Origin of the sequence: Paenibacillus tengchongensis (assembly GCF_008973665.1) — a bacterium.
Classification (GTDB): domain Bacteria; phylum Bacillota; class Bacilli; order Paenibacillales; family Paenibacillaceae; genus Paenibacillus_AQ; species Paenibacillus_AQ tengchongensis.
The window spans coordinates 56,201-113,871 of sequence record NZ_WACP01000019.1; the positions used below are offsets into that span (position 1 = coordinate 56,201).

At 56.1% G+C, this 57,671-nt stretch carries 54 protein-coding genes, 1 pseudogene and 1 other annotated feature (2 of these 56 running past the window's edge); of the genes and pseudogenes, 38 read left to right on the forward strand and 17 right to left on the reverse strand.

The window, feature by feature from the left end; all coding sequences use genetic code 11:
• The 13 genes from F1381_RS25265 to F1381_RS25325 all read left to right on the forward strand — a co-directional run.
• Positions 1-256, forward strand: partial view of a methyl-accepting chemotaxis protein gene (locus F1381_RS25265; RefSeq protein WP_187355564.1) — the 3' end only. 1,259 nt of this gene lie to the left of the window's left edge; the window shows 256 of its 1,515 coding nt (coding positions 1,260-1,515); its start codon lies beyond the left edge, outside the window; it ends in the stop codon at positions 254-256.
• Positions 257-924: 668 nt separating this feature from the next.
• Positions 925-1,881: an AAA family ATPase gene (locus tag F1381_RS25270; protein ID WP_151737602.1), complete on the forward strand. Its 957-nt coding sequence runs from the start codon at positions 925-927 to the stop codon at positions 1,879-1,881.
• Between the two features lies 1 nt (position 1,882).
• Positions 1,883-3,133 (forward strand): DUF58 domain-containing protein, encoded by a 1,251-nt coding sequence (locus tag F1381_RS25275; protein WP_187355565.1) that lies wholly within the window; start codon positions 1,883-1,885, stop codon positions 3,131-3,133.
• Entirely contained in the window at positions 3,130-5,364 is a 2,235-nt protein-coding gene (locus F1381_RS25280; RefSeq protein ID WP_151737603.1) for a transglutaminase-like domain-containing protein, read from the forward strand. The genes F1381_RS25275 and F1381_RS25280 overlap by 4 nt, the downstream gene beginning before the upstream one ends.
• A gap of 63 nt (positions 5,365-5,427) precedes the next feature.
• Positions 5,428-5,955, forward strand: a complete 528-nt coding sequence (locus F1381_RS25285) for a YqeG family HAD IIIA-type phosphatase (protein WP_151737604.1) — start codon at positions 5,428-5,430, stop codon at positions 5,953-5,955.
• Positions 5,952-7,079: a ribosome biogenesis GTPase YqeH gene (yqeH, locus tag F1381_RS25290; RefSeq protein WP_151737605.1), complete on the forward strand. Its 1,128-nt coding sequence runs from the start codon at positions 5,952-5,954 to the stop codon at positions 7,077-7,079. Before F1381_RS25285 ends, yqeH begins: the two co-directional genes overlap by 4 nt.
• Before the next feature lie 17 nt (positions 7,080-7,096).
• Positions 7,097-7,966 (forward strand): shikimate dehydrogenase, encoded by an 870-nt coding sequence (aroE, locus tag F1381_RS25295; RefSeq protein ID WP_151737606.1) that lies wholly within the window; start codon positions 7,097-7,099, stop codon positions 7,964-7,966.
• Positions 7,967-8,025: 59 nt separating this feature from the next.
• Positions 8,026-8,319, forward strand: a complete 294-nt coding sequence (gene yhbY / locus F1381_RS25300) for a ribosome assembly RNA-binding protein YhbY (protein WP_151737607.1) — start codon at positions 8,026-8,028, stop codon at positions 8,317-8,319.
• 47 nt (positions 8,320-8,366) lie between these two features.
• Positions 8,367-8,957: a nicotinate-nucleotide adenylyltransferase gene (locus F1381_RS25305; protein ID WP_151737608.1), complete on the forward strand. Its 591-nt coding sequence runs from the start codon at positions 8,367-8,369 to the stop codon at positions 8,955-8,957.
• The gene (gene yqeK / locus F1381_RS25310; RefSeq protein WP_151737609.1) at positions 8,941-9,519 is read left to right on the forward strand and encodes a bis(5'-nucleosyl)-tetraphosphatase (symmetrical) YqeK; all 579 of its coding nucleotides are present in this window, start codon (positions 8,941-8,943) and stop codon (positions 9,517-9,519) included. Before F1381_RS25305 ends, yqeK begins: the two co-directional genes overlap by 17 nt.
• Positions 9,516-9,863, forward strand: a complete 348-nt coding sequence (gene rsfS, locus F1381_RS25315) for a ribosome silencing factor (protein WP_151737610.1) — start codon at positions 9,516-9,518, stop codon at positions 9,861-9,863. Before yqeK ends, rsfS begins: the two co-directional genes overlap by 4 nt.
• A complete protein-coding gene (locus F1381_RS25320) occupies positions 9,860-10,771 on the forward strand; it encodes a CvfB family protein (protein ID WP_151737611.1) in 912 nt (303 codons plus the stop codon). The genes rsfS and F1381_RS25320 overlap by 4 nt, the downstream gene beginning before the upstream one ends.
• A gap of 108 nt (positions 10,772-10,879) precedes the next feature.
• On the forward strand, positions 10,880-11,650 hold the full coding sequence (locus tag F1381_RS25325; protein WP_151737612.1) for a class I SAM-dependent DNA methyltransferase: 771 nt from the start codon (positions 10,880-10,882) through the stop codon (positions 11,648-11,650).
• A 115-nt stretch (positions 11,651-11,765) separates the two neighbouring features.
• On the opposite strand, the gene F1381_RS25330 is transcribed toward F1381_RS25325, so the two are convergent.
• Positions 11,766-11,924, reverse strand: coding sequence for a hypothetical protein (locus tag F1381_RS25330; protein ID WP_039871250.1), 159 nt, complete (start codon positions 11,922-11,924; stop codon positions 11,766-11,768).
• 198 nt (positions 11,925-12,122) lie between these two features.
• Positions 12,123-13,088, reverse strand: a complete 966-nt coding sequence (locus F1381_RS25335) for an ArsR/SmtB family transcription factor (protein WP_151737613.1) — start codon at positions 13,086-13,088, stop codon at positions 12,123-12,125.
• A 360-nt stretch (positions 13,089-13,448) separates the two neighbouring features.
• Between F1381_RS25335 and arfA the strand changes: the two genes are divergently transcribed.
• The 6 genes from arfA (at position 13,449) to F1381_RS25365 (ending at position 21,074) form a co-directional block, all read left to right on the forward strand.
• Positions 13,449-14,960 (forward strand): arabinosylfuranosidase ArfA, encoded by a 1,512-nt coding sequence (gene arfA / locus F1381_RS25340; protein ID WP_151737614.1) that lies wholly within the window; start codon positions 13,449-13,451, stop codon positions 14,958-14,960.
• Between the two features lie 362 nt (positions 14,961-15,322).
• On the forward strand, positions 15,323-16,570 hold the full coding sequence (locus F1381_RS25345; protein ID WP_151737615.1) for an extracellular solute-binding protein: 1,248 nt from the start codon (positions 15,323-15,325) through the stop codon (positions 16,568-16,570).
• A 78-nt stretch (positions 16,571-16,648) separates the two neighbouring features.
• Complete coding sequence (locus F1381_RS25350) at positions 16,649-17,527, forward strand: carbohydrate ABC transporter permease (protein WP_151737616.1); 879 nt, start codon at positions 16,649-16,651, stop codon at positions 17,525-17,527.
• 49 nt (positions 17,528-17,576) lie between these two features.
• Positions 17,577-18,485 carry a carbohydrate ABC transporter permease gene (locus F1381_RS25355; RefSeq protein WP_151737617.1) on the forward strand — a complete coding sequence of 303 codons (909 nt, stop codon included), beginning with the start codon at positions 17,577-17,579 and terminating at the stop codon, positions 18,483-18,485.
• Between the two features lie 30 nt (positions 18,486-18,515).
• The gene (locus tag F1381_RS25360; protein WP_151737618.1) at positions 18,516-19,994 is read left to right on the forward strand and encodes an alpha-N-arabinofuranosidase; all 1,479 of its coding nucleotides are present in this window, start codon (positions 18,516-18,518) and stop codon (positions 19,992-19,994) included.
• Positions 19,995-20,102: 108 nt separating this feature from the next.
• Positions 20,103-21,074: a glycoside hydrolase family 43 protein gene (locus F1381_RS25365; protein ID WP_151737619.1), complete on the forward strand. Its 972-nt coding sequence runs from the start codon at positions 20,103-20,105 to the stop codon at positions 21,072-21,074.
• A 214-nt stretch (positions 21,075-21,288) separates the two neighbouring features.
• Here the strand turns inward: F1381_RS25365 and F1381_RS25370 are convergent, their stop codons facing one another.
• From F1381_RS25370 to F1381_RS25380, 3 genes are all read right to left on the reverse strand, one after another.
• Positions 21,289-22,143 (reverse strand): AraC family transcriptional regulator, encoded by an 855-nt coding sequence (locus tag F1381_RS25370; protein ID WP_151737620.1) that lies wholly within the window; start codon positions 22,141-22,143, stop codon positions 21,289-21,291.
• A gap of 166 nt (positions 22,144-22,309) precedes the next feature.
• The gene (locus tag F1381_RS25375) at positions 22,310-24,892 is read right to left on the reverse strand and encodes a beta-L-arabinofuranosidase domain-containing protein (protein WP_151737621.1); all 2,583 of its coding nucleotides are present in this window, start codon (positions 24,890-24,892) and stop codon (positions 22,310-22,312) included.
• 260 nt (positions 24,893-25,152) lie between these two features.
• On the reverse strand, positions 25,153-25,680 hold the full coding sequence (locus tag F1381_RS25380) for a hypothetical protein (protein WP_151737622.1): 528 nt from the start codon (positions 25,678-25,680) through the stop codon (positions 25,153-25,155).
• Between the two features lie 244 nt (positions 25,681-25,924).
• Here F1381_RS25380 and F1381_RS25385 point away from each other — a divergent pair, with 244 nt between their 5' ends.
• The gene (locus F1381_RS25385) at positions 25,925-28,579 is read left to right on the forward strand and encodes a YhgE/Pip domain-containing protein (RefSeq protein WP_187355567.1); all 2,655 of its coding nucleotides are present in this window, start codon (positions 25,925-25,927) and stop codon (positions 28,577-28,579) included.
• A gap of 69 nt (positions 28,580-28,648) precedes the next feature.
• Positions 28,649-29,311, forward strand: coding sequence for an SGNH/GDSL hydrolase family protein (locus tag F1381_RS25390; RefSeq protein WP_151737624.1), 663 nt, complete (start codon positions 28,649-28,651; stop codon positions 29,309-29,311).
• A gap of 110 nt (positions 29,312-29,421) precedes the next feature.
• Here F1381_RS25390 and F1381_RS25395 read toward each other — a convergent pair.
• The 4 genes and pseudogenes from F1381_RS25395 to F1381_RS25410 all read right to left on the reverse strand — a co-directional run bounded on the left by F1381_RS25395 (position 29,422) and on the right by F1381_RS25410 (position 31,640).
• Positions 29,422-29,877: pseudogene (locus F1381_RS25395) on the reverse strand (DMT family transporter).
• 11 nt (positions 29,878-29,888) lie between these two features.
• Positions 29,889-30,323 carry a DMT family transporter gene (locus tag F1381_RS25400; protein ID WP_425495298.1) on the reverse strand — a complete coding sequence of 145 codons (435 nt, stop codon included), beginning with the start codon at positions 30,321-30,323 and terminating at the stop codon, positions 29,889-29,891.
• An 88-nt stretch (positions 30,324-30,411) separates the two neighbouring features.
• Positions 30,412-30,726 (reverse strand): ArsR/SmtB family transcription factor, encoded by a 315-nt coding sequence (locus F1381_RS25405; RefSeq protein WP_151737625.1) that lies wholly within the window; start codon positions 30,724-30,726, stop codon positions 30,412-30,414.
• A gap of 86 nt (positions 30,727-30,812) precedes the next feature.
• Positions 30,813-31,640, reverse strand: coding sequence for a helix-turn-helix domain-containing protein (locus tag F1381_RS25410; RefSeq protein ID WP_343043467.1), 828 nt, complete (start codon positions 31,638-31,640; stop codon positions 30,813-30,815).
• A gap of 182 nt (positions 31,641-31,822) precedes the next feature.
• On the opposite strand from F1381_RS25410, the gene F1381_RS25415 reads away from it, so the two are divergent.
• Positions 31,823-33,109: a Gfo/Idh/MocA family protein gene (locus F1381_RS25415; RefSeq protein ID WP_151737626.1), complete on the forward strand. Its 1,287-nt coding sequence runs from the start codon at positions 31,823-31,825 to the stop codon at positions 33,107-33,109.
• A 532-nt stretch (positions 33,110-33,641) separates the two neighbouring features.
• Here the strand turns inward: F1381_RS25415 and F1381_RS25420 are convergent.
• The gene (locus F1381_RS25420) at positions 33,642-34,556 is read right to left on the reverse strand and encodes a phosphatidate cytidylyltransferase (RefSeq protein ID WP_151737627.1); all 915 of its coding nucleotides are present in this window, start codon (positions 34,554-34,556) and stop codon (positions 33,642-33,644) included.
• A 124-nt stretch (positions 34,557-34,680) separates the two neighbouring features.
• Here F1381_RS25420 and F1381_RS25425 point away from each other — a divergent pair, with 124 nt between their 5' ends.
• Together F1381_RS25425 and F1381_RS25430 are read left to right on the forward strand one after the other, a co-directional pair.
• Entirely contained in the window at positions 34,681-35,220 is a 540-nt protein-coding gene (locus F1381_RS25425) for a hypothetical protein (protein WP_151737628.1), read from the forward strand.
• A 93-nt stretch (positions 35,221-35,313) separates the two neighbouring features.
• A complete protein-coding gene (locus F1381_RS25430) occupies positions 35,314-36,924 on the forward strand; it encodes an S-layer homology domain-containing protein (protein WP_151737629.1) in 1,611 nt (536 codons plus the stop codon).
• 21 nt (positions 36,925-36,945) lie between these two features.
• Here F1381_RS25430 and F1381_RS25435 read toward each other — a convergent pair whose 3' ends face one another.
• Positions 36,946-37,401 (reverse strand): CBS domain-containing protein, encoded by a 456-nt coding sequence (locus tag F1381_RS25435; protein ID WP_151737630.1) that lies wholly within the window; start codon positions 37,399-37,401, stop codon positions 36,946-36,948.
• Between the two features lie 145 nt (positions 37,402-37,546).
• On the opposite strand from F1381_RS25435, the gene F1381_RS25440 reads away from it, so the two are divergent.
• The 12 genes from F1381_RS25440 to tyrS all read left to right on the forward strand — a co-directional run bounded on the left by F1381_RS25440 (position 37,547) and on the right by tyrS (position 49,538).
• Positions 37,547-37,978: a MarR family winged helix-turn-helix transcriptional regulator gene (locus F1381_RS25440; protein WP_151737631.1), complete on the forward strand. Its 432-nt coding sequence runs from the start codon at positions 37,547-37,549 to the stop codon at positions 37,976-37,978.
• Between the two features lie 292 nt (positions 37,979-38,270).
• On the forward strand, positions 38,271-38,534 hold the full coding sequence (locus tag F1381_RS25445) for an autorepressor SdpR family transcription factor (RefSeq protein WP_151737632.1): 264 nt from the start codon (positions 38,271-38,273) through the stop codon (positions 38,532-38,534).
• Between the two features lie 3 nt (positions 38,535-38,537).
• Positions 38,538-39,212 carry an SdpI family protein gene (locus tag F1381_RS25450; RefSeq protein WP_151737633.1) on the forward strand — a complete coding sequence of 225 codons (675 nt, stop codon included), beginning with the start codon at positions 38,538-38,540 and terminating at the stop codon, positions 39,210-39,212.
• A 282-nt stretch (positions 39,213-39,494) separates the two neighbouring features.
• Positions 39,495-40,178 carry a biuret amidohydrolase gene (gene biuH, locus F1381_RS25455; protein WP_151737634.1) on the forward strand — a complete coding sequence of 228 codons (684 nt, stop codon included), beginning with the start codon at positions 39,495-39,497 and terminating at the stop codon, positions 40,176-40,178.
• Positions 40,179-40,256: 78 nt separating this feature from the next.
• On the forward strand, positions 40,257-41,270 hold the full coding sequence (locus tag F1381_RS25460; RefSeq protein ID WP_151737635.1) for an ABC transporter substrate-binding protein: 1,014 nt from the start codon (positions 40,257-40,259) through the stop codon (positions 41,268-41,270).
• Positions 41,271-41,281: 11 nt separating this feature from the next.
• Positions 41,282-42,091 carry an ABC transporter ATP-binding protein gene (locus F1381_RS25465; RefSeq protein WP_151737636.1) on the forward strand — a complete coding sequence of 270 codons (810 nt, stop codon included), beginning with the start codon at positions 41,282-41,284 and terminating at the stop codon, positions 42,089-42,091.
• On the forward strand, positions 42,088-42,840 hold the full coding sequence (locus tag F1381_RS25470) for an ABC transporter permease (protein ID WP_151737637.1): 753 nt from the start codon (positions 42,088-42,090) through the stop codon (positions 42,838-42,840). The genes F1381_RS25465 and F1381_RS25470 overlap by 4 nt, the downstream gene beginning before the upstream one ends.
• Positions 42,840-43,913, forward strand: a complete 1,074-nt coding sequence (gene atzD, locus F1381_RS25475; protein ID WP_151737661.1) for a cyanuric acid amidohydrolase — start codon at positions 42,840-42,842, stop codon at positions 43,911-43,913. Before F1381_RS25470 ends, atzD begins: the two co-directional genes overlap by 1 nt.
• A gap of 56 nt (positions 43,914-43,969) precedes the next feature.
• Entirely contained in the window at positions 43,970-44,401 is a 432-nt protein-coding gene (locus tag F1381_RS25480; protein WP_151737638.1) for a cupin domain-containing protein, read from the forward strand.
• 15 nt (positions 44,402-44,416) lie between these two features.
• Positions 44,417-46,051, forward strand: coding sequence for a PucR family transcriptional regulator (locus F1381_RS25485; protein WP_151737639.1), 1,635 nt, complete (start codon positions 44,417-44,419; stop codon positions 46,049-46,051).
• A gap of 4 nt (positions 46,052-46,055) precedes the next feature.
• Positions 46,056-47,828, forward strand: coding sequence for an allophanate hydrolase (atzF, locus tag F1381_RS25490; RefSeq protein ID WP_151737640.1), 1,773 nt, complete (start codon positions 46,056-46,058; stop codon positions 47,826-47,828).
• A 149-nt stretch (positions 47,829-47,977) separates the two neighbouring features.
• Positions 47,978-48,208: a binding site (T-box leader), on the forward strand.
• A 70-nt stretch (positions 48,209-48,278) separates the two neighbouring features.
• Positions 48,279-49,538, forward strand: a complete 1,260-nt coding sequence (gene tyrS, locus F1381_RS25495) for a tyrosine--tRNA ligase (RefSeq protein WP_151737641.1) — start codon at positions 48,279-48,281, stop codon at positions 49,536-49,538.
• A gap of 537 nt (positions 49,539-50,075) precedes the next feature.
• Here tyrS and F1381_RS25500 read toward each other — a convergent pair.
• The 5 genes from F1381_RS25500 to F1381_RS25520 all read right to left on the reverse strand — a co-directional run bounded on the left by F1381_RS25500 (position 50,076) and on the right by F1381_RS25520 (position 55,506).
• Positions 50,076-51,101 carry a siderophore ABC transporter substrate-binding protein gene (locus tag F1381_RS25500; RefSeq protein ID WP_246188200.1) on the reverse strand — a complete coding sequence of 342 codons (1,026 nt, stop codon included), beginning with the start codon at positions 51,099-51,101 and terminating at the stop codon, positions 50,076-50,078.
• Between the two features lie 17 nt (positions 51,102-51,118).
• Positions 51,119-51,889 carry an iron ABC transporter ATP-binding protein gene (locus F1381_RS25505; RefSeq protein WP_151737642.1) on the reverse strand — a complete coding sequence of 257 codons (771 nt, stop codon included), beginning with the start codon at positions 51,887-51,889 and terminating at the stop codon, positions 51,119-51,121.
• Complete coding sequence (locus tag F1381_RS25510) at positions 51,886-52,833, reverse strand: iron chelate uptake ABC transporter family permease subunit (RefSeq protein ID WP_151737643.1); 948 nt, start codon at positions 52,831-52,833, stop codon at positions 51,886-51,888. The genes F1381_RS25505 and F1381_RS25510 overlap by 4 nt, the downstream gene beginning before the upstream one ends.
• Positions 52,826-53,776, reverse strand: a complete 951-nt coding sequence (locus F1381_RS25515) for an ABC transporter permease (RefSeq protein ID WP_151737644.1) — start codon at positions 53,774-53,776, stop codon at positions 52,826-52,828. The genes F1381_RS25510 and F1381_RS25515 overlap by 8 nt, the downstream gene beginning before the upstream one ends.
• A gap of 152 nt (positions 53,777-53,928) precedes the next feature.
• Positions 53,929-55,506, reverse strand: coding sequence for an AraC family transcriptional regulator (locus tag F1381_RS25520; RefSeq protein ID WP_187355568.1), 1,578 nt, complete (start codon positions 55,504-55,506; stop codon positions 53,929-53,931).
• A 221-nt stretch (positions 55,507-55,727) separates the two neighbouring features.
• On the opposite strand from F1381_RS25520, the gene F1381_RS25525 reads away from it, so the two are divergent.
• Entirely contained in the window at positions 55,728-56,252 is a 525-nt protein-coding gene (locus F1381_RS25525; protein WP_151737646.1) for a stalk domain-containing protein, read from the forward strand.
• 99 nt (positions 56,253-56,351) lie between these two features.
• Here the strand turns inward: F1381_RS25525 and F1381_RS25530 are convergent, their stop codons facing one another.
• Positions 56,352-56,933 carry an LOG family protein gene (locus F1381_RS25530; RefSeq protein ID WP_151737647.1) on the reverse strand — a complete coding sequence of 194 codons (582 nt, stop codon included), beginning with the start codon at positions 56,931-56,933 and terminating at the stop codon, positions 56,352-56,354.
• Between the two features lie 209 nt (positions 56,934-57,142).
• On the opposite strand from F1381_RS25530, the gene F1381_RS25535 reads away from it, so the two are divergent.
• Positions 57,143-57,671, forward strand: the 5' portion of a protein-coding gene (locus tag F1381_RS25535) for a sigma-70 family RNA polymerase sigma factor (RefSeq protein ID WP_425495299.1). Its footprint extends 50 nt past the window's final position; 529 of the gene's 579 nt are visible here — the first part of the coding sequence; its start codon is at positions 57,143-57,145; its stop codon lies beyond the right edge, outside the window.

Sequence of the window (57,671 nt, forward strand, 5' to 3'; positions counted from 1 at the left end):
AAGCTCGGAGGAAATGAAGCGGTTCTCGGAGAAAGTGGTCACCGAGATCACCGAATTCTCCAGTGTTACTCAGCAGTCCAGCGCCGCTACCGAGGAGATTCTGGCGGGCGTCGAGGAGCAGCGTGCGATTACCCTCCATCTGGTGGAGAGCTTTATGGAACTGGAAAACCTGATCGTAGGTCTGAATGAACTGGTCGGGGAGAATAGCGGCAACGGAGCCGACGGAGCCAACGGGGTCGACGGGGGCAAAAAATAACGCGGCTGCGGTTGATTATTTCATAGACGGCCTCTGGACCGGGGGATGCGCCTAGCCCATATCACCTTGGCCGGCGGGCCGCCGGACCGGCCAGCGAACGGAATGTCATAAGCATCCCGGGCTTATATGCTTACGGACTGTACAGCCCTTATCCCAGCGATATAGACGGATTACCGCAGCTAACGGACACAAGATGCAGTTATTTCCGCTGCATCGGCGCCAGAGCAGGCAGATGAGGAGTAATAAGAGCACTGGTGTCCGTTACGCTGTCCAGACTGGTGAGAAAATGAACAATAAGAGCGCCTGAGTCCGTTGGCGGCAGAGTGCCTTAATAAATAATTACCGGAACGGACGGCCTATAGCGCATGATATTCCGGTCAGCAGCTAAGCCCCACGTTTGTGGGGCTTTTACAGTTTGGGGCCGGCTTTACCGGGGGGGCCCGCAAAGTACCTGAATCCGCTCCGGCGCATAATCTTCACTTTGTGAGTCAGTTTTCCGGGGTCCCCGCAAAGTACCTGAATCCGCATCGGCGCTAATCACCACTTTGTGGGGTATCTTTTGTGATTTCTTCCGAATTTTCAAGGCGGCGGCAAACATGTACTTTGGCCCCCCATATCATGTAAAATGTAAATAATACGCTTATTCTGACATAGGAGGTTTACATCATATGCCCGTACGTCAAGAATCAACGCAAATTATGAACGCTGTCCGCACTAATTTGGAATCCTGCATACTAGGCAAAAAGTTTGAAATAGAATTGCTGCTTACGGCCTTGCTGGCCGGAGGCCATGTTCTGATCGAGGATGTTCCGGGCACGGGCAAAACCCAGCTGATCCGCGCGCTGTCGCGGTCCATGTCCGGCGATTACCGCCGGATCCAGTGTAATCCCGACATTCTGCCCAGCGATATTACCGGTGTCTCCGTATATCATCCGCGTGATGAGATGTTTCATTTCCGGCCGGGTCCGGTAATGACCAACATTCTGCTGGCCGACGAGATTAACCGGGCCACCACCAAGACACAGTCTGCGCTTCTTGAAGTCATGGAGGAACGCAACGTGACGGTGGACGGCGAGACGTATCCGCTGCCCCACCCGTTTATGCTGTGCGCAACGCAGAACCCGATCGATTTTGAAGGCACGTACACGCTGCCCGAGGCTCAGCTTGACCGTTTCATGCTGCGGATCAGTCTGGGTTATCCGGATGCGGATACGGAGAAGAGCCTGCTGCTCAGCCACCAGGAAGGCCAGCCGGTGGACAAGCTTGACGCGGTGACCAGCATGGAGCGGATTGCGGCAATCCAGGAGGAGATCCGCGATGTCTACATCAGCGATCCCGTCCTGAATTATTTGCTGTCCATCGTGCGGGCCACGCGCGAGAATCCGCTGGTGCTGCTGGGCGCAAGCCCGCGGGCTTCCCTGTCGTTCATGATGGCGTGTAAGGCATACGCTTTCTTGAAGGAGCGCGATTACGTGCTGCCGGATGATGTGAAGACGCTGACCCCCTTCGCGCTGGGCCACCGCATTCTGCTGCGGCCGGAGACCCGTCTGGATAATGTCAGCGTAGATGCCCTGCTGCAGAAGCTGCTGCAGACGATTCAAGTGCCAGTGGCGATGAGGCAATAACATGAAAAATTTATGGACCGGAGCAGCCGCTGTCATTCAGCCGGGTAAATTCGCCGGCATTCTGGTCATCTGGGGCATTACGCTGCTCTATGTGCTGTTTCAGGGCGGCAAAACCTCACTTATGCTGTTTATTATGGTATCGGTACTGCTGATTTATTTAGTCGTATCCGGAACCTTCGGAGTCCGTAAAGCCAAAGGCCAGCGGCAGCTGTCCGCCGATGCGGAGAAGCCTGATCTGCTTCAGGCCGGGGGCCATCTTGCCGTCAAGCTGAAGGTAACCATTCCCGGACTGCTGCCCCTGCCATACGTAGTGGTCCGTGAAGTGCTGAAGCGCCATAACGGCGAATCCTGGGTGTTTGAAGAGAGCATTGTACCAAGCTTCAAAGGCCAGGGTGAACTCCATTTCCGTACGCCATCGCTGGAGCGCGGGCGTTACACCTTTGCAGACACGGATATACTCAGCGAGGATATTTTCGGGCTGATGGAGCATAAGGGGACTTTCCTGGCGGAGGGCCAGTTCCGGGTGCTTCCCCGGACAGTGCCTATTCCCCGCTGGCTGCTGTACGACCGGAGATCCCGGCTCGCCGGACCGCAGGCGGCCTTGATGCATTCCCGCAGGGAGACAACGCAGATCAACGGCGTCCGGGATTATGTATATGGCGACCGGCTGACACGGATCCACTGGAATGCGACCGCCAAGACAGGCGAGTGGAAGTCGAAGGAATTCGAGCAGGAGTCCATACCCAAAACCATGCTTGTGCTGGATGGCAGCGCTAATGCGTATTCGGGTTCCTCGCAGTTTGAGCTTGCCGTCTCCGTCGCAGCCTCACTGCTGGGTTACGGCATCCGCGAGCGGATCGGCATCGGACTGTGCTGTCTGGGCAAGAACACCACGGTCTTCCAGCCGGCCGAGGGCGAGGCGGAGCGCAAGCGGATGGTCCAGTACCTCGTCGACCTCAACACGGAGGGCCGGGGGCCGCTTGCAGCACGGCTGGAGCAGAGCAGCCGGATGTTCCCCAAGGGCTGTTATTTTGTGCTAATCAGTCCGCAGAGCGGCCAGCCCGCACTCGATGCGCTGCGCTGGGCAGAAAGCCTGGGCATGACACCGTCACAGATTTATGTGCGGCATCCCGGTTCGGCGCTGCGCGGCGGGGAATGGCTTGACGCGCTCAGGCAGCGGGGCATTTCGGGATACAGCGTGCATTCGCTGCAGGAGCTGCCTGCGGTGGTCGGAGGTGAAGGATTCCGATGAGAGGCTGGATCGATCACCTGAAATCGTCGTGGTACCGGGCGTTCAGTATCCTGTTCCTGATGATATTCGCCCTGCAATGGATATCCTATACGGAGCCTTATTGGCTGAAAGTGACCACCGCTTCCGTTCTCTATACCCTGCTGGCCGTTGCCGTCATTGAAATTATTGTTCCGCTGCGCTGGGGCTACCGGCTGATGCTGGAAGCCGTTGCCGCAGTGCTGCTGGTGTACCGCACGGTTCTTCACTACGGAGTGTATGTACCTGATCCGTGGCTAACTACGCTGCGCGACCGGCTTCCGTATATAGCAGCGCACATGGTCCCTTATCTGTGGTTTGCGCTGGGGGCTGCTGCCGTATTCCTGCTGGGCACCTGGTGGGTAACCACGAAAGCGCGGATTCTGATGTTTACCGCGACCAACATTGTCGCCTTTGCCGCGCTGGACTCCTTTACGCCTGCGATCTTGTGGCAGGAAGTCGCCTGGGCGGTCGCTGCAGCCATGGGCTGGCTGGTCATCCGCCATTTGCGCAATTTCCAGCTGCATTACCCGCGCGGCTGGGGCCATCTGTTGAAGTATCCTTTTAAAATCGGTGTCAATGTTGCCATCATCTTCTCTCTTGTCATCATTACCGGTGTTAATATGCCCGCGGTGCGGCCGACACTGACCGATCCGTATACGGCATGGCGTGAATGGAACGGCTCCGGTATTCCCGGCAACATCAGCACGGCAGGGAATGTGTCGGATACCGGCACAGGCACGCTTTCAACGGCGCGGACCGCTTCGGGATACAGCACGGACGACAGTAACCTCGGCGGCGGGTTCAACTTTGATTACTCGCCCGTGATGACGGTTACTTCAGATTTACGCACTTATATGCGGGGCGAAACCCGGATCGAATACTCTGGAAACGGCTGGAGCGACGATAATACCGTAACACGCGGACCGTACACCAATGTGCAAGCAGGGGAGACGCTGGAGCGCAGCCCAGCCCCTAAAGCGCAGACACGGGAGCTGCAGCAGACGGTCAAGCTGCTCGGAAACAATGATTATCCCGTGCTGTTCGGCGCGTACTCCATAACGAACGTTGTATCGGTGGACGGTGAGGAGACCAGTCCCGCACTGGGCTGGAGAACCAGGGACAGCGAACTGCTGTGGGATGCGGACGAGCGGAACCGGACGTATCCGATGACCTATGTTGTTGCCTCGGAGGTTCCGGTTGTACCGGTTCAGGAGCTGAGCCAGCAAACCTATGACCAGTTATATGAAGATAGGGATTTGGAGCAGTATCTCCAGCTCCCCAATGATTTTCCGGAACGTGTGAAGGCGCTGGCGCTGGAGGTCACTTCCGAAGCGGAGAATCCGTATGAGAAAATCGCTCTCCTGCAGCAATATTTGCAGCAGACCTTCCCCTATTCCAATCAGCCGGATATCTCGAAGGGCAAGAGCAAGGATCTCGTGGAGCGGTTCCTCTTCGAAATTATGGAGGGATATTGCGATTACTACTCAACCGCACTGGTGACCATGGCCCGTTCGCTGGATATTCCGGCCCGCTGGGTCAAGGGCTACGCGCCGGGCGAGCAGGCTGAGCTGCCGGATAATCTCGTCCAGCAGGGCTTCGTCAACAACAACTATACGATTACCAACGCCGACGCGCATTCCTGGGCGGAAGTATATTTCGGTGATTACGGCTGGATTCCGATCGAGGCGACGCCAGGCTTCAATGTGCCGCTGCTGACGCAGAGCGAAGAGCCGCTCGCCGAGGAGACGGAGGAGCCGGAAGAGGAAGAGACGCTGCCGGAGCAAGCGCGTGCTGACAACGGGACGACGGACGGGGGCATGCACGTTGGCGTTTGGGCGGTGATTGCCGCAGGCGCCGTCCTGCTGCTGTGGACCGGTTATATGCTCTGGCAGAACCGCCACGCGATACGGTTCCTGTTCCGCCGGCTGCGCAATGGCCGGCCGCTCACTCCGCTGCAAAAAGTTATAGCGGAGACAGAGCGCTGGGTAAGGTATGTACGCAGAAAGGGCATGCTTAAAGAAGAGCATGAAACGCTGCGGGAATCCGTGGACCGATGGAGCCGGGAACGCCCGGCGGCGGCGGCGAGTCTTACGGCACTGCTGCGGATATTCGAGCAGGCCCGCTACAGTCCTGAGATTATTGAAGACAAAGATTGGCATAGCGTGTATACTGAAGCTTTGCAGCTGAAGCGAAGCTTGCGGGTGCGGAAATGAGCGCTTGGTGTGCCCGGCAAGCGTATGGTATAGTTTTTCGCAGAAAAAAGAGGTGAACGTTCATTGTTTGAAAAGCTGGTCCCGAAACTGCGGGTCAATACGGTATTCGATATCGCTCTGGACGAGCTGTATGCAGAGGGATACCGCGGCATCATTACTGATCTGGACAATACGCTGGTGGGCGCGAAGGCCCCGCTGGCCACTCCCGAGCTGCTGCTCTGGTTCGCCAAGGTGAAGGAGCTGGGCTTCAAGCTGGTTATTGTTTCTAACAACAACATGGACCGGGTGTCCAAGTTCGCAACGCCGTTGAACATCGAATTTGTGCACCAGGCCCGTAAGCCAAGCAATACGCCGTTTCTGAAGGCGATGAAGCTGATGGAGCTTAAGCCGCAGGAGACGGTGGTGGTGGGTGACCAGATGCTGACCGACGTATACGGCGGTAACCGTCTGGGTCTGTATACGGTGCTGGTACTGCCGATATCGGCAGCGGATGAAGGAATCGGAACAAGAATTAACCGCCGCATCGAGCGGATTGCGCTGACGCGGCTTCGCAAGCAAGGATTGTGGCAAGAGGAGGACAAAACCCCATGAGTGAACAACTTGACAAGCAGCGGCCCGTAAAGTGCAGCGGTTGCGGCATCAAGCTCCAGACAGAGGATAAGGAGCTCCCGGGCTATCTCCCGGAAGCTGCCCTTAACCGGGAGCCGGTAATCTGCCAGCGCTGCTTCCGGATTAAGAACTACAACGAGGCTTCTTCGGTCTCGGTCGATCAGGATGAGTTCCTGAAGCTGCTCGGCGGCATCGGCGGGAAGAATGCGCTGGTCATCCATATTGTGGACCTGTTTGATCTGGAGGGCAGCATGATCTCCGGACTGCAGCGCTTTGTCGGCAACAACCCGGTGATTCTGGCTGTCAACAAATGCGATCTGCTGCCGAAGGTAACCAACTGGAACAAGCTGCGCAACTGGATGCAGCAGCGCTGCAAGGAGGAAGGACTGCGCACTGCTGAGATTGTGCTGGTCAGCGCCAAGCGCAACCAGGGCTTTGAGCGGCTGCTCGATACGGTAAGCGGGCTGCGCGGGCAGCGGGATGTTTACGTGGTCGGGGCGACCAATGTCGGTAAGTCCACGCTGATCAACCGGCTGATCTCCGATTACAGCGATCTTACGGAGGAACTGACCACCTCCCGTTATCCGGGAACGACGCTGGATATGGTCAAGATCCCGCTCGACGACGGGCATTTTATTATCGATACACCGGGAATCGTCTACCCGTGGCGTTACAGCGAGCTGGTGGAGCGGCGCGATCTTGGCGCCGTCATGCCGGAGAATCCGTTGAAGCCGGCGGTATATCAGCTGAACGAGGGGCAGACGCTGTTCTTCGGCGGATTGGGCCGCTTTGATTTCATTCAAGGGGAGCGGCAATCCTTCACCTGCTATATCAGCGGGACGCTGAAGATCCACCGTACGAAGCTGGAACGGGCGGATTCTCTCGTAGAGGAGCATCTCGGCGGCCTGCTGTCTCCGCCGAGTGCGGAAGACAAGGACAAGCTGCCGTCCTGGCAGCGCCATGAATTGCGGATTAAACGGGGCGGCGGCACCGATGTGTTCATCTCCGGCCTCGGCTGGATCAAGGTGAACGGCGACAGCGGGGCCGTTGTCGCGGTGCATGTGCCGCGCGGCGTCAAGGTGCTGGCCCGTCCGTCCATGATCTGAGACGGAAGGAGGGGGCCATGCTGACCAACACTTACCAGAATGTAAACGGCACGGGCGGCGAGCTTCTGCTGGGCGTCATGGGCGATCCCATCGCCCAGTCGAAATCGCCGGCCATGCACACGGCGGCACTCCGGGCCCTGAACATCTCCGGCGCATACGTTCCGCTGCATATCGCGCCGGAGCGCCTCGGGGATGCGGTGCAGGCGATCCGCACGCTGGGCTTTCGCGGCGTCAATGTCACCATCCCGCACAAAGTAGCGGTAATGCCTTACCTGGACCGCCTGGACGCCAGTGCCCTTAGTGTCGGCGCAGTCAACACCATTGTCAACGACAAGGGAGTGCTGACCGGGTACAACACGGACGGCATCGGGTATGTCCGTTCCCTGAAAGCGGAAGCTGCGCCGGATATAAGCGGCGCGCGCATCGTTGTGCTGGGGGCCGGAGGGGCGGCCAGGGGTATCGTGACCGCCCTGCTGCAGGAACGGCCGGAGAGAATCTTCATCGCCAACCGCACGCCAGACAAGGCGGAGGAGCTGGCGGAGGCGTGCCGCAACGGCGGCAATGTCAGCGGCATCGCCATGGACGACATCGGGGAGGCGGTTGCCGCTGCAGATATCGTTATCAATACAACCTCGGTTGGCATGTATCCCCACCCGGACGGCTTGCCGCTCGATCCCGCGCTGCTAAAGCCGGGACAAATTATCAGTGATTTGATCTATAACCCGCTGTACACCCGGCTGCTGACCGAAGCGCAAGAGCTCGGCTGCCGGATTCACGGCGGCTTGGGAATGTTTGTTTACCAGGGTGCGTATGCGTTGGAATACTGGACCGGACTTACCGCTCCCGTGGAGACGATGCGCCGTACCGTAGTGGAAAGTCTCGGCTAAAGCAATGGATTAGCCGCTTTAGGGTAATAATATTTGTAAATTAAGGAGCTTGTTGATTTATGTTAACTGGAAAACAAAAACGCTACCTCCGTTCGCTCGCCCATCATCTGGATCCCGTGTTTCAGGTGGGCAAAGGCGGCGTCAATGAACATCTGATCCGCCATATTGAAGAGGCGATCGAGAAACGCGAGCTGATGAAAATCAGTGTGCTGAATAACAACGCCGACGATCCGAAGGCCATCGGAGCGGAGCTCGCAGAGCAATCCGGCTCGGAGCTGGTACAGGTCATTGGCAAGACCATTATTCTGTACAAGGAGTCGCGCGACAACAAGACGATCGAGCTGCCGAAATAAGGCGCTCTGGCCGATAACACGCAGGAACAGCGGAGGGGGTAACTCTCTTGAAAGTCGGAATTATGGGAGGAACCTTCGATCCTCTTCATATTGGGCATATGCTGGCGGCAGAATCCGCGCGCGAGGCTTATATGCTGGAGCAGGTCTGGTTTATGCCCTCGCATATTCCGCCCCATAAGCACGCGGCGGGTACGACCGGAGCGCAGCGGCTGGCCATGGTGAACAGCGCCATCGCCGGCCATCCTGCCTTCCGGGTGCTCGACTGGGAGGTCGTCAGGGGCGGAGTATCCTATACGATCGAGACGGTGCGCCGCCTGCAGGAGGAGTACGCCGGGATTGAATTCTACTTCATTATCGGGGCGGACATGGTGCAGTACCTGCCGAAGTGGCGGGATATTGACGAACTGGTGCGCCGGCTTTACTTTATCGGCGTTGGCCGGCCGGGAACCCCGCTCGATTTGGACGCGCTGCCTCAGCATATTGCCCGTAGGGTGCTGATTGCGGATATGCCGCAGCTGGATATCTCGTCAACGATGCTGAGAAGCCGCGCCGCTGCAGGGAAATCCATCCGGTACATGGTGCCTGACGCAGTGTTCGATTATGTGCAAAGGAGTGGATGTTATGGAGTACAGCCGTGAAGCGCTGATGGAAGCGGTCTCCGCGCAGATGCCCGCCAAGCGCTGGCAGCATACGCTGGGGGTCATGGCGACCTCGGTGGAGCTGGCGGAGCGCTACGGCGCCGATCCGGCCGTAGCCGAGACGGCGGCGATTCTGCATGATGTGGCCAAATACTGGCCTGTAGACAAGCAAAGAGCAATCATTGAAGAGAACGGTTTGTCCGCCGAGCTGCTCCTGTACGACAAATCGCTGTGGCACGCCGAAGTCGGCGCATTCGTGGCGGAGCGGGATTACGGGATAACCAATCCCGAGGTGCTCGGTGCGATCCGCTATCATACATCGGGACGCGTGGGGATGACCAAGCTGGAGAAAATCGTCTGCCTGGCCGATTATATCGAACCGGGACGCAGTTTCCCGGGCGTCGAGGAGATCCGCAGGCTTGCCCGGGTCAGCCTGGAGGAAGGCCTGGTAACCGGATTCGATTCCACAATCAGCCTGCTGGTGCAGAAGCGGCAGATTATTTTCCCGCTGACCGTGCTCTCGCGCAACGATTTAGTAAGAATACTGGAGGAAAAATCATGAGTGTACAATCAAATAAGGTGCTGGAATTGGCCCTCAAAGCCGTAAACGACAAAAAGGCGATGAACGTGGTGGCTCTCGACCTGCGCAGCATTTCGCCGATCAGCGATTACTTCATTATCTGTCACGGGAACTCGGACACCCAAGTGCAGGCCATTGCCACCGAGGTCCGCAAAGTCGTGCATGAAGCCGGGGGAATGATCCGCGGCATCGAAGGCATGGATGCGGCGCGCTGGGTGCTGATGGATCTCGGAGATGTCATCGTGCATATTTTCCACCGTGATGAACGTGAATACTACAATATTGAGCGGCTGTGGTCGGATGCCAAGGTTGTGGAGACGGTATGAGTCTCATTGCCGGAACTATAGTTACACTGGAAGTACTGCGGGAAGTCTCTCCTTACGGCTATTTCCTCGGAGCGGGCGGAGAAGAGGTTATGCTGCATTATACGGAGCTTGTCGGCAGCAAGCCGAAACCGGGCGCCAAGGTAGAGGTCTTCATCTTTTTTGATACCGAAGACCGGATTGCGGCGACTATGAAGAAGCCGCTGCTGACGCTGGGGCAGATGGCGCTGCTGGAAGTCGCGGATATTCATCCGCGCCTGGGCTGCTTTCTGGAGATGGGGCTGGGCCGCCAGCTGCTGCTGCCGATCGGCGAGCTTCCGGAGCTTGTAGAGCTGCGGCCGCAGGTCGGCGACAAAGTGTATGTCATCATGGAGCATGACAAGCAGGGCCGTTTGCGCGCCAAGCTTGCAGGCGAGCAGGAGCTGGCTCCGCTGGCTGTTGCCGCGCCGAGCACCTGGAAGGGCACTGCCGTCACCGCCAGAGTGTACAAACCGCTGCAGATGGGCACGTTTGTGCTTGCAGACGCAGGCGTGCTGGGCTTTGGCGTCATCGGCATGGTCCATGCTTCGGAACGCACCCGGATGCTCCGGCTGGGTGAGCAGTTCGAGGCGCGGGTCTCGCATGTCCGCGAGGACGGCCGGATCAACCTGTCGATGAGCCAGCGCAAGGAAGTCGGCCGGGACGTCGACTCCGCCATGCTGCTGGAGTTTCTGAACTCCCGTCCCGGCGGCTCGATGCCTTATTCGGACGCTACGCCTCCGGATATTATCAAGCAGCGCTTTGGCATCAGCAAATCCGCGTTCAAGCGGGCGCTGGGCAAGCTGTTGAAGGAAGGCCTGATTACCCAGAAGGAGAACTGGACCTATCTCGTCCGCAAGGATGAGCAGGCGGCGGAAGCGAAGCAGGACTAAAACGCTGTGAACCCCTCTGCCCGCACGCAGCTGATCAATCGGCGGGCAGACAGGGAGTGCGAAGTCCGGCTTCACTATATAAAGAGAGCAAGAGAAAGCGGTGTGCGAATGTCTTCGTATGGGAAATTTGCTTATGTGTATGATGAACTGATGGCAGACATGCCGTATCCGCGCTGGCTGGAATTTGCGGAAGAAGCCTGGGGAAGATACGGGAAGCCGCGGACAGTGGCTGAGCTGGGCTGCGGCACCGGGGCCATCACCATTCCGCTCGCCGGAGCGGGGTATCATATGACAGGCATCGACCTGTCTTCGGATATGCTGTCTGTGGCTCAGCAGAAGCTGGAGCTGCATCCGCAGGGCCGGCGCTTTCTGCGCGAGGGCAGCGTACGCTGGATCAGGCAGGACATGAGGGAATGGGAGCTGCCTGCACAGGTCGATTCCGTAATTTCCTTCTGCGACTGTCTCAATTACGTGCTGGAGAAGGAAGACATCAAGGCTGTATTTGCCCGTACCTATGCCGGTTTGAAGGATGGCGGCTCCTTTATCTTCGATGTGCATCACCCGGACACGCTGGTCCGTTACGATGAGGAGCAGCCTTTTGTATTGAATGAGCTTCCGGTATCTTACATCTGGACCTGCTCGCTTGATGAGCTGCGGATGGAGATTGAACACTCTTTGTCGATATTCGTACGCGAGGAAGGCCGTGACAGCCTGTACCGCCGGTTCGAGGAGACGCATATCCAGCGTGCCTACGATCCGCAGTGGCTGAAGCAGGAGCTGCAGTCGGCGGGGTTCCGCGATATCAAGGTCTATGCTGATTTTACTTGGCAAGAGGCCGGCGACAGTGCGCAGCGGTTGTTCTATGTAGCGTTGAAATAGATGGATCAAGCAGTCCTTGCCTGCGGAGGCGAGGGCTTTTTTGTGGTTTGGTGCAGCGGACTTTAAAATGAACCGGCCCGCCACTTAGAGTGACAGGCCGGGATCTTCCTACCTTTTACCGATGCTCAAACAAGTCGATGGCGCCCAGCACGATATGTGCCAGCCCGAAGCCCAGCACCCCTGTGGCTGCCAGCTTGTACTTGCTTCCCAGAAATGCTGCCCCGGAAGCGGAAACGACGGTACCAAGAACGGTGGGGATTAAGCCTTCACGCATTGCGGAAACACTCCTTCTCGGTGGTATGGGAGACATCTGTTAGTGTGTTCAAGCCGGAGACATTTATACCGCGCCTTGCGGGGCCATACACCATCAGGCATCAAAAAAGCGTGAGCCTGAGGCGGTTCTCCGCCTGCAGAAACACGCTTTCTTGCCGCTTCCGTTCGTCCTTCGGGCTCCTGCTTGGTGAATGCTGGTTTACTCCGTAACTGCGGCGCCGCTCGTTGTCAGGCTGCAGTTCATCTCGTCAACCTCGTGGACGTTGTAGAGCACCCGTGCCAGCAGGTCCTGGCTGTAATTGCCGAAATGCTTGCCGTAGATGGTCAGGCCGCGCTTGTTGACCGGCTTGTCGGTAACGGCAATGCGGAAGGTGAGCTCGCTCTTGTAATCCAGCTTGATATCGTCGAGCGTAATGTCCGAAATCCGGCAGCCGTCGATGAAGCTGCCTTCATTGTTGATCCGGATCAGCTTGAGCATCCCGTATTGGTTGAGATGCGGCGGCCACCAGTCAGGATTGAAGGTGCCGCGGGTATCGCCGAAATCGCCTGGGCTGGTCCAGTAGCCGATCTCGATGCCGTTGATATAGAAGTAAATATCGGACGGATAATTCTCGTTGTAGCCCGGCGCTTCGGAACCGATCTCCATGGAGAACTGAATCTCGCGGAAGGACTGGTTGGCTTTGAGATAATTGGGGATACGGTATTCCAGGAAGCCTTCGGCCATCCAGATAATTTCCGACTCGATCCGCTGCGGATCGGCGAAATAGCGCGGTTCATCGAAGTCCCCGATGATGCTGTCTTTCGTGGCCAGCCCGCAGGTAGGCGTCGCCTGGTAGTTGCTGTAGTGTCCAACCTGGATCTCCACTTCATACAGATTATCGACATCCTTGCTGCGCAGATCGACCATCAGCTTATCCTTATTCAGGTAACATACCTTCTGGATACCGTGCTTGCCTACGGAAGTGTTGATCTCAATCAGGCCGCTTTCCTCCAGCTTCTTGATGTGCATCGTAATTGCCCCGTTGCTGAGGTTCAGCCGCTTGGCGATTTCATTAAGGTTCAGCGCCTGGTTGCTGGCCAGCAGCTCAAGAATCTGAATCCGGATTTCCGAGCTGAGCGCCTTAAAGATATCGATCCCACTCATTAAATCTTTAATATAAATCATTAGATTGTTCCTTCCTCCGCGGACGTCTTAAATCGACTATTTTATGAAATTATAAACTAATTAAGGTGAAAAAGAAAGGTTTCTGCCTTTATTTGTGACATCTCATTAAAAATAAGGTATTTTCGCAAGAAAAAGTGTCTTTTATTTATGATAAATTAAATAATTCTACAGCACAATTGTAAAAATCACTGAAAACATGGAAAATTGACGGAGATTTCTTGCTTTAATTCAAATAAACATAAATTGTTTTATATATTTAATTTACAAGGAACCGTATATATGTTATTTTATATCTGCAAGCGGATACATTCAAATGTTTTTTAATTATTTGACAAAAACATAAAACGGCAGGTGAGTGTCTTGGCAACAGATGTACTTAAAGCGACTCTTATCGTGGATAAGGCTTTTGTGATTGCTGAAGTGGATAAACGTATATACGGCTCATTTATTGAGCATTTAGGAAGAGCTGTGTATGGGGGGATATATGAACCCGGTCATGCAACGGCAGATGCTCTTGGATTCCGGGGGGATGTGAAGGCGCTGGTACAAGAGCTGCAGGTGCCGATTATCCGTTATCCCGGCGGTAACTTTGTATCGGGCTATAACTGGGAGGACGGAGTCGGTCCGTTGGAGAGCAGACCGCGCCGGCTGGAGCTCGCCTGGAGAACGGTGGAGCCGAACGAAGTGGGAACCAATGAATTTGCACAATGGGCCAAGGAGGTCGGCTCCGAGGTCATGATGGCCGTCAATCTGGGGACCCGGGGCGTTGATGCGGCCCGCAATCTGCTGGAATATTGCAATCATCCCGGAGGCTCGTACTGGAGCGACTTGCGACGGAGCCACGGTGTGGAGCAGCCCCACAAGTTCAAGACCTGGTGTCTGGGCAACGAAATGGATGGCCCGTGGCAGATCGGCCAGAAGACAGCCGCCGAATACGGCAGGCTGGCTTACGAGACCGGCAAGGCAATGCGGCTGGTAGACCCGGATATTGAGCTTGTCTCCTGCGGAAGTTCCAGTTCGGCAATGCCGACCTTCCCCGAATGGGAGGCGGTCACGCTGGAACATACCTATGATGTGGCTGACTATGTGTCGCTTCATCAATATTACGGCAACCGCGACAATGATTCCGCCAATTTCCTGGCCCGCAGCATGGATCTGGAGCATTTCATTAAGACGGTGACAGCCACCTGCGATTATATCAAGGCGAAGAAACGCAGCAAGAAGAAGATGTATCTCAGCTTTGACGAATGGAATGTCTGGTATCACTCCAATGATGCTGATACAAAGATTGAGCCGTGGAGCGTCGGACCGCCGCAATTGGAGGATCATTATAACTTCGAGGATGCGCTTTTGGTCGGCAGCATGCTGATTACGTTCATCCGCCATGCGGACCGCGTGAAGATGGCTTGTCTGGCCCAATTGGTCAACGTAATCGCGCCGATCATGACGGAAGCGGGCGGGGCAGCATGGAAGCAGACGATTTTCTATCCATATATGCACGCATCCGTTTACGGGCGCGGTGTGTCGCTGCAGCCGGTGGTGAACAGTCCGAAATACGATGCGCAGGATTATACCGATGTGCCTTATCTGGACAGCGCAATCGTGTACAACGAGGAAGCCGGCGAGCTCACCATTTTTGCCGTGAACCGCAATTTGGAGGAAGGCCTGCAGCTAAGCTGCGATGTCCGGGGATTTACAGGCTATTCACTGCTGGAACATATTGTGCTGCAGCATGATGATCTGAAGGCTGTCAACAGTGCCCGCGGGGAACAGGTGAAACCGCGTCTGCTGGATGCTACTGCCTGCAAGGACGGCTACGTGGAGACGCTGCTGCCGAAGGCTTCATGGAATGTTATCCGCCTTAAGAAATAAGTGTCACAGGCTTGGAAAGAGTTGCTCTTATAAGAGTAGCTCTCTTTTCAGAATATACCGGCTACTTAATATGATTTTATTTTATAAGTATTTAAAGTTAATTTGAAAATATCCAGAAAAAACACGGTGGTTTCAAGGCTTTCTGTAAGTGAAATGTACTTTAGTTTTATTAAGTGTAAAAAGATTTATATTTTTATGTTTACAAGTGCTTTGGAGTGTGGTATTTTATAACTGTAAGCGAATTCATTAATAATCATATCAAATGTTTTAGATTTTAATGAATTAATTATTCATACCGGGTACATTGTTTGCAAAAACATTTTGTAGATAATTGACTAAACTCAGTACATTAGGAGGAGAAAGTGTTGAAGAAAAAGTGGGGTTTTTCAGTATTAGCTTCTGTACTTTTATTATCCACAGTTTTGACGGGTTGCGGCGGGGACGATGATAAAAAGACAATTACGTTCTGGACGCCGCTGACTGGTGATGACGGTGCTTATATGGATCAACTGGTCAAGGATTACAATGCGACCAATCCGGAAATTAAAGTGAAACACGTCATTACAGCCGATATGTATACAAAAATATCAACTGTTCTGAGCTCTGGTAAAGGCGTTCCGGATCTGTCCATCATCCACGCGGACCGTGTTCCGGGTTATGTGAAGCAGGGTGTGCTGGAGCCGATGACCGATGTGATCGCAGCGCAGCCGGAACTGAAGCAGGACAACTATCTGCCGCAGGCATGGTCGACAGGAACCATCGATAATGTTCAATATTCAGTGCCACTTGATATTCATGCTAACGTGATGTATTACAATAAAGATTTGCTCGCGAAATACGGTGTTGAATCATTCCTCGACGACAATGTAGTAACCATTGACGAGATACTGTCGCTGCAAGGCAAGCTGGATGAAGGCGATTATGTTGTGAATGACGCCCTGCTGGGCTGGGTTATGCTGGCGCAAATCCAGAACCTGGGCGGCGATATCCAGCAGGACGGCAAACCTGCAGTCAACACTCCTGTAATGAAGCAGGCCTTCGAAGAAGTGAAGAAGATCAACGACGCCGGTCTGATGACTCCGTTCGGCGAAGACGGCTACCTGATGTTCCAGTCCGGCAACGTCCTGTTCTCCACAGACGGTACCTGGAGCTCCACGGCACATGCCGGTGTTGAAGGCTTGAACTTCGGGGTTACCAATGTATACTCCACTTCCGCCGACAAGTTCACGAATCGAGGTTCCTCCCACTTGTTTGCGATGCTGAAGAACGAAGACAGATCCGAAGAGAAAGTGGCAGGCATCGGCCAGTTCCTGGAATTCATCCGCGCCAACTCGATGGAATGGGCGAAAGCCGGTCAGATCGTAGCCTCGAAGCAAGTCAATGAAAGCCCAGAGTACCAGAACTATATGCAATCCTTCTTCACCTCCAATGAACAGGAAACCCAGTCCCTGTACATCTACACTTATGAATACTACCCATACATTGCTGAAGCTGTAGATACGTATTGCGGCGATATCGTCCGCGGCAATGTCGATATCGACGAGACGCTGCAGACCATGCAGAAATTCGTGGAAGACAAGATTGCCGAAAGCGCGGGCGCAGCGCAATAACAGATAAAGGAAATGACTGCATAAAGCAATGTGCCGGTTACGGTACATTGCTTTATGCCAAAGGAGAAAAGATTGCTTATGAAAAAGAAAATGAGTCTGGCTCCAGCTTTCTTTGTAGGTCCGCATATAATATTATTTCTTGTCTTCATTCTTCTGCCGACCATTTACGGGATCTATGCATCATTCACCAAATGGAATCTGATGAGCGATCCGACATGGGTAGGTCTCGACAACTACAGAACTATCCTGTTCGACAGCAGTTCTACCTTCCATACGCAATTCACCAACGGTCTCAAGAACACGTTGCTCTTCGTGCTCTTCACCGTGCCTATTCTGATTGTGCTTCCGCTCCTGATTGCCGTTTCCCTCGAACATAAGAAAGTAAAGGGGAAGGGTCTGATTCAGGCCATTCTTTATGTTCCGGGTCTGATCTCCATTTCAGCCGGTGCGCTGATCTGGCTCCTGTTGTTCAATAAACAGCTGGGCTTCGTGGGCAATCTGTTCAACTCCGATGTCTCCTGGCCGGCCAACCAGCCTTATGCCTGGATCATCATTATTGTCATCACCGTCTGGGGCGGTGTCGGGGGCAACCTGATTATCTACCGCGCGTCCATCAGCGGCGTAGCCCAGGACCTCTATGAGTCGGCGTCCATCGACGGCGCCGGACCGATCCGCAGATTCGCGAGCATTACGTTGCCTTCCATCCGGTTCCCGCTCATTTATACCTTTGTCATGACGACCGCCGGCGCGTTCAACGTCTTTGGCCAGCCGCTCATGATGACTGACGGCGGACCGCGCCAAAGCACGCACGTTCTGATGATGTATATTCGCCAGTTAGCCTTCGGCAACGGGGAATCCATTGCGGGGATGGCTTCGGCGATGGCGGTGCTGCTGGGTATCGTTATCCTCATCATCTCGGCTCTGCAGTATTACGTGATGAACCGGAATGCGGCTTAAGTGCACGGACACGGATGAAACTGGAATTTGAAAAGGCGGGTGTAATCATATGTCAAATCAGGTGGCGGAGCAAGTGAGCAAGAGTCCGTTAATCAATAACAGCAAAGTGAAAAAAGGCTCCAATATCAGCATTTCCAAATATATCTCCTATTTGTTTTTGGTTATATTGTGTGTAATTTGGATCGTTCCGGTTGTTTTCGGGATCACAACCTCTTTCCGTTCGCAGACCGAAGTGGTCTCCTCCGGATTCCGTCTGTTTCCGAAGGAATGGATATTTGAGAACTATGTCACCATTCTGGAGAACACTTCAACGGCACCTATCTTGCGTTGGCTGGTCAACTCCCTTTATATCGCCTCAGTGCACACATTCCTCGTAGTCGTGGTCATCTCGATTACCGGCTACGGCTATTCGCGGATGAACTTCAAAGGACGGGACACCCTCTTTTTCACATTGATGGGGATTTCCTTCTTTCCGGGCGTTGTTAACCTGATTCCTTCCTACAAAATTATCGACTCCCTCGGCTGGGTCAACTCGGCATGGGCAATGATTATTCCGGGTCTGGCCGGTATGGGCAACATCTTCCTGGTACGACAGTTTATGCGGGGCATTCCCAAGGATCTGGATGAATCGGCACATGTGGACGGCGCCGGACATTTCCGGATTTACTGGTCAATTATTATGCCGCTCGTTAGGCCGGTATTGATTGTATGCGCATTGTTCTCCTTTACGGGCTCGTGGAATGACTTCCTGTGGCCGGTTATCGTGTTTACCGATGTGGACAAAATGCCGGTAACGGCGGGTCTCTTGCTCCTGCAGGATATTTACGGAAACTACCGGATGATCGGCCAATTGATGGGTTCAGCGATCCTGGCGATTATTCCGACCCTGGTCATCTTCCTGTTCGCACAGAAATACTTTACGCAATCCATTAACCTGAATTCCGGGATAAAGGGCTAAACAAAAAAACGCCCAAGGAGTGAGAAGCCGATGACTGTAAATCTCAGAATAACTGCCGATGTTCCTGTACATCGGATCAGCAGATATTTGTACGGGCATTTCGCCGAGCATTTGGGCAGATGCATTTATGAAGGGCTTTGGGTCGGGGAAGATTCGGAGATCCCGAACAAGGACGGAATACGAGTAGATGTGGTTGCTGCGCTTAAGGAGCTGAAGATTCCGGTGCTGCGCTGGCCGGGGGGCTGCTTTGCCGATGAGTATCACTGGAAGGACGGCATCGGCCGTCCGGAGGAACGCAAACGCATGATCAACACCCACTGGGGCGGGGTAGTGGAAGATAACCGCTTTGGCACACATGAATTTTTCCGCTTGTGCGAGCTGCTGGAATGTGAGCCGTACATCTGCGGCAATGTCGGCAGCGGGACCGTTCAGGAGATGGCGGAATGGGTCGAGTATATGACCTTTGACGGCGAATCTCCGATGGCATCCTTACGGGCGGAGAACGGGCGGCAGGAGCCGTGGAAGCTGAAATATTTCGGCGTCGGCAACGAGAATTGGGGCTGCGGTGGCAATATGCGTCCTGAATATTACAGCGACCTGTACCGCCGTTATCAGACCTATGCACGCAATTACGGCGATAACAAGCTTTACAAAATCGCCGGGGGCGCCAATATCGACGATTACCACTGGACAGAAGTGCTCATGCGCGAATCGGGTCGGTTTATGGACGGCTTAAGCCTGCATTACTACACGATTCCCGGAAGCTGGGAAGAGAAGCGCAGCGCCCTGGGCTTTGCCGAAGACGAGTGGTTTGAGACGATGAAGAAGTCATTATATATGGACGAACTGATTACGCGCCACTCCGCGATTATGGATCAATATGACCCAGAGCGGCGGGTAGGATTGATTATAGATGAATGGGGCACCTGGTTCCTAAGCGAGCCGGGGACGAACCCGGGCTTCCTGTACCAGCAGAATACGCTGCGGGATGCCCTGGTGGCGGGAATCCACCTGAATGTATTCCAGAAGCACGGCGGACGCGTGCACATGGCGAACCTGGCGCAGATGGTCAATGTGCTGCAAGCGTTAATTCTGACGGAAGGCGAGCGCATGCTGCTCACGCCGACTTACCATGTCCTCAATATGTACAAGGTTCATCAGGACAATGAATGGCTGGAGGTTATCTTTGACAGCCCGGATTACAGCCTCGGCGGGGAGAGTATTCCGCAGCTGAACGTCTCCGCATCCCGCGACGAAGCGGGCAAGCTGTATGTTTCCATCTGCAATCTGAGCCATGTTGACGGTGCCAGCCTGAAGGTTGCCGTCGATGGTCTGCAGGCCGGTTCTGTAACCGGACAGATTCTGACGCATAAAGTTCTGGACGCCCACAATACGTTCCAGTCACCGGACAATGTGGCGCCGGTTCCTTATAATGGTGCAATCCTCAAGGACGGCTTGCTTTCCTGCGAGCTGCCGCCGGCTTGTGTCGCCGTTCTGACCCTGGAGTAGCCATAGCACTTGGGGAGAGAAGGAATGGTTAGGCCGCAGCGCTTCAGTTCGTCCGTTCTTTCTGCTCTCCCTGCAGAAATATAGTATAAGACCAAAGGAGAAACCATTATGAGCAGAAACAAAGAATACAGTAATCCGCTGATCGAGCAGCGTGCCGATCCGTGGGTGTATAAGCATAGCGACGGTTATTATTACTTTACCGCTTCGGTGCCGGAATATGACCGGATCGAAGTGCGCAGAGCCAAGACCATCGAAGGGCTGCGGGATGCCGAGCCGGCAGTAGCTTGGCGTAAATATGAGACCGGCCCGCTCAGTGCCAACATCTGGGCCCCGGAGATTCACTATATTGACGGCAAATGGTACATCTATTTTGCGGCAGCCCGCACTACCGAAACTAACGACGGGCTGTTCGATCACCGGATGTTTGCGCTGGAGAATGAATCGGCCAATCCGCTGGAGGGCACCTGGACCGAGAAAGGCCAAGTCAAGACGGCCTGGGAATCCTTCGCCCTGGATGCTACCTCGTTCGAACATAAGGGTGTCCGCTATTATGTATGGGCGCAGAAGGACCCGGACATTCTCGGCAATTCCAATCTGTACATCTCGGAGATGAGCAACCCCTGGACGCTCAAAGGCAAGCAGACGATGATCGCCACCCCGGAATACGAGTGGGAGAAAATCGGCTTTCTGGTCAACGAGGGCGCTGCGGTGCTGAAGCGGAACGGGCGTATCTTCATGAGCTTCTCGGGCAGTGCTACCGACCACAATTACTGCATGGGGCTGCTCTATGCCGATGAGGACAGCGATCTGCTTGATGCTGCATCGTGGACCAAGCTGCCGGAGCCGGTATTCCAGACCTCCGAGGAGAACGGGCAATATGGCCCGGGCCACAACAGCTTCACCGTCAATGAAGACGGGGAGGATGTGCTGATCTATCACTGCCGCAATTATAAGGAGATTACCGGCGATCCGCTCTATGACCCGAACCGTCACACCCGTGCGCAGGTGCTGGGCTGGAACGAGGACGGCACTCCGCATTTCGGCGTTCCAGTGAAGGACAGCCGCAAGCAGGGCGAATAATATCAGGGCTAACTGGATATAACAACGGGAGAAACAAAAAGAGAGGGCTGTATACACGCTTAGTCTAGTGTGCGGTACAGCCCTCTTTGGCCTGTATTTTGAAAAGTTCGAATAAATACAAAAAATTAGAGGCCGATTTCTATTTAGCCTCTAATTTGCATTTACCTATTGCATATAGTGCTAGGGGTTCCAACTTTGCGGCTTAGGGTGTGGCTTATTCATAGAACAGCAGCCGCTTGGCATAAGCGTTCCGGTACTCCGACGGGGTCAGGCCGACGATTTTCTTGAACGATTTCATGAAGTTGTGGGCATCCTTGTACCCCAGTTCCTGCGAGACTTCGGTAATATTGCGGTTCGTATCGGTAAGCAGAAATTTGGCCAGCTCCATCCGCTGCTGCAAAATATACTGCTTCAGGGAGGTCCCGGAAATGGTTGTGAACAGATGGGAGAGATACTTCTCGTTGTAGCCGAAATAGTCGGCGATTTGCGCAACCTTGATCTGCTGGCTGCGGCTCCATTTAATATAATCGACGATATCGTTATAAAGCTGCTCCTGCTTCGCCTTCCGCGGGAATTGCTGCACACTGTGGAAGACCTGGCTGTACAGCTCACACAGCACGGACGTAGTCATATAATTGTTCAGCGTTTTTTGGTTATAACCGCGCACGCAATCCTGAAGCTGCTTCATCAAGACAATGATTTTCTCCGGACTCTTCAGCGCACCGTATTGCGGCAAAATCAGCTTGTACTCTTCCGGTTCGCCCGGCATTGCGGCCAGATCCAGGCGGCAGACCTTATCCGGCGACCTGAAATGCAGCCAGTAGAAGCTGCAGGCCGAGGCCTGGAACCCGTATTGCCGCGTATGGGGAGGCAGAAGCAGATATTCTCCGGGGGCTACGGTAAAATGCTGCTGATCTCCGGCGAGATAAAGCATGCCTTCAGTCATCACGATCAATTCATAATCGAGCAGAATTCTGCTCATATGGATCCAATCGGCGCCGGGAGCGAGAAATTTGCCCGTAATCTCCAGTTCCACCGGTGTCTCCACTTTCAGCTCATAGGCAATCATTGCCCGTCCCCCTCTGCCTGATAGTTCTGGTCAGCTTCATTCAGTATAAGCACAGCCAGCCGCATGTTCAATCCCGCCAGGAAATACATCTTCTGCCTAAAAAGGCTGCTCCGGCGCAGCCTTGCCGCGGCCGGAGCAGCTTCAGTCTTAAGCTGATAAGCTCAGGCTATGCCTGGACAATTTCAACCGTATAATCCCGGCTGGCTTCCTGGTCTTCCGCCTTAACGGCAATGTGCAGCTTTGTCTCGCTGCTGCTCAGGAGAACCTCGCGCGGCAGTGAATCTTCAATCAGCACACCGCCGACATACACTAAGGCGTTCTTATGCTGCGGGGCAGCTTTCAATGTAAGCCGGCCGGTGCCGGCCGGAACGGTAAGCGTATAGACCGGATGTTCTCCGGAGAAGGCGGGTGACAGCATGCCGGAGCTGAAATCCAGCGTCTGCAGCTCGGCATTGCCGTCAAAGCCGGTCATCATCCGCAGCAGATCGAAGATGCCGTTCTCCTGGCCGGGAATGACGAATTTGACCTCGACCTGCTCTTTGCCGCGGGTAAGGGCAGACGGAAGCGGGTACAGCTTCGTATAGAAGCTGCGCGGCTTGTCAGTGTGCAGCGTTTCGCTGACCAGCAGCTCACCGTCGATATAAATGGCGATATCCTTGCCGTTGCTGCCGGAGAAATAAGTGACGGACAGGAAATTGTCCTGCTCCGGCGCGGTTCTCATCCGATAGCTGAACCAGCCGCCTTGCTCCGCTTTGCGGATATTGTATCCGTCCCAGGTTGCCACGGTGGTGTTCTCGCCCCGGACGCCATGCTCCAGCTCATATTGATCGTTGCCGACAGGGATGCTGTCGAGGGTCGCGTCAGCTACCCGCTGAGCCAGCTTGCTTTGCAGAAGATGCTGCTGCAGCTCGGGCGAATCAGCTTCGACCAGCCGCCAATAAATTCCGTATCGTTCGCTGTGCTGCTTATAATGCGGGGTGAAGACCAGCCGCTGGTCTTCATCCGTACCGCGCAGCGTGAAGACCAGTCCGTCTTCGGCCTGCACCAGATGCGCAGCAAAGTCCGCCAGCCATTCCTCCGGAGCGGTCTTAAGGGTGAGGAAATCCTTCACCAGCATGTTCCGCGTCGGAACGCTGACATCTACACCGGTTGCCGACACCGCCATATCCTCCTGCCCGAGTGCTGCGCTAAGAACTGCCGGGCCGTACTTAAAGGCCACGACATTCGGCGCGTCCGGCAGGGTGTAATAGGCCGGCTTCATCGGCAAGCGGAGTGTCAGGCTGTCGCCTTCAGCCCACACCCGGGTCAGTACGGCGTACCGCCCGTCCAGCGCGAACTTTGCCGGGTTGCCGTTCAGCAGCAGCTCGGGCTCTCCGGCCGTCCAGTCGGGAATCCGCAGCTTCAGGGCCAGCGGCTCTCCGGCCGCTTCCAGCCGTGCCACCTTGAGCTGCACCGTATCCTGATCGGGAAGGGCGGCGGTCTGTACCAGCTTCAGTCCATGCTCCTCCGACACCAGCACCGAGCTGATATACTGGTTCACATAGATGCCTGCCGCGTCATAGAAGTAGATACTGTCGTTCAGCTTCGTGAAGCTCTCCATTCCCGTCCCCGTGCAGCACCAGAAATGCTCGAAGGGGGAGCTGTACACCTTGAAATAGCCGGTAGCCATCGGCTGGAAATACATCGTCATTCCCGTGTGCGGATGCTGGGAGGAGAGAATGGCATTGATAAAGGTATTCTCATAGAAATCGGCGTATTTCACATCTCCGGTCAGCTTGAACAGCTCACGGGACAGCTTCAGCATGTTGTAGCTGTTGCAGGTCTCAGCGGTAAAATTCGAGCGCTCGCAGTCAAGAGAATCGGGATCGCCGAAATGCTCCCACTCGCTGTTGCCGCCGGTAATATAGCTGTGGTGGTTGACGACCATGTCCCAGAACTGCTGTGCGGCTTCCAGGTAGAAGACCTCACTCTCGCCAAGCACCCGGTACCGGTTCAGTGCGCCGATGAATTTCGGGATCGTCGTGTTGGCGTGCTTGCCTTTCAGAATATCCTTGCCGCCCTGGACCGGAGTGAAGAGGCTCAGTTCATCGAAGCAATGGGCGGCGTGCAGGTGCTGCTCGCTGCCGGTGAGCTTGTACAGATCGTACAGGCAATCGTTCATCCCGCCGTATTCCACGGCCAGCACCTGGGCCTGCAGCTCAGGCGACCAGGCGGAAGCTCTGCGGTAGACCCAGTCCCCCAGCTTGCCCACCGTTTGGAGAGCGGTTTCATTTGACGTAGCGGAATATACGGCAATCAGCCCGGAGATAATCTTATGCATCGTGTACCAGGGCACCCATGCCGGCTGCCGGTTCTCCACGTTGTCGAACAGCCTCTCGGGAAAGGCCGACAAATATCCGTTGTCGTGCTGGCAAAGGGCCAACTCTGACACCAGATACTTTATTCTGAGGGCGATCTCGTCATCGCCGGAGCCCGAGTACGCCTGAGCCAGCGCAGCGAGATAATGTCCCAGTGTATGGCCGCGGATTTCGGTATTCTCCCAGCCGGGATATTTGTCCTTCTTGGGGGCAAGGCCGCGGGTCTCGCGGAAGCCGGCCAGCAGCCGGTCAGGGTCATAGCTTTTGAGATAGGCTATCTCCTTGGCGAAGGCATTGCCGAAATAAGGGTCGCTAACCTGTACCTGATCCATGCGGAAATCTTTGATTGCGCTGCGTTCCGCCGCCAGCTGCGGGGTTGTGCCAACAGGCATATTTTCATCACCAGTCCTATGTGTATTTAGTGCCGTCTAGGCAAGATCTATTACATAAATAAGCCTATAGATAAAGTGTTTTGGCGTAAATAGCGGAGTGATTGAATAAGTGTAAAAAGGTTAGATGCCGACACGGCGAACTGGCGGGGTGCAGGCAGTGACGCGCAAAGTTCAGCCGCATATCAGCATCGGATCGGGCTATGCCCAAAAAAGCGCTCCTTCAGCCGTAAGGCAAAGAGCGCTTGCTGCAGCTTATGAAATCAGGGTGTGTACTGCTGAACGATCAAGACGATCTGGCCATCCTTGACAGTGACATGGTACGGGGATTGGCTCAGGTCAATAATATCCTTCTTGGCAAATTCGCCGGTGAACTTGGCCAGTGAGATCTCTTCGTTCCAGTTAATATCAAGATCCTCTAGCTTGCCGGTGCGGTCATAGATTTGCATAACCACCTGGGCGTCCGGCGATACCGGGTAAGAGGAAAGCGTGTCGCTGTCATTGACGATATAGTAGCCGTCCGGTGTGCCGCCCAGCTCCGCTGCACTTTCCGGATCACGCTCTGCGAAGATTGCGTCGGCTGCGGGACCTTCATACCAGCCGATTTCATCGGCGGTGAGGACAAGCTTCTGATCCTGGGACTTCAATGAGTCGATGTACACAGTAAATTCACGCGCGGAATCCCCGCTTTGCGCTTCCGCCCGCGTCAGCTCCGTACTTGCCGTTGAGGCGAGGGAAAGGCTCAGCAGAAGCAGTGCGGGCAGCACATAGGCAGATCTTTTTCGGTTCATGGTTGTTTTCCCCCTTGGCATAATTAATCACGGACATTTAGGTCTATATACCTCTTTACCCCCTGCAGTCGTTCTCAAACGGGGATATACCTCTATTAACGAAGATCCGCAACAAATGTTGCAACGGATTTCTTCCTGTTGTTTCATTAGACGCCGTAGTCCTACCCTTTCCCTGCACGCAACAAATTGCGGCGCCCGGGGCATATTAAAATATCCCAATTCCGGTTCGGAGGTGACACTGCCTGTGGCAAACATTTGGAGGATTTACCGGCAGGACTGGTACAACCTGTTTAAAGCGCCGGTAGCGCTGCTGCTGGTCTGCGCATTGGTTGTGCTGCCATCCGTCTATGACTGGGTGAATGTGGCCGCGGTATGGGACCCTTACAGCAACACCTCGGGCATCCGGATCGCGGTGGCCAGTCTGGATGAAGGCGCTGTTATCGAAGGAAGGAAATTCAATATCGGAGAGCAGGTCATGGAGAGCCTGCACGGAAACAAGACGCTTGGCTGGACCTTTACGGATGAGAAGGCCGCTGAGAATGGCGTCCGGCGGGGCGACTATTATGCCAGCATTGTGATCCCGGCTGATTTCTCCCGCAAGCTGGCGGGAATCCTGGAGGGCCGGCTCGAGCGGCCGGAGCTCGATTATACCGTCAATGAGAAGATCAATGCCGTCGCCCCCAAAATCACAGCTAAAGGCGCTTCGACCATTTCCGCGCAAATCAGCGAGGGGTTCACGGAGGAAATCAGCCGTACGGTGCTGACCGCACTCCGCGAAGCCGACCGAGAGTTCCAGGCGGAGCTGCCGCTCATCCGCCGCGTAGAGCAGGGGTTGTTCACGCTGGAGGAGCATCTGCCGGAGCTGGAGTCAGCCGGAAGGCTGGTGATGGAGCTGCAGCGGCGGTGGCCGGAGATTGCCGGTGACGCGCAAGCCGTGGCCGCACTGACTGACCGGCTGCCGGAGCTGGAACGCGCCGGCCAGGCGGCGCAGGCGCTCGATGCCGGCTGGCCGCAGCTCAGTGCGGCTGCGGAGCATTTGCGCGGGCTGCAGGACAAGCTGCCCGCACTTCAGCAGGCGGCGGAGCTGACCGCCGCATTCAATACGCAATTCGGCCGCGTGGACGAATTGCTGGCCTCCGCTTCCGCCCGGCTGGCTGAAGCGGAGGCTGCTGTAGCGTCCGCCGCGGACAAGCTGCCGGACGCGGCGCAGTTCAGCGCTGCCGGGGAGCTGGAGCGGCAGCTGCAGGCGTACCTGGCGCAGCACGGCGACGCGTTCGCCGCTGTGCCTGAGGTGCTGCAGCAGAATCTGCGCCTGCTGCAGCAGACCGGGCACGCGGCCGCTCTACTGGCCGGCCGCCTGGAGGGCGGCGCGGAGCCAGCCGCGCCGGAGCTGCGCAGCGCTTCCGCGAGCCTCGCGGCGGGCAGCGCTGCGCTCGGGGATGCGGCCGCGCTGCTGGCCGCAGTCAATGCGCTCGCGCCGGGCAGCGTGACCGGCGCGGAGCTGCAGGGCCTGGGCGCCGCGCAACAGCGCTACGGCGCGGGGGCGGAGCAGGCCGGCAGGCTGGCGGCCGGCCTGGAGCAGGGCGGCGCGCCGGCGGCCGCGCAGCTCGCCCGGTTCAGCGAGACCGCGCAGCAGGGTCTCGCGGCGCTGGAGCGGTTCGCCGCCGGATACAGCGGCCGGACGCAGCCGGAGCTGCGCCGCTCGCTCAGCCGGCTCACCGCCAGCGCGGCGGATTCCTCCGGCGCGTTGCAGGATGTGCCGCAGCAGCTCGCGGCTCTCGCGTCCCTCCTGGCCGAAGCGAAGGAGGCGATTGCCTTCGGCCAGAGCGGGCTGGCGGCGCTGCAGCAGCGCCTGCCCGGGGTCCGCAGCGGGCTGCAGGACGCTGCGGGCGGGATCACGGACAGGCTGGCTGCGCTGACCGGCTTGGTCACGGATGTGCTGCCGCGCATCGAAAGCGGCCTGCCCGCCGCCGGAGAGGCGGTCCACCGCGCGGCCGTGTTCGCCCGCGAGGACCTGCCGGCGGTGGAGCAGCGGCTGCGCACGGCCGCGCAGCTGGTGGAGACCGGCCTGCCGCAGGCCGGCAAAGGCGTGACGCGCGCCGCCGGTATTGTGCGCGGCGACCTGCCGGCGCTGGAAGCCGCCGTGCACAAAGCGGCGGCCACGGTGCGCAGCGTGAAGAAAGAGGTGAATCTGGATGAACTCGCCCAGCTTCTTGGCGGAGACATCAAGACCACCAGCGATTTCCTGGCGAATCCGGTGGAGCTGAAGGAACGCGCCCTGTATCCGATCCCTAACTACGGATCGGCGATGACCCCGTTCTATGTTGTGCTGTCCCTGTGGGTGGGCGGCACGCTGCTGGTATCGCTGCTGCGCACCACGGCGGATGCCGGTGGAACCCGCCGGCAGCTCTATTTCGGACGGCTGCTGACCTTTCTTACGATCGGCGTGCTGCAGGCGCTCGTTGCCTCACTGGGCAACTTGCTTATTCTGGGGGGATACGCCGCGGATCAAGCGTGGTTCGTGCTGTCTGCGCTGCTGATTAGCCTCGTGTTTGTGACCATCATCTATTCGCTGGTCGCCGTGTTCGGCAATATGGGCAAGGGCATCGCCATCATATTTATGGTGCTGCAGTTCTCCAGCTCGGGCGGTACGTTTCCGGTCAGCACTACCGGCCGCTTTTTTCAGACGCTGCATCCATTCATGCCCTTTACGTATGCGATCAGTCTGATGCGGGAAACGGTGGGCGGCATTCTGCCTGAGGTGGCGGTGCGCGATGCGCTGCTGCTGATCCTCTTCGGTCTGCTGGCCCTGCTGCTGGCCCTTACGCTGCAAAAGCCGCTCGAGCCTTATATCCGCAGAGCTGCCGAGCGGGCGGAGAAATCGGGGCTGATCTCTTGATGAACGGGCTGCCTGTTATTGGTATAATAGGCACATGCCATCATTAATTTATGTCAAGGGAGCGCAATCATGACAGATTCCAGCGTAAAGTCCGGCAAGGTTATTTTGTTTCAGGGCGACTCGATTACAGACGGCAACCGCGGACGCGATCTCGATCCGAACCACATTCTCGGGCACAGCTATGCCTATATCATCGGCGCCAAGCTCGGCTTCGAACGGGCAGAGGAGGGGCTGACCGTATACAACCGCGGCATCAGCGGCAACCGGATATCCGATTTGTATGCCCGGTGGAATGAGGATGCCATTTATCTTCAGCCGGATGTGCTCAGTATCCTGATCGGAGTCAACGATCTGTGGCGGACGATGAAGGGGGAGCCGAGCGGCTGCACCGACCGTTTTGAACGGGCATACCGCCATGTGCTGGAGGAGACCCGCGAGGTGCTGCCGCAGACGAAGCTGGTGCTGTGCGAGCCGTTTATTCTTAATACAGGAGCCCCGGCGGAGGAATGGGAGGCGTGGCAGGAGCGGATCGCCCATTACCAGGAGGTGGTGCGCAGTCTGGCGCTGGAGTTCGGGACTGTGCATGTACCGCTGCAGGCTGCATTTAACGCCGCTGCGCAGAGAGCGTCCGCGTCCTACTGGATCTGGGATGGTGTCCATCCAACGTATGCCGGACATGAGCTGATTGCCAGAGAGTGGCTGAAGGCGGCAGAGAATAGCGGAATATTGTAAATTGCGATTGTAAGAATAGCGAATTCGTGTTTAACATTGAATAGAGCAGCGACTCCACCCTAACGGGAGGATCGCTGCTCTATTTGGGTTCACCGTATTAGACTGCTTACTTAAATAGGGTTAGAACGTTTATTCCCTTTATAAACAAAATAAAGCGCAATGAGCATAAATAGTATCGCTGTTAAACGATTCCAATCTAAAGGTAACACTTAAGTGTTGAACCAGCCGAAGTTATCAATAATCATCCCAATAACAAGTTGGCCGATGATGCCGGCAATGTTGGTGGCTATCACCCCGATTCGCGGTACAGCGATTACTGTCAGCAATAAATACATCGTGCCCAGAAATGCGGCGCTTAACTGCCATTTAGGCGCTTCGAATATTGCGGACAGATTCCCTTGGCCAAAAAAGAGAATAAAGACAGCAAGGAACATCGTCCCGGTAATAAAGGTCAACAGTGTAGTTTCAAGAGTTCCGGCATTCCGGCTAAACGTGCCGTTTATAGACGATTGAGCGCTTAATGAGATACCGCCTAACAATGTAAACAGAAGGATAAAAATGATCATGATGTGGCCTCCTAGTTGTTGATTAAGATGAGCGAAATTACCATGGAGAGAAGAGCAAATACTTTTTCTTTATTGATTTTTGTTCGCATGCTGCCCAGCCAGCCAAAATGCTCAATAACCATACTCATCACCATTTGACCTATAATTATAGCTGCCATAGTCAATCCAACACCGGCAAAAGGAACACTGATCACGATAGAAGTTAAATAAACAACCCCTAAGACCCCTCCGAGCATTGTCCATTTTGGCGCTTGAACTACATGTGAAATCTTACCTTTACCAAAGAAAATCCAAAGTAAGCCGATGATGATCGAGCCCATAAAGAAATTATAGAAACTGGTCTCCAGTTCACCGATGTGCTTCCCGAGCTCACCGTATATAGCTCCTTCAAAACTGAGTGCTGCCCCTGCCAATAATGCAAGTACATACGAAAAATAACGTATCATGCTGATGATTATCCCCTTTATATCTTTATAATTATATATCTAGAAAAGTCGATATATTGAACTGGAGAAACAGAAATTATTGTTGTGCTCATATTTCTGTTTCAAAATATTCCGCGAGCTGACGAATGACTTCTTCATTCCGCCGGTAATACGTCCATTGGCCATGACGGACAGATTCAAGCAAACCGGCTTTCTGCATCATGTTCAAGTAATGTGAGATCGTAGATTGAGAAGCATTCGCTTTTTCCTGAATATCCCCTACACATACTCCGCCTTTGTAGCTTACCTCCTTTGGCAAGTGAGCACCCTGTTTCGGGAAATGCTTCTCCGGTTCCTTCAGCCACTGCAATATATTCAGCCGGGTCTCATTCGATAAAGCCTTGAAGACGTCGATGGGTTTCATGAGGGTATTATATATCGAGTTTTCTCGATATGTCAACGCGGCTAGAGCGTTACCCTGAACACCTGCTCAGGCTTTTGCCCGCCCGCCTAACGGTTCTGCTTGCGGTACTGCAGCGGCGAACGCCTGGTGATTGACTTGAAGACGCGGCCGAAATGCGCAATGCTGTCAAAGCCGGTCTCCCCGGCGATGGCGGTCACCTTGTCGTCTGTCTCGCGCAGGCGGCGCTGGGCCTCCTGAACACGGATCGTATTCAGATACTCAATGAGGGTAAAGCCGGTCGATTGTTTGAACAGGCGGCAGAGATAAGTACTGCTGATATAAAAGGTGTCGGCGAGCCCGCCAAGTGTCAGCTTCTCGGTATAATGCGACTGCAGGTAGTCGATAATCTCATACGCCTTGCGCCGCTTCTCGTCATTAACGGGCACGATAGCCTCAGAAGCATTCCCGCGGATCCGGTTCATGCGGATCAGGAGCTGGACCAGCAAGGTCTGCAGATAAGCGGTCTGCCCTGTCCGCTGCGCGCCCTGCTCCTCCAGCATGGTGAACAGGCAGCTCTCGATCAGGCCCTGATCATGGTCATCCGGCCGCAGCAGCAGACATTGCTCCTGCAGGAAAGGCAGCTCCAGCGGAAGGCTCTCGATGACTCCGGCCAGAAACTCCCGTCCGAAGTTGATCAGAATCCGCTCATGGCGGGCAGTTCCTTTGGCGGTCGTGCGGTGCAGCTCGTTCCGGTTGATGAAGAGGAGATCGCCCTTGCGCAGGGCGTACACCAGATTATTGACGTAATAATTCCGTTCCCCGGCCAGTAAATAATAGATTTCATAGGTATCGTGCATATGATCGGAATCCATGCTGAAGGCTCCGGTTCTTTTGAGCTGCTCAATGATAAAAGGCAGTGTCCGCTCCGGCGGCACAAGCACTCACTCCTTTTGGGCTTCTGCTGATTATGCAGTTTCACTTCCTTAAATCGATGAAGCTAAGATATGCATAGTTTGATCATAATCCGCTAATTAAGGCTTAGAAAGCAACCTATTTTATACTTTACACTATAAACAGAAAGCGTCACCAATTCAAACAGCGATGGAGTGAGTGTATAGTGGCCAGCAAAAAATATGCATTTGTCGGAACGGGCGGACGCGCCGAATTTTTTTACGGGGAAATTATCCGCAACTACAAGGAGACGGCGGAGATTGTCGGCTTCTGCGATGTGAACGGGATAAGAATGGACTATGCCAACAGCCTGCTGGTAGAGAAATACGGCTATCATGCGGTGCCGGTCTACAAGGCGCATGAATTTGACCGGATGATCTCCGAGACGAAGCCGGACACGGTCATTGTCACCAGCATCGACCGTACCCATCACCGTTATATCGTCCGCGCCATGGAGCTGGGCTGCGATGTAATTTCCGAGAAGCCGATGACGACGGATGTGGAGAAGTGTAACGAAATTCTGGATGCCATTGAACGCACCGGGCGCAAATTGCGTGTAACCTTCAACTACCGGTATGCGCCGCATAACACGAAGATCCGCGAGCTGATTATGGAGGACACCATCGGTGAGGTGCTGTCGGTCAATTTTGAATGGCTGCTCAACACGCAGCACGGTGCGGATTATTTCCGCAGATGGCACCGCGACAAGCGCAACAGCGGAGGACTGCTGGTCCACAAGTCCACCCACCATTTTGACCTGATGAACTTCTGGCTCGGGTCGAGGCCGGATACGGTATATGCGATGGGCGACCTGCGGTTCTACGGACGGGAGAATGCCGAGAAACGCGGAGTAACCGAGTTCTATCAGCGGGTGCACGGCAGCGCTGCGGCGGAGAACGATCCCTTCGCCCTGCATCTGAAGGACAACGAGCATCTGAAGCGCATGTATCTCGACGCCGAAGCGGAGGACGGTTATCTGCGCGACCAGAGCGTATTCGGGGACAATATCAGCATTGAGGATACGATGGGCGTAATGGTCAAATATAAGAATAAGACGATTATGAACTATTCGCTGAACGCCTACCTGCCGTGGGAAGGCTTCAATGTGGTGTTCAACGGCACGAAAGGCCGGCTGGAGGTCAAGGTCGTTGAGCAGTCTTATGTCAATTCCGGAGGCGACAAGGCTGCGGAGGGGGCGCTCAAGAATAAGCAAATTACCGTATTCCCGCATTTTGCCGCACCTTACGAGGTGGAAATCGAAGAGGGAACCGGCGGGCATGGGGGCGGAGATCCGGTGATGCTGCGCGATATCTTCGAGCGTCCGGCCGATGACCGTTTCCACCGCGCCGCCTCGCATGTCGACGGAGCCCTGTCCATTCTGACCGGCATTGCCGCTAACCGCTCCATGGCTACGGGCCTGCCGGTAAAGGTGGATGAACTGATTAAGCTGTAGGATGGAGCCTGCCCAGAATCTGGAGCAATCGGTGAAGGTGGATGAGCTGATCAAGTTGTAGGTATAAGCCTGCCTTAAATCTGGAGCAATCCGGATATCAGGGCGGGCTTGTTATGTTTCATGAGCCAATCGTTTACTGCGTTCAGTTGGATATTCGCACACTAATTCAGCCTGTATCGCGGACTTCAGCCTTTTAATTGGATTATCGCCACTTATATTAGTCGTTACTGATGGATTTACTATTTTTCATCTTTATTAAGTGGCGAATATCCAATTAGGTCTGTGATTATCCTCTACACAGGTCGAATTAAGTGGCGATTTTCCAACTACAGTCTGCGAACAGGGGTTGCCTTTCGTTCATCAGAAAATACAGAGCGGGCTACCGGCGAATTCTACAGCCATTAGCGGTATCCATCCGGAAGTCGAGGGACGGGCAGCGGACGGAAGTCCATGACTTTACAGTCTCACTTTCCAGCCTTACCTGGCAAAGACGGAAATCCCTCAACCTAAGGGATATCTGTCTTTAAACCCGCTACATAAAGTCAAAGAAATAACGGATGACATGGAAGAATACCGGCGAGGTATAGGCCAGGCTGTCGACCCGGCTCAGGTAGCTTTTACTTATCGCCGCGAACTTGTCGTCGTCCCCGATCAGCAGGTCCCGCTTCAGTACAGATACGGTCAGGCTGCCGAAGAATCCGCTCAGGCTGATCAGCATGCCGGACAGGAAGCCGAACACCGGCGTAAGCGGCGTCAGGTACGGATAGATCAGATAAGATACCGCCGTCGTTACGAGAAACGCGCAGATGAAGCCCTCCCAGGTCAGGCTGGGGTTGGCGGTAGGGACGATTTTGCTTTTGCCGAAATAGATGGAAGCCAGGTAGTGGACCGCATCGTTCAGCTGTGTCAGCACCACCAGGAACAGCACCAGCCCCGCCCCGTACTGCGGAGTGGCGAACTGGAAATAGGCAAGGTGGCTGAGCCCGAACACCATCAGCATCAGCCCCCACTGGGTGGAGCTGACACTGCGCAGGAAGCCGAGTGTTCCTTTGTTGATCATCCGCGGCAGCGGCAGCAGCAGAAAGACATAGACAGGTATGAATACAATAAACATGCCGTACCACTCGATATAGATCCAGTAGAACTGCAGCGGGATGGACAGATAGGCCCAGAGAAACAGCCTGCGGTCGGCTTTTCGCGTGCGGATCATGGAGAAATATTCCTTGAGCGCGAAGAAGCTGAGGGCCATTAAGGACAGCAGGGAGACAACCGGATTGATTAGAGTGGCCAGGCAGAAGATAAACAGCATGCCCCACCAGGTCTTGATACGGAACCCGATCCCTGAGTAATCCTTGTCCTTTTGCAGCCTGCTAACAAGCGTATAGATGAGATGGATAACCGAAAGGGCGGCCAAAATAATCACTAATGTCAACAGGGAGCTGTTCACCGGCATATCACCAACTTATCAAGAGATAGGATTTCATATGAAGGGCCTTATGTTAAGATATTTAAGAATCAGCTTTTATTATTATGAAGGAAACCTTCAAACTTGATAAGGGGAAATTGTAGAGATGGCAGAGGAATGCTCGGTTTATATCCTGCTAACCAATACCGGAACGCTGTTTACGAGACTCATTCAAGGCTATACGAGAGCGCCGTACAATCACGCTTCGATCTCCTTTAACCGCGAGCTCTCCGAGCTCTACAGCTTTGGTAGAAAGCATCCGAATAATCCGCTGAACGGCGGATTTGTGCGGGAGGATATTAAGACAGGCACCTTCAGTAAATATCCGGATACCACCTGTGTCCTTTATGAGCTGAAGGTGTCCGAACGTGAAGTGGAGAAAATGAAACGGGTTCTGCACATTTTTATCCGCAGCCGGCAAAAGTATCTGTATAACATTCTCGGCGTCATCGGCGTCGCGATCAAGGAGCCGGTGGAATTCAGCAATTCTTACTTTTGCTCGCAATTCGTGGCGGAAATTCTGGAGCGGTCCGGGATCAAGCTGTGGAACAAGCTGCCGGCGCTGGTGACACCGGATGATTTCCGGCAGAGCAGCAGGCTGCGGCTGATCTATGAGGGCAAATTAAGCGAGTACAATACGCCTTAGCGCTCTGATTCTTCCATTATTTTAGCGGTGATAACAGGCGCCGGATTTGGTATACTTGCGGCTGATTGCCGGAAGGAGCCGAGAGAAATTTCAATGAAGAGAATATGGGGCAGAATCGCTGCCGTGGCCTTGGCCGTCTGGGTCGCAGCCGGAGTGTCCGGTCAGTACGCTCACGCTTCTTCTGCGCTGCCTTTTAATGATATAGCAGGAAGCTATGCCCGGAATGAAATCATAGATTTATATCACCGGCAAATAATAAACGGTACGTCAGAGACAAGCTTTTCGCCGGCCAAGCCGATCACCCGGGCTGAATTTATCGCTGTGCTGGACCGTCTGCTGAAGCTTGAGCCTGTGGACGGTCCTATAACACCGTATAAAGATGTTGCGAAGAGCGCGTGGTACTACGGCTGGATACAGGCCGCCGTTCAGTTGGAGCTGGCCAGCGGCACCTCGGCCGCAACCTTTGCTCCGGCACAGCCGGTTACGCGCCAGGAGGCTGCAGTGTGGCTGGCCAGGGCGCTTAAGCAGCCGGAGAGTATCACTGCCGCACAAACCGCCTACACGGACTCAAGCGCCGTTGCCGCCTGGGCAAGCAGTGCAGTCGGTGCTGTAAGCAGGCTTGGCTTGATGAGGGGCGATGAGACAGGGGCGTTCCGGCCGTCCGATAATATCACAAGACAGGAGACAGCCCTGCTGATGGACCGGGTCCTCCAGCAGGAGGCATGGTCTGCGGAGCTTAATGATGCACCGGAGGAACGAATTGTGCTGGGGTGGCAGTATGGGCAGACAACAGCGCAGTATGAGAGCACGATTCTGGGATCGAACGTAAATACGTTATCCCCGCGCTGGTATTTTGTGGGGGAGGCGGGTGCTGTCTCGGATTTCACAGACTCCACGCTGGCCGAATGGGCCAAGACGAACGGGAAGCAGCTGTGGCCGATGGTAGGCAACCGCTCTGACCTTGAGGCTACACACCGGATGCTCTCCGTTACAGCGGCCAGGAACAACGCCGTTAATCAGCTGGCGGCACTGGTCAGCACATACGGACTGGACGGGCTGAATTTGGATTTCGAGAATGTGGGCGGCGCAGACCGGACAGCTCTGACTGGTTTTGTTACGCAGTTGGCCGCGAAGTTACATACGCTGGGAGCGGTACTTTCTGTAGATGTCTCTCCCGATCTCGGAACCGACTGGACAGAGGCTTTTGATTATGCGGCGCTGGGGATGAAGGCCGACTATATCGTGATGATGGGGTATGACGAGCATTACAGCGGCAGTCTGAGTCCGGGGTCCAATGCTTCACTGCCTTATGTTGAGCATGCGGTGAGCACTCTTCTTCAGAACGTCTCCAGCCGCAAGGTCCTTCTGGCCCTGCCTTTCTTTAATCATGACTGGACGCTGAAGCAGAACGGCATGTCAGCATCTTCAGCCCCGCTCACGCTGACCGGCCAGAACGGAATGGTGAACCGCTATGGGCTGCGGCCTGTGTGGGACAGCTCCATCGGGCAATATGTAGCCAGTTACAGTGCCGGATCGCTGAAGCACACCATCTGGCTGGAGGAGGGCCGTTCCTTAACCGCCAAATTCAATCTCGCGGCAAAGCATGAGCTGGCCGGAATCGCCTACTGGCATATTGGCGGAGAGAGTCCGGAGATTTGGACCAGCTTAAGCAATGCGGAGAAATTCGCGGGCTATTCTTTTTAAGATCAATTCAGGCCACCGGTCTTACAGCAGGCTCTTAAAAGAATGGCGGATGACGTCACCGCGGCTGATGATGCCCACGAGTACCCGGTTCCGTTCCACAGGCACCTTCTTGATCTGTTTCTTGCCGAGGATCGCCGCAATCCGTTCGACATCCTCTTCCCAGTTAACGGTGATGACCTTTTTCTTGGCGATGGCCATGACGTTCAGATCCAGCAGCCGGCGTGTGCGTTCCTCGTATTCGTCTTCGTCCCCTTTAATCACATTTACCTGAAAAAAAGAGTCGACGACAATATCGTCATGCTTGCCGATATAGCGCATAATATCCCCGTCGCTTAAGTAAGCAACGATCTCGTTGCGGTCATTGATGACCGGCATACCGCTGATCCGGTACTCGATGCACTTCTCGATGAAGTTCCGTACCGTATCGTATTCTTTAACTTTATAGACCTGTCTGATCATGATTTCATGCGCTTTCATTCCTTGGACATCCCTTCGCCAGGCACTTGGCCGAACCTTATAAGTTGTATGATGAAAGTATATACTTGTATTATACAAGTGAAGGTGGTAAAGTCAATAACCACAAGAGTTCAACCATGTTTACAGAAAAGAGGTTCGGATTTCAATGGAGCAAAGTTCAATCGCAGCCATCGAATTAGAGATGGCCCTGCTGGTCCGGCAGCTGGTTTCTATGACCACCTACAAGAAGAACGGCTCACTGGACCGCGCAGCTTATCTGCTGCTGCATCACATTCTCGCCAGCCCGGCATGCAGCGTCAAATCAATTGCCGATGAGTTTCACCTCGATATTTCCACGGTCAGCCGGCAGGTGGCGTCCTTGGAACAAAGAGGATATATTTCGCGCATGCCGGACCAGTCGGATGGCCGTTCCTATACTCTGGCTATTACGGAGCCGGGAGCGGAAGTGCTGAAGGAGAACCAGGAAGCGCGGCAGGAGGGCGTGCGGCAGCTGCTCAAGGATTGGGAGGAAGCGGAGCGGCAGGCGTTCGGGGAGCTGCTGCGGAAATTTAATACCGCTTGTCTGGAACAGAGCTGACCTGCGGAACATGATAAGTGTACCCTAAGGTCCGAATTGCCACAGCCGGAGCAGGCAACACTGCGGGAATGTGCGTTTTGCCGGCGAACGGTCTGCTTTGAGCAGGGTTCCGCAGCGGAGCGGCATTCCGGCTGGTTGTAGCGGCCAGGGGCAGATTTTTTTCGGGAACAAATTGTGCGTTATGTGGAGACGCGCTGCACTTGTTTTGGTTGCAGAAAACAAGAAATAGGGATACATTACATATAGATATATTTCGATATGAATTTCATCAAAATGTTGTCCGGAGGTGTGTATGGGAGTCAAGGAGACGTTCAAAGCGTTGTCGGATGAATACCGGCGGGAGATGCTTGAGCTGCTCAAGAACGGCCGGATGACGGCCGGAAGCATCGGTGAACGCTTCGCCATGACGCAGGCGACCGTCTCCCATCATCTGTCCGTGCTCCGTGATGCGGATCTCGTGCGGACCGAGCGGGACGGCAAGTATATTTATTACGAGCTGAATACCTCTGTATTTGAGGATGTGCTCAAATGGATTCTGACCTTCAGGGAGGAATAACAAATGTCTAAATGGAAGACGACGACCGTAATCTCATTGCTTATTGCCCTGATTCCGCTCGGCCTGTATTGGTATCTCTATCCGCAGATGCCGGAGATGGTCCCGATACATTTCGACTGGCAGGGCCGTGCCGACCGTTTTGTCGAGAAGTCCAGCCTGGAGGTGCCGTTACTGGCGGGTCTCGGGCTGATCGGGCTTGCGGTGATTAAAGTGAGCTTTGCCTTGACGCTGCGCTTCGGGGGGCAGCAGACGAAGGACAACGGCCGTGCAGCCGCCAAGAACGCCAGCCTGTCTGTTCTTGGCTGTACGGTACTGTTCGCCGTCATTTCCGTGCATGCGCTAATTGTGCAAACCGGGACTATAGCATTCTCCGGACTGGTTATGGTGCGGATCACCATGGTCATACTCGGGCTCCTGATGCTGATTACCGGTAATCAGATGCCGAAGCTGCGGCGCAATTCGCTGGCCGGGCTGCGCCTGAAGGAGACACTGGCGGACGACCGGTCGTGGTTCCGGGGTCAGCGGTTTGCCGGACGGTGTTATGTCGCCGGAGGAATACTGCTGCTTGCGGGAGTCTTGCTTCCGGGATGGTGGGCGCTCTATGCCGGAATTGCCTTTTTTGCATTGGCAAATATCATTCCGGTAGTTTATGTGAAGAAGGTACTGAACAACGAATAACTCTACCTAACACAACGGTTTATACAAGCTGTCCCGGGCCTTGGCCTTGGATGGCTTTTTTTGGTTTTCATACAAAAAAGGACCTAACTAATGTTAAAAAACATAACATAACTGTGTTGTGTTTATAAGGAATAACAATCAAACTACTGACGATTTCGTAAAAAAAACGAAGACTTCTCAGGATTATTGTAATATAATCTAACCCATAGCAAGCGACAATAGACAAAATGTTATGAAAAGTGACATTATTTGACGGAGTGAAATCAGAGAGGAGCATGCACCATGCAGATTGCAGCATCACCATACACCTGGCCCTATGACGGTGCCATGGATCCGGCAAAGACGGCGCTGATGGTTATCGACATGCAGACGGACTTTTGCGGGAAGGGCGGCTACGTGGAGCGGATGGGCTACGATCTCTCATTGACCGCACGGGCGATAGAGCCGATTGGGCGGCTGCTGGCGCGGGTCCGGGAGATTGACGGCTTCACCGTGATCCACACCCGGGAGGGGCATAAGCCTGATCTGTCCGATCTTCCGGCGAACAAGCGCTGGCGCAGCCGCCAGATTGGCGCCGAGATCGGCTCGGAGGGCCCGGCGGGACGCATTCTCGTAAGAGGCGAGCGCGGCTGGCAGATTATTGACGACCTGGCCCCGGCTCCGGGCGAGTACATTATCGATAAACCGGGTAAGGGCAGCTTCTATGCCACCGACCTGGATCTCATATTAAAAAATAAAGGCATTACCCACCTGATTCTGACCGGCATCACCACTGATGTCTGTGTGCACACGACGATGCGGGAAGCCAATGACCGCGGCTACGAATGTCTGATCCTCGAGGATTGCACCGGGGCGACGGATCACGCCAATCACCTGGCGGCGCTGAATATGGTCAAGATGCAGGGCGGCGTATTCGGCAGCGTGAGCGACTCGGAAGCGGTGCTGAAGGCGCTGGAGCAGCTGTAACTGGGCCGGTCTAACGGCACAAGCGGCGGTGTGGAAGTTTGGAACTTTACAACAATCCATCATAACGGGGGAATCATCATGTGGAAAATGACAAGACCTAAAGCGCTTATCCTGCTGGCTTCGCTGATGCTGCTGATTACTGCCTGCGGCAACGGGACAGGCACCGGCAAGGCGGAGGGGCAAGGGGAAGACAGCTCCGGCGAACTGAAGAAGGTGGTTCTGCGGCTCAAGTGGATTCACCAGGCGCAATTTGCCGGATTCTACACGGCGGTGGAGAAGGGCTTTTATAAGGAAGCGGGTCTGGATGTGGAGATTCGTCCGGGCGGCTCGGATTTTCCGGCGGTGCAGATGGTGGCTTCGGGCAGTGAAGAGTTCGGTGTAACCGGTGCAGACCAGATCATTATCGCCAGAGAAAAAGGCGTAAAGGTCAAGGCGTTATCCGCCATTTACCGCAAAACCCCGTTCGTCATGTTTGCGCTTAAGGAGTCGGGCATTACCACAATGGAGGATCTGGTCGGACAGAAGGTGGGCATCAAGCTGGGCGGCAATGAAGAGTTGACCTTCCGGGCGATGGAGAAGAGCGCAGGCATCGAAACCTCGCAGATCGAGGAAATGCCGATCAAATATGACCTCAGCCCGCTGCTGAGCGGTCAGGTTAAAGCATGGCCCGGCTATGTGATCAATGAAGTGCTGGCTGTCGAGGAACAGGGCAAGGAAGTCAATATTATTGAACCGGGCGATTACGGCATCAATTTCTACGCCGATACCCTGTTCACAACAGAGTCGGTCATCGAGAAGGACCCGGAGATGGTGCGGAATTTCGTACAGGCTTCCATGAAGGGCTGGGATTATGCGCTTGATCACCCGGAAGAGGCAGCCGAGTTCGGCTTGAAATACGGTGAGAAGCTGGATCTGGAGCATGAGGTCAACATGATGAAGGCAAGTGTTCCGCTGCTGGAGCCGGAGAAGCTGCCGCTCGGTTCCATGGATGAAGCAGAGTGGGAGACGCTGCAGCAGAACCTGATCGATCTCGATTTTGTAAGCAAGGAACAGGACCTGGGCGCATTATTCACCAACGAATATCTGGAATAGGGGGAAGGCCAATGACAACAGCGATCAGAGAACAGACGGATTCCGCCGCCGTGCGGAGTCCCGGCAACCGGGAAATCATGCTGTCCCTGCGTGATTGCTCGCTTTCCTTCGGCAATGTGCCTGTGCTTAACCGGGTCAGCCTGGATGTATACCGTAATGAATTCATCTCCATTCTGGGTCCGAGCGGCTGCGGCAAATCGACGACGCTGCGCCTGATGCTGCGGCTGCTCAGTCCCGAAGGCGGGGGAGAGGTTACCTATGCCTCCCCCGACCTGTCGCTCGGGATGGTGTTCCAGAAGCCGGTGCTGATGCCCTGGCTGAGCGCCCTGCAGAATGTAATGCTGCCGCTGGAGCTGGGCGAGAAGAAGAAATTCAGCAAGAAAGAGGCGCGGGAGAAGGCGGAAAGCGCCCTGAGGCTGGTAGGCCTGCAGGATTTCCTGAACCATTATCCGCATCAGCTCAGCGGCGGGATGCAGCAGCGGGCGGCAATTGCCCGGGCGCTGGCTGCCGACCCGACGGTGCTGCTGATGGACGAGCCGTTCGGCGCGCTGGATGAGTTGACCCGCGAGAAGCTGAACTTCGAGCTGCTGCGTCTCTGGGAAAGTCCGGAGACCAGTCTCAGCAGCATTGTAATGGTAACCCATTCCATCCAGGAATCCGTGCTGCTGTCGAACCGGGTGGTGATGATGTCGCCCCGGCCCGCCGGCGTGACCGACATTATTCCGGTACCGCTGCCTTCGCCGCGCGAAGCGGGCATGGAGGAGCTGCCGGAATTCCACCAAACCGTCAAGGAACTGAGAAAGCGGGTGAAGCATCTATGACAGCCAAGCTTAAAGACAGCCTCTACCCGGTACTGTTTGCCCTCGGCTTCCTGATTCTGTGGGAGCTGGCCGTGCGGCTGTTCGCGATTCCGATGTATTTGCTGCCTGCACCGACCCAGGTCGTCTCAGCAATTGACGGCTCCCTGTGGTCGCATACGCTGGTGACGCTGGGCGAATCGCTGACCGGTTTCATTCTGGCCAACATCCTGGGCCTGGTTACTGCCATTATATTTGTCCATTCCAAACCGATCGAGAAAGGGATGTTCCCGCTTGCCATTGCCCTTAAGACAACTCCGCTCGTCGCGCTGGCGCCGCTGCTTGTCGTCTGGCTGGGTACGGGATATTCCTCCAAGGTGATCGCTTCGATGCTGATCTGCTTTTTCCCGATTCTGGTGAACAGCGTCAAGGGCCTCAAGGCCATCGAATATGAAGCGTGGGAGCTGTTCTCCACTTATAAAGGAACGAAGCGGGAAATCTTCTGGAAGCTGCGGCTGCCGACGAGCCTGCCGTATATTTTCTCCGCCCTCAAAATCTCCACCTCGCTGGCCATCGTCGGCGCGATTGTCGGCGAATTTGTCGGAGCGAACAAGGGGCTCGGCTATGTGGTGCTCGTCTCATCCTATCATATGGATACTCCGGTGATGTTCTCGGCCATTATCGCCTCGGCGCTGTGCGGTCTGCTGCTGTTCTGGGTCGTCGGGCTGCTGGAGAAGAAGTTCATTTTCTGGACAAGGAGCGATGATCTGTGATGAAATGCTCGGTGGTCAAAATCCCTGCAGGTGCGCCGCATGACATGACGGGCCTGCAGACGGCAACAGAGGAAGGGCGGCTTAAGCCCGAAGAGGTGGTAGCTGTGCTGGGCAAGACGGAGGGCAACGGCTGTGTGAACGACTTTACGCGCGGCTACGCCGTTATGGCGCTGAAGCAGTGGTTCGCGGCGGCAGCGCCGGAACAGGCTGCGGACATTTCCTATGTCATGTCCGGCGGAACAGAGGGCGTGCTCAGTCCGCACTTTACCGTGATCAGCCGCAGCGGCTCGCCGGAGACGGGAACGGCTTCCGGGGGCGGCAAAGCGCTGGCGATCGGCACCGCCAGAACGCGGGATTTCCGGCCCGAGGAGCTGGGCCGCCTGATTCAGGTCGACGAGGTGGCCGATGCGGTCGCCCGGGCGGTATTCGATGCCGGCATTACCTCGGCCGCCGATGTGCACTTCGTGCAGATCAAATGCCCGCTGCTCACGGGGGAGCAGCTATTCGAAGCCCATGGCCGCGGAGTACCGCTCGTGACAGAGGATACATATAAATCCATGGGCTACTCCAGGGGCGCTTCGGCGCTCGGAGCCGCCGTGGCGCTGGGTGAGATTGAGCGCTCCGCGCTGCGCGAGGAAGATATATGCGTGAACTGGGAGCTTTACAGCTCCGTAGCCTCAACTTCAGCCGGCAGCGAGCTGTCCTGCTGCGAGGTGATCGTCTTCGGCAATTCGGACACGGCTGCAGGGCCGTACCATATCGACCATGCGGTGATGAAGGATGCCATCGACGGCGCTGCGCTGCAGGGCCTGCTAAACCGGCATCCCGGCGATGAGCTGGTGCAGGTGCTGGCGAAGGCCGAAGCCGACCCGGACGGGGTGATCCGCGGGCGGCGGCATATCATGCTGGATGATTCCGATATCAATCATACCCGCCACGCGCGGGCCGTGGTCGGCGGCGTGCTGGCCTATGTCGGGGGCGATCCGATGATCTATGTATCCGGCGGCGGGGAGCATCAGGGACCGAAGGGCGGCGGGCCTGTGGCGGCTGTATTCCGCCGCAGGCAGCTTTAGGAGCAGAAATGCAGGCATATAACTACCCAAACCTATACATCACGGAGGAATGACAAATGCATACACAGGAAACGGAAGTGCTGACGGCGGCAGAGATGAACTGGGAGCTGATGCCGAATCACATTGAGCTGTATCACCGCGAGATTGTCTCCGCGCAGCAGGCGGACCGCCTGGGCATCCGGATGAGCTCGATTCTGTGGGAGAAGCTGGGCGTAGGCGGCCAGGTCGTTCCGCACTATCATGATGTGGTCGAGATTATTCATATTACGGTGGGCGAAGTGAAGCTGCTGTGCGGCGGCGAATGGTACAGCTACCGGGCCGGCGACACGTTCCATGTTCCGGCAGGGGTGGTCCATTCCGTCGCGAACATCGGAAATACGCCGTCCGAGCAGATCAGCATTTTTGTGCCGGCGGAAGAGAATGTGCCGGCGAACAGCTTTTTCGGGACGACTCTGATCGAGGATATTTATTCTTCCAAGCTAAAGTAAAGGCGGCGGCGCTTTATGGGAACTGGTGTAATCACAGGCTTGACCTGCAGCGATATTCTGCTCATTCCCGATCTTAAGGAAGCGGTCGTCCTGGCCGGGGCCGGAGGCCTCGGCCGTTATATCAACCGCGTGAATGTGATGGAGGTCCCCGATGTCATTGACTGGGTGCGGCCCGGGGAGTTTCTGATTACCAGCGGGTTTCCCTTCAGCGGCCAGCCTGACCTCATTACCGACATTATTCCCCAGCTCCATCAAAAGGGCGTATCCGCCCTTGGAATCAAAACGAAGCGTTACATCGACGAGGTGCCGGAGCGGGCGCTGGAGCTGGCCGATCAGCTGGATTTTCCGATCTTTGAGCTGCCGGCCCGGACCTCCTTCTCCGATGTGGTGCGGGATATTATGGAGCGGGTGCTGGTTCAGGAGGCCCGGGAGCTCTCCCAGCTGCAGAGCCGTTTCCAGAAGCTGTCGAAGCAGCTGCTGCACGGCGACGGCATCGAGGATTTCCTGCAGACGCTGGACGGGATGCTGCACAATCCGATTGTGCTGCTGGACGATACCGATCAGGTCTTCTGCTCGCCGCAGGCGGAGGAGCTGGGGCTGGCCGGACAGCTGCCGGCCTGGATGCAGCTGCGCCAGGAGGGCAGCCTCGGGATCAGCTTCCTGACCGTCGGGGAGCGGCGCATCCGTGCCTATGCCTCGGCGGTCAACGACAAGCGGATCGACCAGTGTCTGCTCATTCTGCTGGAGTGGAACCGCGAGCTGTCGGTGGTCGACCAATTGACGGTAGACCGGGTCGGGGTACTGGTCGGACTGGAGATGATCAACGCCGGCGCACGCCGGGAGGTAGAGCTGAAATATGTCGACCAGTTTCTGCAGGACTGGATCAGCGGCCGGATTGCCGCGGCCGAGGATTTGAAACTGCGGGCCGAGGCCTGCGGCTGCCCGCTGCCTGAACGGCCGCTGCGCGCCGTAACGGTGGGCTGGCTGGAGGAGAAGCCGGAGCTGAAGCAGCTGCAGCAGGCGGTGAAGCGGGTGCGGGCCAGAGGCGATCTGCAGCACGTGATGCTGACTCTGCTTGAGGGGGAGCTGGTACTGGCCGTTCCGGAGCTGCCGGGCATTCCGCCCGAGGAGACCTTCGGGCATCTGCTGGCGGAACTGCAGCGTTCGCTTGCCAAGGAGAGCTGCGTGTTCTGCATCGGCGACCGGGTCCAAGGGCCTGCGGAGGTGCGCTTCAGCTATGAGTCGTCCCGCAAAATCGCCCGCATCCGCGAGATCAGCGGCAGCGGCGGTCCCTACGTCGATTACCGGAAGCTGGGCGTCTTCCGGCTGCTGTATCATCTGCCGGAGCTGGCCGAGATCGATGAGTACAGGGATCAGTATATCGTTCCGCTGCGGGAGTACGACGGCAAGCATAACACTTCGCTGCTCCAGACGCTTCAGCTTTATTTCAAATGCAACCGCAATGTGAAACGGACCTCCGCTGAACTGTTCACCCACTATAATACCGTCACCTACCGCATTGACCGGGCCTGCGAACTGCTCGGACTGAATCAGGACGACGGGGATGATATGCTCGAGCTGCAGCTGGCGCTGAAGCTCCATGAGATGGGGCGGAGACGAAGCGGAGACTACCTGCAAGAGAGGAGATAGGCCTATGGCAACAGCACGAATCGAATTTCCCGCCAGGCTGACCGCCGGTTGGCTGCGCGGATTATACTTGAACGGAGAGCTTGAGCCGGAGGAGGTCATGCGCGAGATTATCCGCCGTGCGGAGCGCGATCGGAAGATGAACATCTGGATTGAACCGCCTGCCGAGGCGAAGATCCGCCCTTATCTGGAGGCCCTCCGGGAGCTTGATTCGCAGCAGTATCCGCTGTGGGGTATTCCTTTTGCAGTAAAAGACAATATCGATGTCAAGGGCCTGCCGACAACGGCGGCATGTCCGGCCTTTGCTTATACACCGGAGGAGGACGCTGCGGTGGTCGCCAGATTGATTGCTGCCGGGGCTATTCCTGTCGGCAAAAGCAATCTCGACCAGTTCGCCACCGGACTCGTCGGCGTGCGCAGCCCCTACGGCGAGGCGCACAACGCCCTGCGGCCGGAGTACATCAGCGGCGGCTCCAGCTCCGGCTCGGCTGTCGCCGTGGCGCGCGGCCAGGCCGTGTTCGGCCTCGGCACCGACACCGCAGGCTCGGGGCGCGTGCCTGCCGCGCTGAACGGGCTGGTCGGCTATAAGCCCAGCCTCGGGGCCTGGCCGGTGCGCGGCGTGGTGCCTGCCTGCGCCAGCCTCGATTGCGTCACCGTATTCGCGCACAATCTCGCGGATGCGCTCACGGTGGACCGTGCGGTGCGCGGCTTTGACGCCGCCGATCCGTGGTCGCGCGCCGTGGAGCGCCACGCCTCCCGGCTGCCAGGGCGGCTGCTGCTGCCGGAGGCGCCGCTTGAATTCTACGGCCCGCATGCCGAAGAGTACCGCCGGGCCTGGGAGCAGGCCGAGGCGAACGTGCAGGCGCTGGGCCTGCCGGTGCAGCGTGTGGACTGCACGCTGTTCTTCGAGGCGGCGTCGATTCTGTACGACGGCCCGTGGGTGGCCGAGCGCTGGGCCGGCCTGGGCGAATTCGTGGAGAATCACCGGGAGGCTGTGCTCCCGGTGACGGAACGCATTCTGTCCTCGGGAGCGGCGGAGCGTCATACGGCTGCGAGCCTGTTCCAGGCGATCCACCGGCTGCAGCGGTATAAGGGTGAAGCTGCGGGGCTGCTCGAGGATGCCGTGCTGGTGCTGCCGACCTGCGGCGGAACCTGGACCCGGGAGCAGCTTGCGCTGAACCCGGTCGGGGGCAATTCCGATATGGGCCGCTACACCAATCATTGCAACCTGCTGGATCTTGCGGCTGTTGCCATTCCCGCCGGCGAAGCGGCGGAGCAGCTGCCGTTCGGCATCACGCTGTTTGCGCGGGCAGACAGCGAGCACCTGCTGGCCGGCACTGCGGCTCAGTTCCTGGGCGGGGGCGTTCCGCCGGAAGCGGAAGCCGGGGAGCCTGCGCCGGGCTGGACCGTGCTGGCCGTGTGCGGGCTGCACATGCGGGGCTATCCGCTGGAGCGGCAGATGCGGGAGCACGGCGCGTACTTCTGGCAGGAGGCCCGCACCGCGCCGAGCTACGAGCTGTATAAGCTCCGGAGCGAGCCGGCCAAGCCCGGGCTGATCCGGCAGGCAGCGGGCGGCAGCTCCATTGAGCTGGAGCTGTGGCAGATGCCGGCGGCCTCGCTGGGCGCATTCGCCGGGCTCATTCCGGCGCCGCTCGGGCTCGGCCGGGTGGAGCTGGAGGATGGCCGGCAGGTTACCGGCTTTATCTGCGAGGGCTATGCCGCTGCGGACGCCGACAACATTACGGCATCCGGCGGCTGGAGATATATCACTGGACTCTGATTTGTACTTTTCCTAGAATCGGAAGCGGCCTGCTTCTATGAACTGCGGAAGGCCTGCTGCCGCAGCCGGGTAAAGCGTCCTTTTTTCACACTGTATTCATAAATTGACAAACCCCATGCCCTGAGCTATAATTCCTGTAATCTTATAGTTCACATACGCGGAAAGAGCGCAGTAGCAGACTTGTCCCTGTCCCAGAAAGCCGGGGGGTGATGGAACCCGGTACACACAATGGCCTGTGAATTACACTCTGGAGTATCTTGGGTAATGCCAAGCGGAACCTGGCGAACGATATCTCGCCTATGAGCGGCGTGGTCCGCAGGGCTTTAAGTCTCTGCACCGCGCAAGTTGGGTGGTAACACGGTTATTCAATCGTCCCTTAAGTCTGCATAGACTTGGGGGGCGATTTTTTGTTTTTTAGGCAACTCACTATATCCAAAGGGGCTGTACAGATTGAACATTATTGATGAACTGGAGTGGCGCGGCGCCATTAACCAGCAGACGGATGCGGAAGGACTGCGCGAATTGACAGAAACCAAGGCGGTCTCGCTCTATTGCGGTGTGGACCCGACCGGCGACAGTATGCATATCGGGCATCTGATTCCCTTTATGATGCTTAAACGGTTCCAGAATGCCGGACACCGCCCGGTGATTCTGATCGGCGGGGCGACCGGAACGATCGGCGATCCCAGCGGACGTTCCACGGAACGCTCCCTTCAGACCATGGAGCAGGTGCAGGAGAATGTGGATGCGCTGACAGCGCAGATGAAGAAGCTGTTCGTCACCGACGGAGACAATCAGGTCCGCCTGGTCAACAACTATGACTGGACCAAGGAAATCAATGTCATTGAATTCCTGCGCGACTACGGCAAGAACTTCAGCATTAACACGATGCTGGCTAAGGATGTCGTCTCCAGCCGCCTGGACAGCGGGATTTCCTTCACTGAATTCTCCTACCAGATTCTGCAGTCGATCGACTACCTGCACCTGTACCGGAACGAGGATGTGCAGCTGCAGATCGGCGGCTCCGACCAGTGGGGCAACATTACAAGCGGACTGGATTTGATCCGCAAAAAAGAAGGCGCCGATGTTAAAGTCTTCGGTCTGACGATCCCGCTGATGCTGAAGGCCGACGGCACGAAATTCGGCAAGAGCGCCGGCGGCGCCGTCTGGCTCGATCCGAAGAAGACTACACCTTACGAGTTCTACCAGTTCTGGGCCAATGCCGACGACCGCGATGTCATCAAATATCTGAAATATTTCACTTTCCTGAGCCAGGAGGAGATTGCCGCGCTGGAGGAGAAGGTACAGACCGAGCCGCATAAACGGGAGGCGCAAAAAGCGCTGGCCGAGGAAATGACCCGGTTCGTGCATGGCGAAGAGCTGCTGGAGCAGGCGAAGCGCATCACCGCCGCCCTGTTCAGCGGGGACATCCGCTCGCTGACGGCGGAAGAAATCGAGGAAGGCTTCAAGGAAATGCCGACCTTCACCGCCGGCAAGGATACGAAGAACATCGTGGAATGGCTGGTCGATCTGGGCATCGAGCCCTCCAAGCGCCAGGCGCGCGAGGATATCACCAAAGGCGCGATTTCCATCAACGGCGAACGCGTAAGCGAGCTGGAGGCCGATATTACGGCCGAGCAGGCCATCGGCGGCAAATTCATCATCGTCCGCAAAGGTAAAAAGAACTACAGCCTGGTGAAGCTGGTGTAAGCCGGGCTTCATCAAGAAACGTATAGAACCGCCGAACCCCAGAGGTTTGGCGGTTTTTTTGACCTGGCGTAAAGTGAACATCAGAAGGGACGCAAAGCATCTGAACCGATCCCATTCCAAAGCGCCGCCCGGAAAGAACCAAAGCTGCCCTCCGGGCGCTTATATAGTGTAATTCAACAGCAGGGAGATATCGCGGACGGAGGATGAGATGGAGTGATGAGGTGGAGTGATGAGGTGGGGAGATGGGCTTCACTGGACGGACGGCTTCAGCACATAGTTGGATTTCCGCCACTTAATATGCAGATTCCTGCTGATTCTTTGATACTAGTTCGATTTCCGCCACCTAATTTGCTCAAAATTGGCCGCCCTCACCAGTTTGGGCCGGATTAAGTGGCGATTATCGAACTAATTCGTCGCCTGGGCAGTTTTGGTGAGAATTAAGTGGCGATTATCGAATTAATTAAAGGAACGGCTTTCTACGTCTCCCTTATGAGACAGGGCTTACATGGTTCAAGCCTATATATCCATTAGCGTAACCTATTCCACCGTAGCCGCCACTTCATTCACCATAGCTTCCACGGACAGCAGGCCGCCACCGGAGAGGTACCAGTAGTTCGGATCAAGGTAGACGATTTTGCCGTTCTTGTAGGCGTTCGTGTTCTTCACCAGATCGTTCTCCACCAATTCTTTGGAGGCGGGCTCACTGGTGCTGACCACTGCGCCGCGGTCGATGACGAACAGGTAATCCGGATTCTTCTCGGCGACATATTCGAAGGATACGCTCTGGCCGTGCGTCGAAGCCTCGATGTTCTCATCCGCCTGGGCGAAGCCGAAGACGTCATGGATAATGCCGAAGCGGGAGCCGGAGCCGTAGGCGCTGATGTTGCCGTCGTTGGCGAGGATGATCAGCGCTTTTTTGCCGGCGGCGGTGACCTTCTCGTTCAGCGCCTGGATCGAAGCATCAACGTTCTCCAGCTCGGCGGCGACTTCCGTTTCCTTGCCGAAGATCTGGCCGAGCTTCTCGGCATTTTCTTTATAGGATTCCATGTAACGTTCCGTATCTACGCCCATGTAGATGGTCGGGCCGATCTTCGACAGCTCTTCATAATAATCGGACTGTCTGCCCGAGATAATGATGAGATCCGGCTGGATGGCGCTGATCTGCTCCAGGTCCGGCTCCTTCAGGCCGCCGACATTGGCGTAATCCGCACTTTCATATTTGCTGAGATACGGCGGGATGTTAGCCTGCGGCACACCTGCTACCGTTACGCCCAGCTTGTCGAGCGAGTCGAGGACGCCGAAGTCAAAGACGACGACCTTCTGCGGGTTCTTCTGCACCTTCGTTTCGCCCAGCTCATGGGTGATTGTCAGCTCCTGCGGTTCAGCCGGAGCGACAGTAGCCGCTGCCGTAGCAGCCGGTGCTGCGCCCTCAGCTTGTGCACTGTTGCCGCCGCCATTCCCGCTGGCTGCGTTGTTGTTCGCTCCGCAAGCCGAGAGGACAAGGCTCATGGCCAGCACCAGAGTCATGCCGAAAGTCTTGCCGGTTACCATTTTCTTCTTCATTGAATAGAACCCACCTTTTATTTAGTATAGTCGGCGAAATAAACGCCCAGCCGATGGCCGCCGATCAGCTCCACCGGAATGTCCATATCGTAAATCTCCCGCAGCACGGCGGTGTCGATCATCTCCTCCGCTGTCCCTTCCCGGATCACCCGGCCCTGCTTCAGGGCCACAATCCGGTCGGAGTAGCAGGAGGCGAAATTGATGTCATGCAGCACAATGACCACCGTCTTGCCCAGCTCATCCGCCAGTCTGCGCAGCACTTTCATAATCTGCACGGAATGCTTCATGTCCAGATTGTTGAGCGGCTCATCGAGCAGCACATAATCGGTGTTCTGCGCTACCGTCATGGCGATGAAGGCCCGCTGGTTCTGCCCGCCGCTGAGCTGGTCGAGGTACTTGTCCTGCAGCTCGCCGAGCTCCAGATAGGCAATAGCCTGGTCGATCATCTCCCGGTCGGCCGCAGTCAGCCGCCCTTTGGAATAGGGATAGCGGCCGAAGCTGACCAGTTCCTTGACCGTCAGGCGTACGCCGATCTGGTTGGACTGCTTCAGGATGGAGATGGCCTGGGCCAGCTGCCCGCTGTCCCAGGCGCCCACCTCGCGCCCTTCGATCAGCACCTGGCCGGCGTCCTTGGCGCTGAGCCGGCTGATGACGGAGAGCAGCGTGCTTTTGCCGGCGCCGTTTGGTCCGATGAAGCTGGTGACCTTGCCTTTGTGGATGTCCAGCGACACATTGTCGACCACGGCCTTGCCGCCGTAGCTCTTGGTTACATTTCTGACTTCGATCATATCTTGTTCTCCCTTAGCAGCAGGTACAGGAAATACAGTCCGCCGGCAAAATTGACAATGACGCTGATGGTGGTGGAGAAGGTGAATACCCGTTCCACCAGCAGCTGGCCGCCGATCAGCGCGGCAATGCCGATCAGGATGGAGCCCCCGAGCAGCGCCCGGTGACGGTACGTGGCCATGAGCTGGTATGCGACGTTGACCACGAGCAGGCCCAGGAAGGTGATCGGGCCGACCAGAGCGGTCGAGAGCGACACGAGAACGGCGGCAATCACGAGCAACCGCTTGACCGTCCGGTCATAGGCGATGCCGAGATTGACCGCATGGTCCCGCCCAAGCGACATGACATCCAGGATGCCGAGATAGCGCAGCCCGTACAGCAGTACCGCAATCATCACGGCAAAGGCCAGCGGCAGAAGCCCGGTGTTTACATTGTTGAAGCTGGCGAACATCCGTCCCTGCACCACCAGAAATTCATTGGGATCGATCAGCACCTGCATGAACGTCGACATGCTGCCGAAAAAGGTGCCAAGCACCAGCCCCACCAGCAGCATCAGATAGAGATGCCGGCCTTCGCCCTTGAACATCAGCCGGTACAGAATACCGACGAACAGCAGCATGCAGCCGGCCGACAGCAGGAAGTTCAGCTCCGGCTGGGTCACCAGCCGGCTGGATGAGCCGAAGACGAACACGATGAACGTCTGAAGCAGCATGTACAGTGAATCCAGGCCGATGATGCTGGGCGTCAGAATGCGGTTGTTCGTCACCGTCTGGAAGACCAGCGTCGAGAACGCGATGGCTGCGCCTGTGATGGCGATGGCGGCGATTTTGTATACACGGCGGGGGAAGACGTAATCCCACTGCCCGATCATGCCGGTGAACAGGAAGATTGCGATCAGCGCGGCACACAGCAGCGACAAGAGAATGATTTTGACCGTGTTATTCATAGACCTTTCTCCTCAGAAGCAAGTACAGGAATATTCCGCTGCCGATGACCCCGACCGTCAGGCCGATCGGAATTTCATAAGGGTAGATGACGACCCGTCCCAGAATATCGCAGCCGAGAATGAACACGGCGCCCAGGAGGGCGGTGTGGCCCAGGCTTTTCTTGAGGTGATCGCCGCGCATCAGTGTAACGAGGTTCGGGATAATCAGCCCGAGAAAAGGAATGGTTCCCACTGTAATAATCACCACGACCGATACCAGCGCAACGATAATCAGCCCGATGTTGACCACCTGCCGGTAATTCAGACCCAGATTCACCGCGAACTCTTCGCCCATGCCGGAGATGGTGAACTTGTCGGCAAAGATATAGGCAACAACAACCAGCGGAATGCTTATGTATAAGAGCTCGTAGCGCCCGCTCATGACCAGGGAGAAGTTACCCTGCAGCCAGGAGGAGATGTTCTGGATCAGATCATATTTGTAGGCAAAAAAAGTGGTCACCGAGCTGATAATGTTCCCGAACATCAGCCCCACCAGCGGAATGAAGATCGCATCCCGCAGCTTGATCCGGTCCAGCAGCTTCATGAAGAGAAAGGTGCCCGCCAGGGCGAAGACGAAGGCGACCAGCATCTTGCCCATCGTGGGGGCGTTGCCGAACAGCAGCATCGCCACAAGAATGCCGAGCCTCGCCGAATCGTCGGTACCGCCGGTCGTCGGCGAGACGAATTTGTTGCGGCTGAGCTGCTGCATGATCAGTCCGACGACGCTCATGCTGACGCCGGCGATAATCAGGCTGATGAGCCGGGGCAGGCGGCTGATCAGCATCACCTGCCGCTGGCTCTGATCCAGCGAGAACAGGTCGAGCGGGCTGAGATCCTTGACCCCGATGAACAGGGAGGCAACGGACAGGAGCAGCAGCACTGCCGCCAGGAAGCTTTTGCTCATTAAAAAAGAAATATCCTTCATCGCATTACCTTGGCCTCTTTCTCAGTGAGAATCATTATCATTATGTCTAGTACTACTATAACGGAAAAGATTTGCGGACGGGGCTGGACAATACTTTAAAATCAATGGATTTTTCGGCAGCATTGCTGTCATCAGCGGGAGAGCAGGCGGCTGCGGATATGCCAGACGGATTGGTCGACCAGATTCTCATAGCACGCTGCATTGTAATTCAGCACCCCGTGATAGGAAATGAAGAGACAGCGTTTCTTGCTGCCCCGCGGGCCGAGCCGCCGCCATTCCTGCTCCAGCCTGGCCAGCTCCAGATGCTCGAAGGCGGAGGGGACCATAATCATAATATTCCCGCAGTCCATGTCGGCAATCTCCGGCAGCGAATAGAGGCCAGGGCCTTCCAGCTTCTCCAGCAGCTTGGGCGGAGTAAGTCCCAGTTCCCTGTAAAAAAGGTCGTTCAGCTTGTTATTGTTCCGGCCGAATACGACGAAATCCTCGGTCCGCGTCACGGCCAGCAGCACAGGCTCGTCCCGCCAATACTGCCGCAGCTGTACGCCGGCATTGGCGACCTTGGCGCTGTAGAGTTCCAGCCAGCGTTCGGCCACCGGCGTCAGCTCCAGCAGCCCGGCGATATCCAGGAAGCGCTGCTTCCAGGGATACCCCTTCCAGCGGATAACGGTCGTCGGAGCAATCGTCTCCAGCTCCGTGCGGATCTCGTCCTCGACGGGGCCGGTGAGAATCCGCTCCGGTCCCGCTTCGCGCAGACGGGCCAACACTTCCTCGGGCCGCTCCAGGTCATAGCGTCCGAAGGTAAGCTGCGGCGAGATGCCGAGCGGGGCGAGATCGCCGAGGAATACCGGGGTCAGCGTCACCACCTTGCGCCGGGCGGCGGCGCTGTAATCGCTAGCGCTGAGGCCGAGCTGCTTCTTGAACAGCCGGCTGAAATAATGCTCGTCGGGGTAGCCGACGGCATGGGCGGTCTCCACGACGGAGGAGGCGCCGCCGGAGAGCAGCTGCATCGAAGCGTGCAGCCGGACAGACGTCGTGTATTGCAGCGGGCTAAGGCCGGTATGCAGCCGGAATGCACGGTAGAAGCGGCTGGAGCTGACCCCGGAGGCCCGGGCCAGCTCTTCGATATCGATGGTCCCGTGATACCGCTTCGAAATGTATTCTCTGGCATGCTCTACGTAATGCTGCAGGTCGGCGGCTGCAGCCTTGGGCTTCTTCAGGGAAGCGATGAAGCCGGAGAGGATCATATACAGATGCGATTGCAGCCGGGAGTAATGGGCCAGATCATCCGCCGCCGCTTCCCGGGCGAAATCCTGCAGCCAGTTCCGGGCCTGCGGCATCCGGAAGCTGCGGATGCGTTCGCCGCCCAGGTACTCGCGGTCCACGCTACGCAGCGCTTCACGTGCGCGCTCTGTTCCCTGCACGCTGAAGCGCACAATGAACGCCTTGGCGCTCTGCTCACCTTCGGTCTGCAGCATACAGGAGCAGCGGGGCGGAATCAGGAGGAACTCCCCGCCGTGGGCAGTGTCGCTGCTCTGGGAGCCCAGGCCCTGCAGCGTAGCTTTCAGACGGTGCTGGTCAACGAACAGGAAGGCGGCTTCGTCATCAGCAGAGCAGGTCCATTCCCTGTAACCGCCCACAGGGATCTCAAGCACATTAAATCCGTTATATGTAAAGAACAACTGCCGGATGTATTCGGCTAAACGCTCCATCATCAAGTCCCCTTCAAAAATGCGATAATGATAATCATTATTAACTAAGAGGTGAGGGATTGCAAGGCTTGGCATCCGGCAGATAAGTATAACCGGGTTGTCGGTGAACCCGGGTGGTGCAGATGTGGAAAGGAATTATAAAAGCGAGCGCAGATTTCTGCGCTTGCTGTCGATCCGTGTTACAATGGACGTAAAGTTACAGGGCAGGGAGGAATGTTCGGATGAAGAAAGTTGCCGCCGCATTTCTGGCGGGAGCGGTTCTGATGGTTGGCACGCAGGCTATCGGCGCCTCCGGGACTCTTGTAGGGAAGACGATAGAAGCGGAGTATACAGTGAAGGTATACGGCAAAAAACTGGCCGATCCGGCCATTGTTATTAACGGCAAGAGCTATGCGCCTGTGCGGGCGATCGGGGAATTGGCGGGCTATAAAGTATCCGTCTCCGGCAAGACCATCAGCCTGGACGAGAAGCGGACAACCGCTGCCGCCCAAGAGAATGAAGACATCGGGACTTCATTAATCGGTCCGGTGCTGCCGGTGATGGCGCCAGATGCTGCGATGTCGGTCACCAAGAGCCGGATCGAGGTCATCGATGGCAAGATTGACGCCGTGGTGGCGCAAATTCTGGCGACGTCAAGCCGGCTCAAGGCCGATCCCGATAATATCGAGCTGAAGCGGAGCCTGGAGCATTACAAAGACGGCTATGCCGAATTACTGAAGCAGAAAGAGCTGGAGCTGGAGAAATAGACAGAGCGGACAACTGCAGTTGCGTCACGTACATTTCGTTAACTCCATACTGATAAATAAGGGATGCAGCCAATTGCGGCGCATCCCTTTTGATTTGGTTCAAGTGCGCTCTTCCGTAAGATACGTCTTCACCGGCGGAGCCGAATAGCGGAGGAACTGCTCCAGTATAGCCTGCGGGGTTGTAGCTTCCAGCAGCATAGCCCGGTGCTTCTCCTGCATGAACCGCTCGCCGTACATCCGGTCGAACAAGGCGATCAGGGGATCGTAGTAATGATTGACATTGAGCAGCCCGCAGGGCTTGCCGTGCAGACCGAGCTGCGCCCAGGTAAAGATTTCGAAGAATTCCTCCATCGTCCCCGGTCCCCCCGGAAGCGCGATAAAGCCGTCCGCCAGCTCCGACATCTTCAGCTTCCGTTCGTGCATGGACTCTACGGCAATCAGCTCGGTCAGCCCCCTATGCTCGATTTCCTTGGTCTTCAGAAAATGGGGAATAACGCCTACCACCTGTCCGTCGGCCTCCAGCACAGCGTCCGCCACCGCACCCATCAGCCCGACGGCAGCGCCGCCGTAGATCAGGGTGATGCCGCGCTGTGCCAGTTCCAGGCCGAGCGCGCGGGCGCATTCTTTATACACGGGAGAGGCTCCCTCGCTTGATCCGCAAAATACCGCGATACTTTTCATGGCTTGCTGCACTCCTTCGTATCCATGGTTTTTCCGTTACTAGTGTTAATGTAACACAGTTGCTGCACAAATGAATAATGGCTGTGTTAAGAAAAAAATCAATCGTTTTACGCTGGAACTGCGTCTTACTATAGAGTGAACCCATAAGGGTTAATTTGGAAGCTCTGATGCGGACTGCGTTCGTTACATAAAAAGAAGGGGGCGGGGATATGGCGGACCATGCTGCGGAAGGCGGCGGCCCGTACAGGGAGACGGCCATGGGGGAGGCCAAAGCCGGACCGGCCAGGCAGGCTGCAGCCAATGCGGAGGAAGAGGCCTTTTTCAGCCGGCTGTATGCGGAACACCGCAGGATGTATGCGGTTGCCTTCAGCTATCTCCGCTCGGAAGCAGATGCGCTGGAAGCGGTGCAGGAGGCCACTTGCCGGGCGTGGGTGAAGCGGAACAAGCTCAGGGACGAACAAGCTTTTAAAGCATGGGTGCTGCGGATTACCATCAATTGCTGTATGGATGAGCTGCGGCGCAAGAAACGGGTATATCCGGCGGAACGGCCGGAAGAAGCCGGGCCGGAAGAAATGAAGAGCAGTGAGCGGATCGATTTGGAGCGGGCGCTGGTGCGGATGAAACCCAAATACCGGCATGCGGTAATGCTGAAATATTATCATGACCTGACGGCGCCGGAGATTGCCAAGGTATTGTCCAGGCCGGAAGGTACGGTCAAAACCTGGCTGCGCGAGGGGC

Bases quoted from the DNA above. Each gene is read 5' to 3' on its own strand.
- F1381_RS25330 (WP_039871250.1), bottom strand. From the start codon at position 11,924: ATGCGTGAAGGCTTAATCCCCACCGTTCTTGGTACCGTCGTTTCCGCT.
- F1381_RS25440 (WP_151737631.1), top strand. From the start codon at position 37,547: ATGGAGCAAAGTTCAATCGCAGCCATCGAATTAGAGATGGCCCTGCTG.
- F1381_RS25380 (WP_151737622.1), bottom strand. From the start codon at position 25,680: ATGAACCGAAAAAGATCTGCCTATGTGCTGCCCGCACTGCTTCTGCTG.
- F1381_RS25525 (WP_151737646.1), top strand. From the start codon at position 55,728: ATGAAGAAAGTTGCCGCCGCATTTCTGGCGGGAGCGGTTCTGATGGTT.
- F1381_RS25445 (WP_151737632.1), top strand. From the start codon at position 38,271: ATGGGAGTCAAGGAGACGTTCAAAGCGTTGTCGGATGAATACCGGCGG.
- F1381_RS25365 (WP_151737619.1), top strand. From the start codon at position 20,103: ATGAGCAGAAACAAAGAATACAGTAATCCGCTGATCGAGCAGCGTGCC.
- F1381_RS25480 (WP_151737638.1), top strand. From the start codon at position 43,970: ATGCATACACAGGAAACGGAAGTGCTGACGGCGGCAGAGATGAACTGG.
- F1381_RS25510 (WP_151737643.1), bottom strand. From the start codon at position 52,833: ATGAATAACACGGTCAAAATCATTCTCTTGTCGCTGCTGTGTGCCGCG.
- F1381_RS25500 (WP_246188200.1), bottom strand. From the start codon at position 51,101: ATGAAGAAGAAAATGGTAACCGGCAAGACTTTCGGCATGACTCTGGTG.
- F1381_RS25430 (WP_151737629.1), top strand. From the start codon at position 35,314: ATGAAGAGAATATGGGGCAGAATCGCTGCCGTGGCCTTGGCCGTCTGG.
- F1381_RS25270 (WP_151737602.1), top strand. From the start codon at position 925: ATGCCCGTACGTCAAGAATCAACGCAAATTATGAACGCTGTCCGCACT.
- F1381_RS25275 (WP_187355565.1), top strand. From the start codon at position 1,883: ATGAAAAATTTATGGACCGGAGCAGCCGCTGTCATTCAGCCGGGTAAA.
- F1381_RS25390 (WP_151737624.1), top strand. From the start codon at position 28,649: ATGACAGATTCCAGCGTAAAGTCCGGCAAGGTTATTTTGTTTCAGGGC.
- F1381_RS25320 (WP_151737611.1), top strand. From the start codon at position 9,860: ATGAGTCTCATTGCCGGAACTATAGTTACACTGGAAGTACTGCGGGAA.
- F1381_RS25425 (WP_151737628.1), top strand. From the start codon at position 34,681: ATGGCAGAGGAATGCTCGGTTTATATCCTGCTAACCAATACCGGAACG.
- F1381_RS25505 (WP_151737642.1), bottom strand. From the start codon at position 51,889: ATGATCGAAGTCAGAAATGTAACCAAGAGCTACGGCGGCAAGGCCGTG.
- F1381_RS25485 (WP_151737639.1), top strand. From the start codon at position 44,417: ATGGGAACTGGTGTAATCACAGGCTTGACCTGCAGCGATATTCTGCTC.
- F1381_RS25530 (WP_151737647.1), bottom strand. From the start codon at position 56,933: ATGAAAAGTATCGCGGTATTTTGCGGATCAAGCGAGGGAGCCTCTCCC.
- F1381_RS25355 (WP_151737617.1), top strand. From the start codon at position 17,577: ATGTCAAATCAGGTGGCGGAGCAAGTGAGCAAGAGTCCGTTAATCAAT.
- F1381_RS25465 (WP_151737636.1), top strand. From the start codon at position 41,282: ATGACAACAGCGATCAGAGAACAGACGGATTCCGCCGCCGTGCGGAGT.
- yqeK (WP_151737609.1), top strand. From the start codon at position 8,941: ATGGAGTACAGCCGTGAAGCGCTGATGGAAGCGGTCTCCGCGCAGATG.
- F1381_RS25335 (WP_151737613.1), bottom strand. From the start codon at position 13,088: ATGATTTATATTAAAGATTTAATGAGTGGGATCGATATCTTTAAGGCG.
- yqeH (WP_151737605.1), top strand. From the start codon at position 5,952: ATGAGTGAACAACTTGACAAGCAGCGGCCCGTAAAGTGCAGCGGTTGC.
- F1381_RS25435 (WP_151737630.1), bottom strand. From the start codon at position 37,401: ATGAAAGCGCATGAAATCATGATCAGACAGGTCTATAAAGTTAAAGAA.
- F1381_RS25400 (WP_425495298.1), bottom strand. From the start codon at position 30,323: ATGATACGTTATTTTTCGTATGTACTTGCATTATTGGCAGGGGCAGCA.
- F1381_RS25370 (WP_151737620.1), bottom strand. From the start codon at position 22,143: ATGATTGCCTATGAGCTGAAAGTGGAGACACCGGTGGAACTGGAGATT.
- aroE (WP_151737606.1), top strand. From the start codon at position 7,097: ATGCTGACCAACACTTACCAGAATGTAAACGGCACGGGCGGCGAGCTT.
- F1381_RS25450 (WP_151737633.1), top strand. From the start codon at position 38,538: ATGTCTAAATGGAAGACGACGACCGTAATCTCATTGCTTATTGCCCTG.
- rsfS (WP_151737610.1), top strand. From the start codon at position 9,516: ATGAGTGTACAATCAAATAAGGTGCTGGAATTGGCCCTCAAAGCCGTA.
- F1381_RS25375 (WP_151737621.1), bottom strand. From the start codon at position 24,892: ATGCCTGTTGGCACAACCCCGCAGCTGGCGGCGGAACGCAGCGCAATC.
- F1381_RS25325 (WP_151737612.1), top strand. From the start codon at position 10,880: ATGTCTTCGTATGGGAAATTTGCTTATGTGTATGATGAACTGATGGCA.
- atzD (WP_151737661.1), top strand. From the start codon at position 42,840: ATGAAATGCTCGGTGGTCAAAATCCCTGCAGGTGCGCCGCATGACATG.
- F1381_RS25405 (WP_151737625.1), bottom strand. From the start codon at position 30,726: ATGAAACCCATCGACGTCTTCAAGGCTTTATCGAATGAGACCCGGCTG.
- F1381_RS25460 (WP_151737635.1), top strand. From the start codon at position 40,257: ATGTGGAAAATGACAAGACCTAAAGCGCTTATCCTGCTGGCTTCGCTG.
- yhbY (WP_151737607.1), top strand. From the start codon at position 8,026: ATGTTAACTGGAAAACAAAAACGCTACCTCCGTTCGCTCGCCCATCAT.
- F1381_RS25515 (WP_151737644.1), bottom strand. From the start codon at position 53,776: ATGAGCAAAAGCTTCCTGGCGGCAGTGCTGCTGCTCCTGTCCGTTGCC.
- F1381_RS25470 (WP_151737637.1), top strand. From the start codon at position 42,088: ATGACAGCCAAGCTTAAAGACAGCCTCTACCCGGTACTGTTTGCCCTC.
- atzF (WP_151737640.1), top strand. From the start codon at position 46,056: ATGGCAACAGCACGAATCGAATTTCCCGCCAGGCTGACCGCCGGTTGG.
- F1381_RS25350 (WP_151737616.1), top strand. From the start codon at position 16,649: ATGAAAAAGAAAATGAGTCTGGCTCCAGCTTTCTTTGTAGGTCCGCAT.
- biuH (WP_151737634.1), top strand. From the start codon at position 39,495: ATGCAGATTGCAGCATCACCATACACCTGGCCCTATGACGGTGCCATG.
- F1381_RS25360 (WP_151737618.1), top strand. From the start codon at position 18,516: ATGACTGTAAATCTCAGAATAACTGCCGATGTTCCTGTACATCGGATC.
- F1381_RS25280 (WP_151737603.1), top strand. From the start codon at position 3,130: ATGAGAGGCTGGATCGATCACCTGAAATCGTCGTGGTACCGGGCGTTC.
- F1381_RS25520 (WP_187355568.1), bottom strand. From the start codon at position 55,506: ATGGAGCGTTTAGCCGAATACATCCGGCAGTTGTTCTTTACATATAAC.